Genomic DNA, 56,698 nt, shown 5'->3' with positions numbered 1-56,698 from the left:
CCCGGGCCCGCTGGGCGGCGCTGAGCAGCGCCGTCGCGCTGCTCTTCGTGCCCACGCTGCTGTTGCTGCTCCCTGCCGTGGTGTAGGCGCGGAGCGGCACGGCCTCCGCTCGCCTAGCGTCGAGGGATGGACGCAGCAGTGCTCACCGAGCCCGGCACTCCCACCTTCGCCTCGTTCGACGAGCCGGTCGCCGGCCCGGGGCAGGTGGTCGTGGACGTCCGGGTGGCCGGGGTCAACCCGGTCGACGTCGCCATCGCCGCCGGCGCCTTCGTGACCAAGCCACCGTTCCCCTCGGTCGCCGGGCGGGAAGGGGTGGGCACGGTCGAGGGTCGGCGGGTCTACTTCAACGGCTGTGTGGCGCCGTTCGGTTCGATGGCGCAGCGCGCGCTGGTGCCGGCCGACGCGCTGTTCGACGTGCCCGAGGGGCTCGACGACGGGCTCGCGGTCGCGCTCGGCATCGCCGGGCTGGCGGCGTGGCTGCCGTTGCAGTGGCGGGCCCGGCTGCAGCCGGGGGAAACGGTGCTGGTGCTGGGGGCCAGTGGGGTGCTGGGCACGATCGCCGTCCAGGCGGCGAAGGTGCTCGGCGCCGGCCGGGTGGTCGCCGTGGCCCGGGACGGCGAGTCGCTGCGGCGGTTGGCCGGCCTGGGCGCCGACGCCACCGTCGAGCTCGCCGGTGACGAGTCGGTCGCCGCGATGGCGGAGCGGATCCGGGTGGCGGCCGACGGCGGGGTCGACGTGACCATCGACCCGGTCTGGGGTGAGCCGGCGCTGGCGGCCATGGCGGCCGCCCGGCGGGGGATGCGGCACGTGCAGATCGGCCACTCGGCGGCACCGGCGGTGGAGGTGGCCGCGGGCGGCTTCCGGGAGGCGATGGTCGACCTGCTCGGTTACACCACCCGGCACGTGCCGCCGGACGTCGTCGCCCGCGGCTGGGCCGAGCTGACCGGGCACGCCGCGGACGGGCGGATCGCGGTGGAGGTGGAGCGGGCGCCGCTGGCCGACGTGGCCGCGGTCTGGGCGCGGCAGACCTCCTTCGCCCACCGCAAGCTGGTGCTGGAGCCCTGACCCGGCCGGCTCAGCCGGCCTGGTCGCGCAGCTCTTGGCGGGCGGCGTCCCGCTCGTCGCGGGCGTGCTCGGCGTCCGCGACGGCCTCGGCCAGGTCGTCCTGGAGCTGGACGATGACCTGCGCCGAGCCGAGCAGGTGGCCGTCGTCCAGCAGCACCCGCACCCGGGCGGCCAGCTGGAGCTGGTGCCGGGAGTAGCGGCGGTGCCCCCCGGGGGAGCGGTGCGGGTGCAGCACCCCGGAGGAGTCCAGGCTGCGCAGGAAGGCGGCCTGGACGCCGAGCAGGTCGGCCGCCTGGCTCATGGTGAGCACCGGGTGGTCGGGGTCGTCCAAGGGCTGCAGCGGGTCGGTGCTCATCGGTCCTCCGGCAGACGACGGGAGGGGCGGGACCGTGGGTCCCGCCCCTCCCGGGATGGCTGTCGATCAGCTGTCGACGGCCGGCTTCTCGCCCTCGATGGTGTGCGCCTCCACCGCGGCCGGGGTGTCCGCCCGGGTCACGGCGATCTTGCGGGCCTTGGCCTTCTCGGCGACCGGGATGCTCACGGTGAGCACGCCGTCGTGGTAGCTCGCCTCGAGACGGTCGGTGTCCAGGCTGCGGCCCAGCACCAGCTGCCGGGTGTAGCTGCCGAACGGGCGCTCGGCGACCTGCCACTGCGCGTTCTCGATCTGCGGCACCGACCGCTCGGCGCTGATGGTCAGCGTGGTGCCCTCGACGGACAGGTCGATCGAGCCTGGGTCGACGCCGGGCAGGTCGAAGTGGGCCACGAAGTTGTCGCCCACCCGGTAGGCGTCCATCGGCATGCCGGCGAGCGGACGGGCGGTGGTGGTGCCGGATCGGCCGGTCAGCTGGTCCAGCGCGCGGAAGGCGGCGGACGTCGCGGCGAAGGGGTCGTAGGAAGTCAGCATCATGGCTGCGTACCTCCGGATGTCGTACAGGTCCGATGTTCTGATGTCGCCGCCTCTGGTGAACCTCCAGCGGCAACTGGAGAATACCTCGGGCGTGCACCAGAGTAAACGTCCTCGGCGGACAATTGTTCCAGCCGCGGCTGCAGGTTCTCTCCGCGCCGGGCGGGTCGCTCAGTCGGCGGTGCGGTCGGGCGGGTCGAAGGTGACGTGCACCGTCTCGAACCCCTTGGTCCGCTGGGCCTTCGCCATGCCGGTGTAGCTCCGCCGATCGCCGGGGGTGAGGTCGACGTCGTCGGTGAACGGGGTGAGCAACGCCCGGGGCCAGAGTCGGTTGACCCGCACCACGTTGATCTCCACGCACAGCACGCCGACCACCGCGGCCAGGTACAGGAACGCGAGCAGGCCGAGCACGAGGGCGAAGACGCCGTTGGTGGCGCTCGCGGTCGTCATGACCCGGCTGACGTAGGTGACCCCGAAGGTCTGCAGCAGCTGCCACACGACCGCAGCGAGGAACGCTCCCGGGAGCACCTGGCGGATCGTCAGGGGGCGGGCGGTGGCCAGTCGGAAGGCGAACACGAAGACGGCGGCGTTGATCAGCACCGACCCGAGCACGGTCAGGACTCGGGACGCCCCGCCCATCGAGCCGGCGTGGCCGGCGGTGAAGGTGGCCAGGGCAGTCGTCCCGATCACGGCGAGCCCGGCGGTGGCGACCAGCAGCAGGCTCAGCCCGCGGGCGAGGAACGGGTTGGGCCGGCTGTTGCGCGGCACCGCCCAGGCGGTGTTCATCGCGTACTGGATCGCCTGGGCGACCCCGAGGGCGCCGTAGAGCGAGCCCAGGATGCCGACGATCACCCCGAGGACGCCGCCGCTGAGGCCCCGGGGCTCACCGAGCTGCTCGCCGACCACGGGGAGCTGGCTCACCGCCGAGTCGAGCAGTCGCTGCTGCAGTTCAGGGTTGTCCACCAGGACGTTGCTCAGGATCGTCGAGAACAGCAGCAGCAGCGGGAACAGTGAGACGAAGGCGTAGTAGGTGATCAGTGCGGAGAGGTACGGCCCGGAGTCGTCCACGTACTTGTAGACGACGGCGATGGGGAACCCGGCCGCGCGGCGCCGGCGCTGCAGCCGGTCGAGCTTCTCGACGACGGACACGGCGGCAGTGCATCACGGCACCCGGGCCGCCGCACCACGTGGGGCTGAGGACGGCGCTCCCGGTCGTCGCCGTCGGCCGTGGTGCCGCGCGGGGCTCAGCGAGCGGCGGCGTGGCCTCGCTGGGCGAGCCAGGCGGTGGCCAGGTCGCGTGCCCGCTGCACCGGGTCGCCGGCGTGCAGCTCGGGGGTGGTCCACTCCCGGGCCGAGCGGGCCAGTGCACCGTCGTAGCAGAGCAGCAGGGTGCTGGTGGCCTCGTCCGGGTCGGCCAGGCCGGCGGCGACGGCGAGCTCTCGCAGCCGGTCGGTCAGCAACCGGGAATCGGCCCGCAGCCACGGCTGGCCCGGGTGGTCCGGCGGCAGTTCGGTGGCCGCGGCGAGGAACCCGCAGCCACGGCGGCTGCCCTCCCGCTCCCGGTACCGGACCAGGGCGTCGAAGAGCGACAGCAGTCGGTCGACCGGATCGGTGCGCTCGGCGAGCACCTCGTCCCAGGTCTGCCGCCACACCTCGAACCGCTGCTCCAGGTAGGCCGCCACCAGCCCGTCCTTGCCGGCGAAGTGGGCGTACATCGTCGCCGGGGCCACCTGGGCGCGAGCCAGGACCGCATCGACCCCGGTCGCGGCGATGCCGGACTCGTAGAAGAGCTCCCCGGCGGCGGCGAGCAGCCGTTCGCGCGCGGGTCGGGTCGCGGAGCGCGGGGTCATGTGCCTACTGTAACGCTCGTTATGGCGAAACGATCGTTACAGTCAGCAGCGCCCACTCGCCCGACCGCGCTGGTCGTGCCCGGGCTGGCGGTCATCGCGGTCACCTACGGGCTGGCCCGGTTCGGCTTCGGCCTCTACCTGCCGCAGTTCCGGGCGGCGTTCGGGCTCTCGCCGGGCACCGCCGGCGCCATCGCCGCGGCGAGCTACGTCGCCTATTGCCTCACTGCCTTCGTCGCCCAGCGGCTGGCCGGGCAGGGGCGCGCGCGGTGGGCGCTGTGGCTGGCCGGGAGCACGGCCGCGCTCGGGTCGCTGCTGGTGGCCGCCGCCTGGTCGGTCCCGGTGCTGGCGGTCGGGGCGCTCGTCGCGGGCAGCGGCGCGGGGGCGGCCAGCCCGGCACTGGTCGCTGCCGTCGCGGCGACCGTGCGGCCGGACGCCGAACCGCGAGCGCAGGCCCTGGTCAACAGCGGCACCGGCGCCGGCGTCGTCGTCGGCGGGCTGCTCGTGCTCACCGTGCCCGACGCCTGGCGCCCGGCCTGGGCGGCGTTCGGGGTGGCGGCCCTGCTGCTCACCGCGTGGGCCGACCGGGCCAGCCGCTGGCCCACCGCCCCGGAGACCCGCCCCGACGCGCCGCTGCGTGACCTCGTCCGGCCACTGGTCGCCGCCGTCCTGGCCGGTGCGGGTTGTTCCGCCGTCTGGACGTTCGGGCGGGACCTGATGACCGGCGCCGGCGCACTGCCCGACGACACGACCGGTTGGCTCTGGTGCGTGCTGGGCGGTGCCGGCCTGATCGGTGGGCTCAGCGGCGACCTGGTGCTGCGGATCGGTCTGCGCGGTGCCTGGCTGTGTTCGACCGGGATCGCGGCGGCGGCCACCCTGCTGCTCGCCGCCCTGCCCGGTTCGCCGGCCGCCGTGGCGGTCGCACTGGCCGGCTTCGGCACCGCCTACGTCGCGCTGAGCGGGGTCCTCATCGTCTGGGGTGGGCACCGGCTCCCCGCTGCGGCACCGCGGGCCGCGGCGGTGCTGTTCATCGGCCTCACCCTGGGCCAGGCCGCCGGCGCCCTGCTGCTCGGCGCGGTCGCGGACGCGGCGAGCAGCCGGACGGCGTTCGTGGTGGCCGCGGCCCTGGTCCTCGCGGCGGTTCCGGCCGCGGAACCGGCGGCGCTCAGGCCGGCAGCTGCGTCGGGAGGTCCACGCCCGTGAGCTCGGCGGAGGCGGCCCACAGGCGGCCGGCCATCACGGGGTCCGAGGCCGCAGGACTGCGACCGGCGAGCGTCGGCGCGCCGCGCATGGTGGTGCCGTCCGGTCCGGCGAAACCCCCACCGGGCAGGTCGGCGACGGCGGCGAACAGCGTGGGCAGTGCGCCCTGCTGGGCACTGGTCGCCAGGGCCCGGTTGGCCACCGCCATCGCGGCGTCCTTCACCCGGTTGCCCGTGCGGCCCTGCAGGTTGGTGGCCGCCCAGCCCGGGTGGGCCGCCAGCGCACGCACCGTCGAGCCGGCCGCGGTGAGCCGACGCTGCAGCTCCAGGGTGAACAGCAGGTTGGCCAGCTTGGACTGCGCGTAGGCGCCGGTGGCCGAGTAGGTCCGGCGCTCCCAGTTGAGGTCGTCGAGCACGATCTCCCCGGACCGGTGCAGCATCGAGGAGACGGTGACCACCCGGTCGGTCACGTGCGGCAGCAGCAGCGTGGTCAGCGCAGCGTGACCGAGGTGGTTGGTGCCGAACTGCAGCTCGAAGCCGTCGGCGGTGCGCCCGGCCGGCACGTGCATGATCCCGGCGTTGTTGACCAGGACGTCGAGGTCGCCGGTCCACCCCTCGGCGAACTCGTGCACCGACGCCAGGTCGGCCAGGTCGAGCCGGCGCACCTCCACGTCGCCCGGCAGGTCGGCCGCCGCCTCGGTGCCGCGGGTGGTGTCCCGCACGGCCAGCACCACCCGGGCCCCGGCCAGGGCCAGCGCGCGTGCGGTCTCCAGCCCCAGGCCGCTGTTCGCCCCGGTCACGACGACGGTGCGACCGGTCTGCGCGGGGATGTCGGCGGTGCTCCAGGAGGCCATGTCCCGACTGTAGGCAGCGCCTCCCCGGGCGGCAGGGCACCGGCGCGGGCGGGCGGACGCCGGTCCCCGGCCGTGCGGACGCGACGACGCCGTCCGCGGCGTCCGGCCGGGGATCGGCCGACCGGCCACCTAGCCTGTCCGGGTGTCGGCCCACTCCCACGTCCACGGACCCGAGGGCGAGGTCCGCCCCCCCGACCCGGCCGCGGTCGCCCGTCGCCGCACCGCCGTCCGGCTGATGCTCCTGGTGCTGGTGCCGGTCGGCATCGCCACGCTGGTCGGTCTGGTGGCGCTGTGGCCCAGCTCCGAACAGACCGCGGCGCAGCGGGCGGCGGAGTCGTTCCTGCCGTCGGGGACCACGTTCCCGGAGGCGACCGTCGCCTCGCTGGAGACCTACGAGTGCGCCGCGGCGACCGGCAACGCCCCTGCGCAGGTGTGTGCCCAGGCGGTCCTGGTCGTCGCCGAGGGCGAGAGCTCCGGCGAGTACGTGCAGGTCGAGCTCTCCTCCGAGGTGGTGGCCGAGGGGATCGAGGTCGGGGACGAGCTCCTGCTCAACCGGGACCCCGGCATCGAGACCGGAGAGGTCACCTACCAGTTCCAGGACTTCCCGCGCAGCACCCCGATCATCACCCTGGCGCTGGCGTTCACGCTGGTGGTGGGGGCCGTGGCTCGGTTGCGCGGGCTGCTCGCCCTGCTCGGTCTGGGGTTCGCGTTCTTCATCCTGCTGCAGTTCATGCTGCCCGGCCTGCTGGCCGGCTCCTCGCCGATCTGGGTCAGCCTGATCGGCTCCTCGGCGATCATGTACGTCGTCCTGTACCTGGCCCACGGCTTCAACGCCCGGACGACGACGGCGCTGCTGGGCACCCTGTTCGGGCTCGCGCTGAGCGCGGTCCTGGGGACGATCGCCGTCGCCGCCGCGCACCTCACCGGCCTGGCCAACGAGGAGGCCGTGCAGCTGCTCACGTTCGACCCGACCCTGGACTTCTCCGGCCTGGTGCTGGCTGCCCTCGTCGTCGCCGGGCTGGGCATCCTCAACGACGTCACCATCACCCAGGCGTCCGCGGTCTGGCAGCTGCACGAGGTCTCGCCGGAGATGGGCTGGGTGCAGCTGTTCCAGCGCGGCATGGCGATCGGGCGCGACCACATCGCCTCGACGATCTACACGATCGTCTTCGCCTACGCCGGTGCCGCACTGCCGCTGCTGCTGCTCTTCGACATCTACGAGCGTCCGTTCTGGACGACGCTGACCGGCTCGGTGGTCGGTGAGGAGGTCGTCCGCACGCTGGTCGGCGGGATCGCCCTCGTGCTCGCCGTCCCGGTGACCACGCTGATCGGGGCCCTGGTGGCGGCGGCGGCGACGTCGGCGACACCCGCGGCGGCGGAGCTGCCGGCCGACCGCACCGGAGGTGCCACCCGCTGACCCCCGCAGGACCCGGGGGCGGGATGCTCGTGCGGTGACTGCCGACCTGCTGGCCGCCGCGGCCGCCGCACCCGGGTTCATGCCATCGGACGAGGGCCGGGCGCTCTACGCCGCGGCGCGGGCGGTGCAGGTGCCCGGGCCGCTGCTGGAGATCGGCAGCTGGCAGGGCAAGTCGGCGCTGTACCTGGCCGCCGCCGCCCGCGAGACCGGCCGGCAGGTCGTCACCGTCGACCACCACCGCGGCTCGGAGGAGCACCAGCCCGGCTGGGAGTACCACGACCCGTCGCTGGTCGACCCGCTCGTCGGCCGGATCGACACCCTGCCCGGCTTCCGGCGCACCATCGCCGCCGCCGGCGCCGAGGACGTCGTGGTCGCCGTCGTCACCCGGTCGGAGGTGCTGGCGCCGCTGTGGTCGACCCCGCTGGCGCTGCTGTTCCTCGACGGCAGCCACACCGAGGAGTCCGCGCGCCGGGACCAGGACGCCTGGGTGTCCAAGCTCGCCGTGGGCGGCACGCTCGCCGTGCACGACGTCTTCCCCGATCCCGCCGACGGCGGGCAGGCCCCGTTCGGGGTCTACCAGCGGGTGCTGGGGTCGGGGGAGTTCACCGAGCTGCCCGGTACCGGCTCGCTGCGGCTGCTGCGGCGCACGTCGTCCTGACGGAGAGGGTGGACGATGTCGGGATGACGGTGATCGACGACCTGACCCGCACCCGGGCCGAGACGCTGGCGCAGATCGACGCGCTGACCCGGGAGTTCGACGAGGTCGTGGCCGCGTCCCGGTCGTCCAACGCCGACGACGAGCACGACCCGGAGGGCGCGACCATCGCGTTCGAGCGCCAGCAGGTGGTGGCGCTGCTGGACCAGGCGCGCCGCCGGCTGGCCGACGTCGACGCGGCGCTGCTCCGCGCCGCGGCGGGGGAGCACGGCCGGTGCACCGACTGCGGGCAGCCGATCGCCCCGGAGCGGCTGGCCGCCCGCCCGCACGCGCGCACCTGCATCGCCTGCGCCCGCTGAACCAGCGCCCGGACGGCGATCAGGGCAGCGCACCGACCTCCTCGAGCTCGTCGAGCACCTCGGGCAGCTCGGCGAAGGCCTCCTGGACGTCGTCCGGCGTGGCGATCGACCAGGCGTTGGCGCGCAGGTACTCCTGCAGCGCTGCGTCGAACGCCTCGGCGCCCACCTGGGCCCGGGCGTCCACCAGGGTCGTCCCGCCGACGATGTAGACGGTGTCGTAGTAGGCGGAGCTGGGCCGCCGGAACTGCTCCCAGTACTGGATCGGCTCGCCCACCCCGTGTCGGCGGGACCCGGGCAGGTCGGCCATGCTGGCCGAGCCCTCGCCGTGCACGACCATCTGCGCGAAGGTCGCGAACGACTCGTCCAGCCAGGGGTGCACGCCCTGGTTGTTGCCCACCAGGCCGTAGAGCCACATGTGCGCCAGCTCGTGGGTCACCAGCGCCCGACGGAAGTCCGGGTCGACGTCGCCGAACTGGATCGCGCCGGGGAACTCGATGCCGCTGGTCTGGCTGGACAGCACCGAGACCCACAGGTCGTCGTAGGGGAAGGGGCCCAGCAGCTCGACGAGGGACGCCATCGACGTCTCGAGCTGGGCCAGCCACTCTGCTGCGGTCGCCTCCTCCACGCCCTCGTCCAGGCCCACGTGGACCCGGACGCCGCCGATCTCGGCCGACTGCACGTCCAGCTCCCCGACGGTGACCGCGACGTCCCGCACCGAGGGGGCGGTGAGCTCGTGCACCGTGGTGTCGCCGGGGCCGTCGGAGGTGCCGACCGGCTCGCCGGTGCCGAGCACCTCGTACCGGGAGTCCGCGACCACCTCCAGCGAGGCCAGCTCGAAGTCCTCGCTCACCGCCATCTCCCCGGCGACGGCCACGCCCGGGCTGCGGTCCCAGCCACGCCCGCGCTCCCAGGCCAGCAGCGGGAAGGCGGTGGCGAACCAGGCGGCGTCGACGGCGGTGGAGGTGCCGACCCGCTCGTTGACGTCCGGACCGAGCTCCACCTCGAACTCGAGGTCGACGGTGATCTCGTCGCCGGGTTCGGCGCACTCGGCCAGCGGCACCTCCAGCAGCGTGCCGGCGGGCGCGCTCTCGGGTGCCCCGGCCGGCACGTCGCGCGCCTCGGCCGGTTCGCCGTCGACCCGCACCTCGGACACCGTCAGCCCGCTGCCCGCCCGCGCGGTGGCCGGCTTGTTGGGCCAGGAGCGGAAGACCAGCACGCAGGTGTTGAGGTCGGGGGTGAAGACCACCCGCTCCTCGCCGGCGACCGTCTCCAGGTCCTCGGCGACGTCGAAGCGCAGGTCGACCACCGGCCGGTCGGCCCACGGCTCGGCCCAGCCCTCGGCCTCCGGGGCGGCGGTGGGCGAGGGCTCCGGATCGGGCGAGCCGCCCGTCGTGCAGCCGGCGAGGAGCACGGCCCCGACGAGCGCAGCGGCCGCGGCCCGTCGACGACCCGCGCGCATCACTGCCCTTCCGAGATGGACGACGGGGTACTCCCGCCGCCGTCCATCGTCCCGGTTGTGCGCAACGGGTGCCAACCTGCGGTCCTCGGCAGTCGGTGGGGTCGGGCACACCGACGGCCGGGGTGGGCGTGACGGGTGTGACGAATGAGCCAACTGTGAACCGAGCGTGACCTTACGGATGCACAAAGTGCGTGTAACGATCAGTTCCGTAATCACCGCAACCGTCCGCACTCGTGTGGCGGACGCTCGGAGGGGTCTCTTCTTGTCCAGACGTCACACCCGGAGTGGCCATGGCCGCCGCTTCCTGTCCGCCCTCTCCTCCCGCCAGGGTCGGCGCGCCCGCGCCGGCGTGGCCGCCGCCTTCCTGTGCGTGAGCGCCGTCTTCGGCGCCACCAACGTCGCGGACACCGCGCCCGCCGCTTCGCCGGCGAGCAGTGAGCAGCCGCAGGCAGAGACCGCGGTCGAGCTGAACGCGGTCCGGGCCGACAAGGCCCCTCGGCGCGCCGACCGGGCCCGTCAGCGCACCCAGGCGCCGGCTCCCACGACGGCCGCCCCGGCTCCGGCCCCCTCCCCGGCTCCGGCCCCCTCCCCGGCTCCGGCCCCGGCGCCCGCCCCCGTCGCCAGCACCCCGGCTCCCGCGCCAGCTCCCGCGCCGGCACCGACACCGGCTCCGGCACCGGCCCCGGCTCCGGTCGCCAGCACCCCGGTCCGCACGGCGCCCACGGCGACCCTGACCAACCGGACGACGTCCTTCAGCGCCGCGGGCTACACCGCGGACTACCGGGTCTTCGCCGAGGGCATCGACCCGGCGAAGCCGATCGGCCTGCTGGTGTACGCCGACGGCACCGGCGAGTACGGCATCGAGAACCCGACCCAGTCCTATGCCATCGGCGGGTCGAAGGGGCTGGCCGCGGTGGCCCGGGAGCGCAACATGGTGCTCGTGGCGCCGTTCAGCCCCAACCGCTCCTGCCAGTGCTGGGAGCGGGGGGACGCCGCCGGGTACGCGAAGTACCTGGCGGCGCTGATCGCCGACGCGAAGGCCCAGTACGGCGCCGGTGAGCTCTGGTTCGCCGGCTACTCCTCGGGTGCGCAGGCGGCGACTCGCTTCGTCTTCCCTGCCCACCCGGCGCTCTGGTCCGGCGGCGGCGGGGTCATCGCGATCGGTGGCGGTGGCGCACCGGCGGCTCGGGCCAGCATCCCCGCCGACGTCAAGGGCAAGGTCGCCCTGCGCTGGGACACCGGCGCCCAGGACACCGGCGCCGGCGGCGGGTTCAACGCGCTCTCCGGGCCCTACGGCGCGCAGGCCGGGCAGCAGTGGTACTCGGCTCAGGGCCTCAACACCCGGCTCGTCGCCCCGGCCGGGGTGGGCCACGATCGGGGCGGTCAGTTCGGCACGATCGTCGCCGGCTTCCTCGACGAGGGCTGACGTCGACCGCGGGACCATCCCGCACCGCAGGCCGCCGTGCGGAGCGCGAGCTCCGCACGGCGGCCTGCGGTGTTCAGCGGGTCGGGGTGACCTGACCGATCCGCATCACCCGGTCGACGAGGTCCTGGGTGAGGTCGGCCCGCAGGTCCGCGGGCACGGGCAGTCCGACGTCGGTGAACCAGTCCGGCGTCGCCTCGGGATGCGGCCCGACGACGCCGACCGCGCCGGCGCCGAAGGGCGCGACCACGGCCGCGGGCAGCCCGTTCTCGTAGGTGGCCAGCACCTCGGCCGGCCCGCGGGCCGGATCGAGGTCGAACCAGGCGCCGTCCTGGAAGAACACCTCCCGGCGGTGGCCGTCCCAGATCACCGTGGCCACCGCGTCGTCGGTGTGGGTCGGCCACGCCCCGGGGGAGGAGACGAACTGGTCGGCGTCCCCGGGCAGGAGCCCGAAGCCGGGGGTCTCCCCGGCGAGGTACCCGCCGAGGCAGAAGCCCAGGTAGCGGCCGCCGCCGGCGACGTACTCCTGGATCGCCGGCGCCTGCTTGCGGAGCTTGCGCCAGGCCTTCTTCAGCTCACCGCCGCCGGGCTGGGCGTAGAGCACGGCGGAGGCGAGCACCGCCGGCTCCAGAGCGAGCTGCTCCTTGGGCCCGACGAAGCGGACGTCGAGGTCCCACCGGCTCCGCGCCAGCGCACCCGCCACCGCCTCCGGGCAGCCGTCCGTGGAGGCCGGGCCCCGGTAGACCAGCGCCAGCCGCCGGTCACCGCCCCGCCCGAAGCCGCCCCGCCCGAACATGCTCAGCTGCCGGCCGTGGTGGCCGGCGCCCGGTGCGCTCCCGGTGAGCCCATCACCTTCCGGCGCACGGCGTCGGTCGCCCGCCAGACCAGCTCCTCCAGCGGCCCGCGCAGGTGGCTGCGGTTCCAGACCAGGGCGAAGGTCAGCAGCAGGACGACCTGCACGACCAGGTTCAGCACGCCGCGGGGGAACGGTGCGGCCACCAGCAGCAGGTGGACGCTGTAGAGGGTCAGCGTCATGCTGCCGCCGGCGGCCAGCGGGCGCAGCAGCGGCTGCAGGCCCCGGCCGAGCAGCAGGCACGCGCCCAGCACGGCCAGCGCCACCCCGATGGTGAAGGCGAGGTCCAGCGGGCTGCCGCTGTGCGGCGCCGTGGCGACCAGCCACCACGGGCTGTTGGTCGGCGTCGTCCCCGACGGGCCCCAGGTCAGGGTCTCCTGGTAGAGCTCGAAGTCCATGGTCTGCACCGCGTCCGCGCGGAGGAGGTCACCCCGGCCGCCGACGGTCAGCAGCAGCATCGACAGCAGGCTGGACGCCAGGGCGAGCGCCAGGCCGAGCAGCGTGATCTGGCCGACGACCCGCCGCGAGGCGAGCACCGCCCGGCCCACGGCCATGCCGGCCAGCAGGTAGGCGATCCAGACCAGGGCGGGGAACACCCCGGTGAGGGTCAGCTGGAGCAGCAGCCCCAGCGGGTCGGTGACCAGGTCGGTCAGCGTCGGGTTGGCCTCTGGGACCGGCGTCAGCTCCAGTCGCAGCGCATAGCTGACCAGCGGCATGACCAGCGCGGCGATCGTCGCCGCCACCACCAGCCCGCGGGTCGACAGCCGCAGGAACGGGATGGCCAGGGCGAAGAGCACGCCGTAGTACGCCAGGATCACCGCGGCGTCGCCGGTGCCGACGACGTACCCGAGCGCGAGGCCGATCGCCGCGATGATCACGGCCCTGGTCAGCAGGGACAGCGCACCGGCCCGCCAGGCGAGGCCGCGGGGCGGACGGCGCCGACCGGTGGAGAAGGCGATGCCGACGCCGGCGAGCAGGGCGAACAGCGCGGAGGCCTTGCCGTTGGAGAGCAGCCACGCCCACGACACGCCGCCGTCGTCGGTGGCCGCGGGGATCAGGTGCACCGACATCATGCCCACCAGGGCGACGCCGCGGGCGGCGTCGATCCCGATCAGTCGTGTGCGCGGGCGCCGGGGTGCCGCCTTCGCCGGAGTGTCCTCGGCTGGGGTGCCGGCGACGTCGCCGGCCGGTGCGCAGCTGTGCGGCAGTGCCGCCACGGTGGCACCGGGCTCCGGGGGCAGCGGAGCCACGATGTTCTGGTGCTCGCTGGTCTGGGACACGGTCACACCTCCCGGCTGTTCGACGCGGTGCTGAGCTGCCGGCTCTCGGTGGTCGGGTTGTCGACCGCCGGGCTGTCGAGCGCCGGGTCGTCCCGGAGCGGCAGCGTGCTGGCCGGTGCGCGGCCCACCTTCTGGGCGGGGATGCCGCTCCACGCGGTGCCGGCGGGCAGCACCTCGCCCTTCATGACCAAGGAGAGGTCGGCGATGGTGGCGTCCTCCTCCACGGTGGAGCCGTAGAGGACGACGGACTTGTCCCCGACGCTCGCCCGGTCCCGGACGATGACGTGGTCCATCTTCATGACCCGGTCCTCGAACAGGTGGGTCTGCAGGGAGGCGTTGGTGCCCACGGAGACGTCGTCGCCCAGGGTCACCAGGTCGAACTCGGTGAGGTAGGTGGTGTCGATCAGGGTCCGCCGGCCGATCTTCGCCCCGTAGAGCCGCAGCAGCGGGCCGAGCAGCGGTGTCCCGGTCAGCCAGGTCAGCAGCGCCGGGACGGCAGCCGCCTCGTAGATGCCGGTGACGAACTCGGTCCGGCGCACGAAGCCGCTCCACAGCGGCTCCACCCGCGGCTGGTACCGGCCGACGAGGACCCACTTGAGCACCGCGACCCCCACCACGACGGCGAGGCTGGAGAGCAGCGCGATCAGCGGCGCGACCAGCACGGTGACGAGCACGCCCTGGTTGGCCGCGAGGACCGAGGCGCCGTACAGCGTGCCGAACATCGCCAGGGCCAGGATCGAGCTCGGCAGCACGATCCGCAGGAACTCGATCGCGTACCGGGCGCGCACCCGACGGCGGCTGGGCGTGAAGGTCTCCGCCTCGGTGTACTCCTCGTACATCTCCCGGCGCGGCAGGTTGATCGGCGGGGAGCCGAGCCACGAGCTGTCCGCCGGCACGCCTCCGGTCGGCGGCACGCTCCGGACGCCGATCAGCGAGCCGTCGCCCAGGTGTGAACCCGACGGGATGTAGGCGGCGTTCCCGACGAAGGCGCGGGCACCGACCTCGGTGACCTGGAAGGCCACGTGCCCGTTGGCGTAGGTGGCGCTGCCGACGCTGGCCATGTCCGCCACGAAGCTGCCCTCGCCCAGGGTGAGCAGGTCGGGGTCGATGTTCGCGATGGTGGAGACCTCGGCGCCACGGCCGACCTTGGTCCCCATCGCCCGCAGCCAGATGGAGGTGTAGAGCGTCGCGTACATGCTGTTGTTGAGCATCAGGCTCATCTCCAGCAGCTTGTCGCCCAGCCACTTCTCCAGCCCGAGCTTGGAGCGCACGTGGTGCACGCCGGGCGGCGTCTCCGTCAGGGCCAGCCGGCGGCAGCCCAGGATGAGCGCGCACGAGGCTGCCACGAAGACCGGGCCGGAGAGCGCGGTGGCGAGGAGGGCAGCGCCCAGCCCGAAGGTCAGCAGCACCCACCACACCAGCGCGACCACGGGGAGCAGCACGAAGAAGGGCAGCAGCTCCAGGAGCGCGATGCCGGCGGCGAAACCGGTCCGCAGCTGACGCGTCCAGGTGGTGGGTGCAGCCGTGCAGCTGGTCATCAACCCGAGGACCGGGTCGGCCGGCTCGGTCGAGGCACGAGCCGGCGAACCGGCCCAGGTCGCACCGGCGGGGACGATCTCGCCGGCGGGCAGCAGCGACTGCTCCCGGAGGACGCCGCCGTCCTCGACCGCCGAGCCGGCCTCCAGCAGCGACTGCGAGCCGAGGGTCGCGTGGGCGCCCACGGAGACGACGCCGAGGGAGAGGACGCCGTCGGCGACCCGGTGGCCGTGCAACTGGGTGCCGTAGCCGAGGGTCGCGCCCGGGCCGATGTCCAGCATCGCCGGGAGGCTGATCTCCGACGTCCCGATGTGGCAGTCGTCGTCGATCCGTGCCCCGGCCAGGCGCAGGTAGGTGGCCGCCCACGGGGATCCGCTCAGGACCGTCAGCGGGGAGATCACCATCAGCTTCTGCACGGTCCAGACCCGGAGGTGGGTCCAGCTCCACAGCGGGTGGTCACCGGGCTGCAGTCCTCGCGACAACAGCCGTGAGCCGACCACCGGGAGCGCCCAGCGGACGACGAGGAAGAACGCGGGCAGGGCGAGGGCCAGCTGGACGACAAGTGCGGCCGAGGGCTCCCCGTCGTTCAGCGCGTAGACCAGCGCGGCCGGGAACAGGAACAGCAGGACGATGCCGTAGAAGGTGGCGAACTGGGCCGACCCGAAGGTCGCGACCCGGCGGCGGGAGGACTGCACCGGGCGGCGCAGGTGCGGCTCGGCGACCGCGTCGCCGGACCGGGCGTCGTCCTCCAGGTGCGCGGCGAGGGACCGGACCGTCGGGTGCCGGTAGAGCTCGAGGATGGACAACCCGGCACCCAGGTCGCTGGAGCGCATCGTGGAGATGATCCGTGCGGCGAGCAGCGAGTGACCACCGAGCGCGTCGAAGAAGTTTGCCTCGACCGACACCGAACCGCCCGGCAGGCCGAACGCCTCCTCCCAGATCCCGGCCACCCAGGCCTCGACGGGGGTGTCCGGCGGCACGTAGGCCCCGGTGTCGCGCATCAGGCGCGGGCCCTGCGGTTCGGGCAGCGCCTTCCGGTCGGCCTTGCCGCTCGGCAGCATCGGGATGGTGGAGACGACGTCGAGGAAGGCCGGGACCATGTAGGGCGGCAGCTGCTCGAGGAGCAGGTCGTGCAGCTCGGCGACCAGGTCTGCGGCGTCGTCCCCGGGGCGGGGGATCACGTAGGCGGCGAGCTCGCCGCCGCTCTCCGGCGCTGGCAGCAGCGTGACGACCGCGGCGGTGACCCGGTCGTGCTGCAGGAGCATCCCCTCGATCTCCTGGAGGTCGACGCGGTGGCCGCGGACCTTCACCTCGCTGTCGGCGCGGCCGAGGTACTCCAGCTCGCCGTCGGGGAGGAAGCGACCCAGGTCACCGGTGCGGTACAGCCGCTCACCGGGGTAGCCGTGCGGGTCGGGCAGGAAGCGGTCGGCCGTCAGGTCGGGCCGGTTGACGTAACCGAGCGCAACGCCGGGCCCGCCGACGCAGATCTCGCCGATCTCACCGTTGCCGACCGGCCGGCGCTCGTCGTCCAGCAGGGTGACGCGGTAGGTCGGCAGCGGCCGCCCGATCGTCACCGGCTTGCCGGGGTAGAGCTCGGCCATCGTGCAGGTGACGGTGGTCTCCGTCGGGCCGTAGGTGTTGAGGATGCGACGACCGGGACCCCAGCGGTCGACGAGCTCCCGCGGGCAGGCCTCGCCGCCGACGTTCACCGTGCGGATCAGCGGGAGGGTGCGGTCGAGCGTGGCGAGCACGGTGGGGACGCAGTAGATCATCGTGATCTCCTGCTCGGCCAGGAAGTCGGCCAGCCCGGAGCCCACCCGGCGCCCGTCCGTGGGACCGGCGACGAGGGTCGCGCCCACGGCCCAGGTCGGCCAGATCTCCTCGATGGAGAAGTCGAAGGCGATCGTCATGCCCTGGTAGACCCGGTCGGTCGGCTCGACGCCGTACAGCACCGGGACGATGCCGATGAAGTTGCAGATGCTCGACTGGGCGATCTCCACGCCCTTGGGACGGCCGCTGGAGCCCGAGGTGTAGATGACGTAGCAGACCGGGTCGCCACTGGTCTCCAGGTCGGGTCGCCAGCTCGGGGCGGCCGCGAGGTCGCCGCCCAGTTCGTCCAGGAACAGCGGCGGGCAGGGGAGCCCGCTGCAGGTGGCGGCGAACGAGGTGGTGGTGACCACCAGCGCGAGATCGGAGTCCTCGGCCTGGAACTGCACCCGGTCGGCCGGGGCAGCCGGGTCGATCGGGACGAAGGTCGCCTCCGTCTTCGTCACGGCGAGCAGGGCGACGTAGGTGTTGACCGAGCGGTCCAGCAGGATCCCCACCCGGACGCCGGACCGGATGCCGAGCCCGAGCAGGTGGTGCGCCAGCCGGTTGGCCCGCTGGTCGAGGTCGGCGTAGCTCAGCCGCTCGCCGTCGCACTCCAGCGCCGTGGACGAGGGGTGCTCGTCACACGTCCGCTCGAAGAACTGGGACAGCCGGGTGGTGTCCTGCTGCGGTCGAGGTGGAGCACCCGCGACGTTCTCGGAGAACGAGAAGCGTCGGGTGACGGAGTCGACTCCCGCGTCCCTGGGGGTGGTGAAGCCCGGGATGAAGTCCTGGCTCTCGCTCTCCGTCGACATGAACTCGCTCTCACAGTTGACAATCAGGAACCACGGCCGACGCTAAGGAGAAACACGGGGTCATGCCACCCGTTCTGGGTCAACTCACAGATCTTTGTTCAACTTTCACGGACTGTGTTCGAGTGAATGCTCTCCGTTGAGAAATGCGCAAACCAAAAATGACGAACAAATTCCCGTTGCGGTCAACCGACTCCGTTGAGTGAGGAGTTGGGCTGGCTGCCCGGTCGAGGGGTCGGAGGGCTGGGATGGTGCGCACGAGCCTGCGTCGAGCGCCGTTGGTCGTGGTGGCCAGCCCGGACGAGGTCCTCGCCGATGCCGACGTCGGCCTGCTCGGCGTTGCTGAACGGGCCCGCAGCGCCGCGCTCCAGGACCCCGCCGATCGGGCCGCCTACGTCGCCGCGCACCTGCTCGTGCGCCGGTGCGCTGCGGCGCTGACCGGGCGGCCCCTGGCGGGCCTGGCGGTGCACCAGTGGTGCGCCGACTGCAGGACGGCCGGGCACGGGCGCCCGTCCCTCGCGGACGTCCCCGGCGTGCACGTCAGCTGGTCCCACAGTCGGGGTGCGGTGGTGGCCGCCGCCGCCTGGCGCCCGGTGGGCGTGGATGTCGAGGGGTTCCCGGTGGCTGCCGCCGCAGCCGGCGGGTTCCCCGGGCTGGCGCCGGCCGAGCAGCAGCAGGTCCGGTCGGCGGTGGACCCGTCACTGCTCGCCCTCCGGCACTGGGCGCGCAAGGAGTGCCTGGTGAAGGCCGGGACGACGACGCTGGCCGGGATGGGGCGGGTCGACCTGTCCCGGCTGGCCGAGCGCCGTGACCGGGCCGGGCGGGCGGTGAGCCGGTACCGCGGGCTGTACCTCACCGACTGGTGCGACCCGGCGCGGGAGGCGCTGGTCGCGGTCGCCGGTGCGGGTGCGCCTGTCGTCCGCGCGCTGGCCGACGTGGCCGCCGCTGGAGCCGCAGTCGGGCGCTGAGTGAACAGGAACACAATTCTCCGACCATTCTGCTCACCAGCTGTGAGTGGTCCCTGACGCAATTGCGCGGCCAGTCCGCGTGTCGACAGAATGGTCCGCCTCCCGGTGCGGCGCACTTCATGAGCGAACATGATCGCTAGGAGGTGTGCGATCTGTTCGGCCACCCGGTGCCTGAGCCGCGCCGGAGCCGTCGCCCCACCGACGACGTCCGGCCGTCTATCCAGAGGAAGTGTGTGTGCGCACGCGAATCGCGTTGTTGGTCCTCCTGATCACCGGGCTGCTGCCCGCAGGGACGGCGATGGCAGCGCAGCCGGTCGCGCTCGATACACCGATCACCGACGAGGCCGGCGTGCTCGGGGCGGACGCCGCGGCAGCCGAGGAGGCCGTGGCCGAACTGCGCGCCCAGACCGGGATCGACCTGTCCGCCGTCTTCGTCCCCTCCTTCGACGGCGAGGAGGACGACGCCGACTGGGCCGAGCTGACCGCGATGGAGTCCGAGCTCGGCGACGAGGAGGTGCTGCTGGCCGTCGCGACCGACGAGGCCGAGTACGAGTGGTGGGTCGGGGACGAGTCGACGCTGCAGCCGGAGGCCGTCGAGACCCTGATGAGCGAGGACGTCGAGCCCGCGATCGTCGAGGGCGACTGGTCCGGCGCGGTGGTGGCGCTGGCCGACGGACTGCAGTCCACCGACGTCGTCGACCCGGCCATGCCGTCGTGGTCGGCGACGAGGACCGCCGTGGTCGTGGTGGTCCTCGCCGGCGTGCTGACCGCCTTCTACCTCGTCTCCCGGCGGGGCTCCCCGGAGGACCACGAGCCCGAGACCGAGCCGGCCCGGCAGAGCTGATCCGCCGGGGCGCCGCTCACCGCTCAGCTCACGTAGCGGCGCGCGGTGGAGCTGCGCTGGGCGTTCTCCAGAGCGGCGAACCGCGCCTCCGCGTGTGGCGGGAGCACCCGTCGCTCACGCAGCACCCAGGGCAGCCCGCGGACGGCGGCGAGCAGCCCCCGGGCGGTGACCCGGTCGCGGGGGACGGTGCGCAGCAGGTGCACGGTGCGTCGCAGCGCGGGCCGGAACGGGCGGCGGAGCCACGTCGTCCAGAGCGTGTTGCGAATGCCGTCCTGCCTGCGCTTGTGCGGGTCGCGGGCGGTGCTGGCCTGGTGGTGGATCGCGATCGTGGGCAGGTAGCAGAGCTCCCAGCCGGCCGCGGCCAGGTCACCGGCCATCAGCTCCTCCTCCCCGCCCAGCCACAGCCGCTCGGAGAAGCCGCCGACCTCGGTGAACGCCTCCCGCCGCAGCACGCTGGCACCGGCCAGGAAGCTGCCCAGCGCCGGCCCGGGCAGCCAGTCGGCGCCGACGACCGGGGAGTCGCGCAGCTCGGCGACGATCGGGTCCTCGATGCCGCCGGGCTCGACCAGGATCCGGGCGGTGACGACGGCCAGCCGGGAGTGGGCGTCGAGCGCGTCGGCGGCGGTGCGCAGCGAACCCGGGTCCCACCAGGTGTCGTCGTCGCAGAAGGCGACGTACGGGGTGTCCAACCGGGCCACACCGAGGTTGCGGCCGACCGCGCCCAGGTTCTCCGGGCTGGCGATCAGCTCGACCCACGGGTGCCGGGTGCGGATCGCCTCGGCGGTGCCGTCGGTCGAGCCGTTGTCCACGACGACCACCTGTGGCTGCTCGGGCAGCTCCCGCAGCCGGGACAGCGCCAGCAGCAGCTCCTCCCGGCGGTCGTGGGTGATGACGACGACGGCGACGCGTGGGTCGGGCGCACCGGCTCCGGTCGTGGCTCCGCTCGTCATGCCGCCAGCTCCCGGACCCCGGCCATCACGTGCCGGGGGAGCACCCGCCGGTTCCGCAGGGCGGCGGGGACCCGGGGGACCGCCCCGGCGAGCCCCCGCCAGCCCGGGCGCCCGGCGCGCACCACCCGGACCAGCTGGCCGGCGACGTCGCGCAGCGGGTAGCGCATGAGCGCGGTGAGGACCCGGCTGCGCCAGATGCCCGCCTGCCGGGCGCTGCTGGCCTCCCGGTGGGTGGAGGGGTGGTGGTGCACGGTGACCTGGTCGACGTAGGCCAGGCCCCAGCCGGCCGCCGCCAGGTCCAGCGCCAGCCGCTCCTCCTCGCCGGGGAAGCGCACGACCCGGTCGAAGCCGCCGACGGCGGTGAACGCATCGGTGCGCACCAGTGCGGCGCAGGCGACGAACCCGAGCAGCGACGGGCCCGGCAGGTCGGGCTCGGTGCCCAGCGGGCTGTCGGCCATCTCGGTGCAGACCGGGTCGAGCTCCTCGGCGGAGCCCACCAGGATCCGGGCGGCCAGCAGCCCCAGCCGCGGGTGCGCGCGCATGATCTCGACCCCGCGCGCCAGGTCGCCCGGCGCCCACCAGGAGTCGTCGTCGGTGAAGGCCACGAACGGCGTGCCCGCCCGGGCGACGCCGACGGTGCGGGCGACGGCGCCGGTGTTGCGGTCCAGGGGGACGACGGTGACCTCCGGGTGTGCAGCCCGGACCGCGGCCACCGTGTCGTCGGTGGAGGCGTTGTCGACCAGCACCACCGGGGCCTCGTGTCGGGGGAGGCTGGCCAGCAGGTCGTCGCGGCGGTTGCGGCTGGCCACCACGCAGGTCACCGCGGAGGCATCGCTGCCGAGGTCTGTGGGCACCTGGTGATCGTGCCCGACCGGGCGGGGCGTCAACCCAGCGCCTCCGTCACGGACCGGTCGAGCGCGGTCGGGTCGGCGAACAGCGCGGCGGCCGGGCCGGTGCCGGCGATGGCGTCCGCAGCCAGCACCACGGCCGCCGCCGTCCAGGTGGTGCGCTCGACCGGCCAGCGGGCGTCGTCGGCGTACACCAGGCCGGTCCAGTACGAGCCGTCGTCGGCGCGCAGGTGCTGCATGGCGGCCAGCTGCTCGATCGCGTCATCCGGCCGGCCGGCCGCGGCGAGCGCCAGCGCCAGCTCGCAGGTCTCCGCGCCGGTCACCCACGGCCGGTCGGCGACGCACCGCACCCCCAGCCCGGGGACGACGAAGGTGTCCCAGCCCGCGGCCAGCCGCGCCTCGGCCGCCGCACCGGTGAGCGCACCGGCCAGCACCGGGTAGTACCAGTCCATCGAGTACCGCGACCGGTCCGCGAACGCCTCGGGCCGGTCGCGCAGCGCCCGGCCGAGATCGGCGGCGGCCAGCTCCCAGTCCGGCTGGGCCGAGCCGACCAGGTCGGCCAGGGCGATCCCGGCACGCAGCGCCTGGAACAGGCTCGCGTTCCCGGTGAGCAGCGCCGTGTCGTCGGGCGCGCCGTCCGGGCGCAGCGCCCAGCCGATCGCCCCACCGGCCAGCTGCATCGTCGTCACGAGGTCCAGCGCCCGGCGCACGGTGGGCCACAGCCGGTCGACCAGTCCGACGTCGCCGGTGCTCAGCCAGCTGTGCCAGACGCCCACGGCGAGGTAGCCGGCGTGGTTGCTCTCCGCTCCCGGGGCCGAGGCGGTGCCGTCCCGGTACTCCACGGCCCAGGAGCCGTCGGTGCGCTGCCGCCCGGCCAGCCAGGCGTAGGCGGCGACCGCTCGGTCGTGCTCCCCGCCGACGTCCAGCGCCATCGCCGCCTCGACCGAGTCCCAGGCGTCCAGCTGGCCACCGCGGAACCAGGGCAGGGCACCGTCGGCGGACTGCTCGGCGGCGATCGCCGCGACGGTCTGGCGCAGCTGGTCGGCGGTGAGCACGCCGGGGACCTCGGGCAGCGCCAGTGCGGACTCAGGCACTCGCGAGCGCCCCGCCCGCGGCGGCCGTCCCACCGGCGGCCGTCTCGCCGGCGGTGGGCGCCGGCTTGTCGGCGTAGAGGACCAGGCTCTTGCCGAGCAGCGGGTCCAGCAGTCGCTCGGCGGTGCGGGTCAGCCAGGGGCGGTGCACCAGGTCCCAGACCAGCAGCCGGTGGTAGGCGCGGACGAGCGCGGTGTCCCGGTCGACGCCGACCGCGCACTTGAGCCACCAGAACGGGGCGTGCAGGGCGTGGGCGTGGTGGGTGTCGGTCGGTCGCAGCCCGGCCGCGGCGAGCCGTGCCCACAGCTGGTCACCCCGGTAGATGCGGATGTGGCCGCCCTCGTTGGCGTGATAGCTGTCCGACAGCGCCCAGCAGATCCGCTCGGGGCCGTACCGGGGCACGCTGACCGCCACTCGACCGCCGGGCTTGAGCACCCGGGCGATCTCGGCCAGGGCCGTGCGGTCGTCGACGATGTGCTCGAGCACCTCCGAGGCGATCACCCGGTCGACGCTCGCATCGGGCACCGGCAGGCCACGGAGGTCGCCGCGGGCCACCCCGGCCGACGCACCCGCCGGTGCCTCGCCGGCGGCGGCGATCGCACCCAGCCACTCGGCGGTGGTGGCCACTTCCTGCTGCCCCCAGTCGACCGCGAGCACCGAGGCCCCTCGCCGGTAGGCCTCGAACGCGTGCCGGCCCTCGCCGCACCCCAGGTCCAGGACCCGCATGCCCGGCCGCACGTCGAGCAGGTCGTAGTCGACCGTCAGCACCGGCCGCTCCCCACGTCGGTGGCCGCCCGTCGGTCCAGCACCTCGCCGTACCACTCGGCCGTGCGCTCGGCGGTGCGCCGCCAGGTGTAGGAGCCGAGCACCCGGGCCCGCCCCGCCCGGCCCAGCTGGTCCCGCAGCGACGGGTGGTCCAGCACCAGCCGCAGCGCCTCGGCCAGGCGGCCGACGTCGCCCGCGGGCACCTGCACCCCGGCGTGCGAGCCGACGACCTCCGGCAGGGCACCCGCGTCGGTCGTGACCAGCGGCGTGCCGCAGGCCATCGCCTCCACCGCAGGCAGCGAGAAGCCCTCGTACAGCGACGGGACGGCGACCACGGTGGCGGTCTGCAGCAGCCGGACCAGCTCCTCGGTCGGGATCGAGCCGGTGAAGTGGACGGCGTCGGCCAGGCTGAGCCGGTCCAGCGCCTCGGCCGCCGGACCACCGGGCCGGGCCGTGCCCACCACGGTGAGGCGCACGTCCTGTTCCGTGCGCAGCTTGGCCAGCGCCTCCAGCAGGTGGACCAGGCCCTTGAGCGGGACGTCCGCGCTGGTCGTCACCACGATCCGGGCCGCCTCCCGGGCGGTCGGCTCCGCCGGCGGCCGGAACACCTCCGGGTCGATGCCGACCGGGATGACCTCGACGCCGGCAGCCGGGACGCCCATGTGCCGGGTGATGTCCCGGCGGGAGCTGTCGGAGACGGTGGTCAGGCCGTCGAGCCGCTGTGCGACCCGGGCCTGCATGGCGGTGAAGCCGTACCAGCGGCGCAGCGTCAGCCGGCGGCGCACCCCGGTCGCCGCGGCGAGCTCGAGGTCGCGGTCGATGGCGACCGGGTGGTGCACCGTGGCGACGGTGGGCAGCCCCCGGCGGCGCAGCTGGAGCAGCCCGTAGCCCAGCGACTGGTTGTCGTGCACCAGGTCGAACTCCGTGGCGCGGCGTCCCAGGAGCCGCGCGGCACGCAGGCTGAAGGTCAGCGGCTCGGGGAAGCCCGCCGTGCACATGGCCAGCCACTCGGCCACGTCGATCGGGCTGGTGAACTCGCTGGGCCGGGGGGTCCGGAAGGGGTCGGGTTCCCGGTAGAGGTCCAGGCTGGGCACCCGGGTCAGCGGCACGCCGTCGGCCAGCTCGGGATAGGGCTGCCCGCTGAGCACCTCGACCCGGTGCCCGAGCTCGCGCAGCTCCCGGGACAGGGCCCGGACGTACACGCCCTGGCCGCCGCTGTGCGGCTTGCTGCGGTAGGACAGCAGTGCAACCCGCAACGACCGTCCCATGACCGGACTCTAACGAGGGCCCCTGGGCTGGCCGCTGCCCGGACCGGCCTGGCAGGGTGCGCTCATGCTGCGCCACGTCGTGCTGTTCACCTGGACCGAGGACACCTCTCCGCAGACCCGGGAGGCGACCCTGGCCGCCCTGCGTCGCCTGCCGCAGGAGGTCGGCGGCATGACGTCGTTCGCCGTGGGCCCGGACGCCGGTCTGGTCGAGGGCAACGCCCACGCCGCCCTGGTGGCCGACTTCCCCGACCTGGAGGCGTTCCGCGCGTACGCCGCCGACCCCCGGCACCTCGCGGTCATCGCCGAGCACGTGAAGCCGAACCTGGCCAGCCGGTCGGCGGTCCAGTACGAGGTCTGAGGCCTGCGGGGGAGCCGTCCGGGTGCGCTGCATGCCCGGAGGGTGCCGCGGAGGGCGCACGCCCTGCCGGTCGCCGTCCACAGCGACCACCGTCGCCACAACCTCGGTCCCGCGGCTCTCGACCGGGGCCGGGCGCTCCAGGGTCGAGCACATGGCCGACCCCCAGCAGCCCCTGACCGTCCGCCTCTCCGAGCCCGGGGAGGTGGTCGCGGCGCTGCCGCACCTGCTCGGCTTCCGGCCGCGTGAGTCGCTGGTCCTGGTGAGCCTGCGCGGGCCGCAGGGCAGGCGACTGGGGCTCACCGCCCGGGTCGACCTGCCGCCGCCCGAGCACCGCAGGCAGGTCGTCTCCGGTCTGGTGCGCTCGCTGCTCACCGACGGGCCGGAGGCGGCGTTGCTGGTGGTCGTCTCCGAGGCCGCGGACGAGCCCGCCGTGCCGATCGGCGCACCCGACACCCCACCCCGGGACGCCGCGCAGCTGGACCTGGCCCACCGGGACCTCGCGCACGAGGTGGTGCTCGCGCTGGACGCCGTGGGCGTGCCGCTCCGGGAGGCGCTCCTGGTCCGCCGGGACCGCTGGTGGTCCTACGACTGCACGGCCGCGTGCTGCGCACCGGAGGCGGGCACCCCGCTGCCGGCCGGGACGAGTGAGCTGGCCGCGGCGAGCGTGGTCGACGGGCAGGTGGTGGAGGACGAACGCGCCGCGCTGGCCCGGCGGATCGCACCGGTCGGCTTCCTGGCTGCCGAGGCGATGGCCCGGGCCTGCGACGAGGTGGGCGACGCGCTGGCCCGGCGCACGGCGGAGCTGGGCTGGGACGTCCTGGTCGAGGAGGGCTGGGCGGCGGTGCGGGCGGCGGTCGAGGCCGCCGGCCCCGAGGCAGGGGGTGGGCGGCTGTCCGACCGGGAGGTGGCCCGGCTGGCGTGGGGACTGCGTGACCACGACCTGCGGGACCGCGCCCTCACCCTCGCGCTGGGGGAGTCGGCGGCCGCCGCCGAGGTGGTGTGGACCGAGCTGACCCGTCGGTCACCGGCGCCGCTGGACGCGGCGCCGGCGACCCTGCTGGCGGTCAGCGCGTGGGTGCGCGGGAACGGGGCGCTGGCCAACGTCGCGTTGGAGCGCGCGCTGCACAGCGAGCCCAGCTACACCTTCGCCGGGCTGCTGCGCTCGGCCCTGGACGCCTGCCTGAGCCCGACGGAGATGCGCCGGCTGATCCGGCAGGCGACCGGCCCGCTCGACGCCCGGTAATGAACGCGGCGGACCGGGCGACGGCCTCAGACCAGCTCGGGGCGCCGCCACTCCTCGCCCAGCACGTGCTCGGCCAGGAAGGCCAGCACGGTCTCGTACCAGACCGCCGCGTTCCCCGGCGTGAGCACCCAGTGGTTCTCGTCCGGGAAGTACAGGAACTTCGACGGGACCCCGCGCTTCTGCAGGTCGTACCAGAGCCGCAGCCCCTCGCCGATCGGCACCCGGTAGTCCTTGTCGCCGTGGATGACCAGCATCGGGGTCCGGATCGCGTCGGCGTAGCGGTGCGGGGAGTTCTGTTCGTACCGCTTCGGCTCGGTCAGCGGGTCGCCGAACTCCTTTTCCCAGTAGTACGAGGCGTCGGTCGCCCCCATGAACGCGTCGAGGTGCCACAGGCTGGCGTGGGTGACGATCGCCCGGAAGCGGTCGGTCTGGGTGGCGATCCAGTTGGCCATGTAGCCGCCGAACGAGCCGCCCATCGCCGCCGTCCGGGTCTCGTCGACCTCCGGGAGCGCTTCCGCGGCGTCCACCGCCGCCATCAGGTCGGTGTAGGGGGCGTCGCCCCACTCGCCCCAGCCGCGGCGGACGAAGTCCTGGCCGAACCCCTGCGACAGCGCCGGGTTGGGCAGCAGCACGGCGTACCCCCGGGCGGCCAGCACCCACGGCGTCCAGCGCCAGGACCAGGAGTTCCAGCTCATCAGCGGTCCGCCGTGCACCCACAGCACCAGCGGCGCCGGGCTCGCCGCGTCGGCGCCCTCGGGGAGCACCAACCAGGACTGGACCCGGGTGCCGTCGGAGGCGGTGGCGTCCAGTTCGCGCAGCGTCCCGGGGAAGCTGCTGATCGTGCCGGGGTTGGGCAACGCAGCTGGGTCCTGCCCGGGCGCCTGCGGGTCCAGCCGCACCGGCACCGGCGGGGTGTCGTACCCGGAGCGCAGCGCGTACAGCGCGCTGCCGTCCGGGGCGACCTGCAGGTCGCTGTAGGCGCCCTGGTCGGTCAGCCGCACCGGGGCGTTCCCCTCCGGCGCGCTGCCGTCCAGCGCCACCCGGAAGACCGCGTGCCGGCCGTCGTCGTCGGCCAGGAAGTACACGGCCGTGCCGTCGGCGGAGAACTGCGGCGCGCTCGGCCAGCGGTCGAAATCGGGGGTGAGCTCGCGCGTCTCGGCGGTGGCGACGTCGACCAGCAGCAGCGTGTGGTCCGGCGGTTCGGCGTAGGTCGAGGCGGACTCCCGCGCGCAGACGACCCGCTCGGAGTCGGGGGAGAACCGGGCGGCGGAGACGTCGGCCTGCGGATCGTCGACGAGGACCCGGGTCTCCCCGGACGCCACCTCGATGAGCAGCAGCCGCGATCGCCGTCCGGCCGGGCCGTCGGGCACCTCCTCGCTGCGCGCCACGAACCGGCCGTCGGGGGAGACGGCCAGGTCGGAGCCCGACCCCAGTGGCGGGACGGCGTCCGGGGTCAGGTCCCGCCACTGCGGCGTGGTCGCCGACGTGCCGGGGACGTCCTCCGCCGGCAGTGCGCCGATCCAGAACAGGTGCGGCACCGCAGGCCCCAGGTCGTGGTCCCAGTAGCGCACCGGGTAGCTCTCGTGCAGCAGTGCGCTGACCCCGGCGTCCTTGCGCCGGGTGCGGAGCTCCTCGTCGGCCTCGGCATCCGCGGCGCCGGGCATCGTGCTGGCGACGACGACCACGTCGCCGGTGTCCGCGGCAACGGCGACGCCGGAGACGCCGGAGCTGCGCTGCAGGACCAGCCGGGCCTCGCCGCCGTCGGCCGGCAGCGCCCACAGTGCCGGCTTCGGGTCGCCGCCGCTCTCGGTCGTGGCCGGGTCGGGTCGGGTGGAGGTGAACAGCAGGTCGCCGGCGGGGGTGAAGACCGGGGCGGACTCGCCGGTCGCGCCGCGGGTCAGCCGGCGGGCGTCCCGCTGTCCGGCCGGGTCGACCTCCCAGAGCGCGGACTGCCACTTCTTGCCCTCGGCGTCCAGCGTGGCCACCGAGGTGACCAGCCGGCGGCCGTCGGGGGAGAGGGCCAGGCCGCTGAGCCGGGGGAGGGCGATGAAGTCCGCGATCCGGTGGAACGGGCTGGGCGGGGTGTCGTCGCTCTGCTCGACGAGAGCTGCGGTGTCGCTCACCGGGGGCCTTCTCTCTGCGCGTCCGGAAGGGGCGCACCGAAGCCTAGTGAGCTGCCTGCGCCAGGTCATGAGCCCGGCGAAGGACCCCGTGCCGAGCCCGGGACGACGAGAGCCGCGACCCCGGGTAGGGGCCGCGGCTCAGGTGCGCGCGGTGGGGCAGTGGGGTCAGACGCCGGCGGTGGCCTCGGTGACCTCGGCTGCCTCGGCCGGGGACAGCTCCTCCTCCACCGCGCTGACGAACACGTGCTGGGCGACCCCGGGCTGCAGGGCGACCCCGTCGACCAGCACCGTGCCGTTGGCCAGCGTGGCGGTGACCGTCGAGCCCGGCCGCACGCCCAGGTCGGCCAGCGAGCGCAGCAGGGGGGCGTCCTCCTGCAGCTGCTCGCTGATCCGCCGGACGACGACCTGCCGGCCCTCGGGGGTCGCGCTCGTCGAGAGCAGGGTCAGCGCGTCCAGGACCGCCGAGGTGTCCCCACCCAGGGCGTCCAGGCCGGGGATCGGGTTGCCGAACGGCGAGACCGTGGGGTTGCCGAGCAGGCTGAGGAGCTTGCGCTCCACCGCCTCGCTCATCACGTGCTCCCAGCGGCAGGCCTCCTCGTGGACGTCGGCGTAGTCCAGACCGATGACGTCCACGAGCAGACACTCGGCCAGCCGGTGCTTGCGCATCACGGCCGTGGCGAGCTCACGGCCTTCGTCGGAGAGCTGGAGGTGCCGGTCGCCCTGGACCGAGAGGAGCCCGTCCCGCTCCATCCGGGCCACCGTCTGGCTCACGGTCGGTCCGCTCTGGTGCAGGCGCTCGGCGATCCGGGCCCGCAGCGGGACGATCCCCTCTTCCTCCAGCTCGAAGATGGTCCGGAGGTACATCTCCGTGGTGTCGATGAGGTCGTTCACGTCCACTCCTCCGTCAGGTTCGACCGATCTTACGAGGCGGGAGCCACTCGACGGGTGATCTCCACCGGGACGGGTCCGGCGGGCGCGCTGCCCGGGCCCCAGCGGTAGCGTCGGGCCGATGACGGAGCTGGCCCGCTCGACGAGGAGCACCGCAGCGCAGCGCCCCGGCCGGGGGCACCCGGAGGCGCGTCCGTGAGCGACGCCGTGACCGTGGTCTGGGACGACGCCCTGCTCGGCTACACCATGGGCGGCGACCACCCCATGCACCCGGTGCGACTGGACCTGACCATGCGGCTGGCCGACTCCCTCGGCGTCCTCGCCTCTCCGCGGATCGAGGTGGTGCAGCCGGAGCCGGCCGGCCCGGAGCTGCTCACGCTCGTGCACGACCCGGCCTACCTGGAGGCCGTCCGCCGCGCCCCGGAGGACCCGTACGGCGCCGGTCACGGCCTGGGCACCCCGGACAACCCGGTGTTCCCCGGCATGTACGAGGCGGCGGCCCTGATCACCGGCGGCAGCGTGCTCGCCGCCGAGCTGGTCTCCAGCGGCCGGGCCCAGCACGCGGTGAACATCGCCGGGGGGCTCCACCACGCCATGCGCGGCCAGGCCTCGGGCTTCTGCGTCTTCAACGACGCCGCGGTGGCGATCGCCTGGCTGCTGGGCCAGGGCTGGGAGCGGATCGCCTACGTCGACCTGGACGTGCACCACGGCGACGGCGTCCAGGCCGCCTTCTACGACGACCCACGGGTGCTCACCGTCAGCATCCACCAGACCCCACTCACGATCTTCCCGGGCACCGGCTTCCCCGAGGAGACCGGCGATCCGAAGAAGGCGCTGGGCAGTGCGGTGAACCTGGCGCTGCCCAACGGCACCGACGACTCCGGCTGGCTGCGGGCGTTCACCGCCGTGGTGCCCAGCGTGGTGCGGGCCTTCCAGCCGCAGATCCTGATCACCCAGTGCGGCTGCGACGCCCACCACGAGGACCCGCTGGCCGACCTCGGGCTCACCGTCGACGGGCAGCGGGCCTCCTACCGCGCCGTGCACGACCTGGCGCACGAGGTGTGCGACGGCCGGTGGATCGCCCTGGGCGGCGGGGGCTACGGCCTGGTGCGCTGCGTGCCGCGGGCCTGGACCCACCTCCTCGCCGAGGCCGGCGGCGACCGGCTGGCGCCGGACACCGAGATCCCGCAGAGCTGGCAGGACGACGTCCGGCGACGGGGCCTGCGCACGCCGCCCCCGGGCTCGATGACCGAGGGCGGCTACGTCGGGTTCCACCGCTGGGACCCGTTCACCGAGAACCGGGTCGATCGCGCCGTCCTGCGGACCCGCACCGCCTCCTTCCCCTACTTCGGACTGGACCCGGACGACCCCCGTGACTGAGGAACTGACCGTGCCGCCGCCACCCCCGCCGCCTCCGCACTGGGAGGCGGACGTGGTGGCCGCCGACGGCGGCACCGTGCACCTGCGCCCGATCACCCCCGAGGACGCCGACGGGATCGTCGGGCTGATGGACCGCAGCTCCGACCAGACCCGCTACTACCGGTTCTTCGGGCCGATGCGGCGGCTGTCGGACAAGGACCTGCACCGCTTCACCCACGTCGACCACGACGCCCGGGTGGCGTTCGTGGTGCTGCTGGGCGACCGGCTGATCGGCGTCGGCCGGTACGACCGCTACCCGGGCACCGACGACGCCGAGGTGGCCTTCCTGATCGAGGACGCCCACCAGCGGCGCGGGCTTGGGTCGGTGCTGCTGGAGCACCTGGCCGCGGCCGCCCGGGAGCGGGGGATCAAGCGGTTCGTCGCCGAGGTGCTCAGCCAGAACAGCCAGATGGTGCGGGTCTTCCTCGACGCCGGGTACTCCGCCAAGCGGTCCTACGAGGACGGCGTGGTGCACCTGACCTTCCCGATCGCGCCCACCGAGCAGTCCCTGGCCGTGGTGCACGAGCGCGAGCAGCGCAGCGAGTCCCGCTCCATCGGCCGGCTGCTCAACCCCGGCTCGGTGGCCGTCGTGGGCGCCAGCAACGACCCGGCCAAGGTCGGCCACGCGGTGCTGCACAACCTGCTCGAGTACGGGTTCGACGGGCCGATCTACCCGGTCAACCCGGCGGTGCGGCACGTCCGCGGCGTGCCGGCGCACGCCTCCATCGAGGCCATCCCCGACGACGTCGACCTGGCCGTCCTGGCCGTGCCCGCCGACGAGGTGGCCGCGGTGGTCGAGGCCTGCCGGCGCAAGAACGTGCGCGGGCTGGTGGTCATCTCCGGTGGCTTCGGCGAGACCGGGCCCGAGGGGCGGGCCGCCGAACGGGCCCTGGTGGCCTCGGCCCGGGCGTCCGGGATGCGGGTGGTCGGCCCCAACTGCCTGGGCATCGTGAACACCGACCCGGCCGTGCGGCTCAACGCCAGCCTGGCCCCCGACGTGCCCGGCCGGGGGCGGGTGGGCTTCTTCGCCCAGTCCGGTGCGCTCGGCGTCGCGCTGCTGGAGCGGGCCCGGGCCCGGGGGATCGGGCTGTCCAGCTTCGTCTCCGCGGGCAACCGGGCCGACGTCAGCGGCAACGACATGCTCCAGTACTGGGCCAGCGACCCCGGCACCGAGGTCGTGCTGCTGCACCTGGAGAGCTTCGGCAACCCCCGCAAGTTCGCCCGGCTCGCGCGCGGGGTCGGCCGGACCAAGCCGGTGGTGGCGGTCAAGAGCGGCCGGCACGTGGGCATGACCGCCGGGCTGGCCGGCACCAGCGTCGCCGTCCCCGAGCAGTCGGTGGCCGCGTTGTTCGCCTCCGCCGGCGTCATCCGGGTCGAGACGCTCGCCCAGCTCTTCGACGTCGGCACCCTGCTGGCGCACCAGCCGCTGCCGGCCGGTGACCGGGTCGCCATCGTCGGCAACTCCACCGCCATGGGGGTGCTCGTCGCCGACGCCGTCCTGGAGCAGGGGCTGGAGCTGGCCCACGAGCGGCCGGTCGACATCGGCACCCAGGCCGAGCCGGAGGACTTCCGCGCCGCGCTGCAGGCCGCGCTGGACGACGAGGGCGTGGACTCGGTGGTCGCGGTCTTCCTGCCGCCGCTGCTGCAGGGGGAGCAGCCCTTCGGCCGGGTGCTCCGCGAGGTCTCCCGCACGGCGGAGAAGCCGCTGGTGGCGAACTTCCTGTCCACCGAGGGGATCCCTGCCGAGCTGGTCGTCCGGGACGAGCACGGCATGCCGGGCCGCGGTTCGGTGCCGTCGTTCTCCACCCCGGAACGCGCCGTCATGGCGCTGGCGAAGATCAGCGAGTACGCCCGCTGGCGGCGGCGCCCCCTCGGCGTCGTCCCGGAGCTCGGCGGCATCGACGAGGCCGCTGCCCGGGAGGTGGTGGGGTCCACGCTCGCCTCGGCGCCGGAGGGTCGCGCCCTCTCCGACGAGGAGACGATGGCGCTGCTGGGTGCCTACGGGGTGCCGATGCTCGGCACCCGCCGGGTCGAGGACGCCGAGGCGGCCGTCGCCGCCGCCGAGGAGATCGGCTACCCCGTCGTGCTGAAGTCGACGGCGCCGTGGCTGCGGGACCGCCGGGACCTCGGCGGCATGCGGTTCGACCTGGCCGACGCCGAGGACGTGCGCAGCGCGTTCGCCGCCATCCCGGCCGGCGACCCGGTCATCGTCCAGGAGCAGGCGGCGCCGGGCGTGGCCACCGTGGTGGACATCGTCGACGACCCGTCCTTCGGCGCGCTGGTGAGCTTCGGGGTGGGTGGCGTCGCCACCGACCTGCTCGGCGATCGGGCCTACCGCACCCTGCCGCTGACCGACCTGGACGCCGCCGAGCTGGTCCGCGAACCCCGGGCCTGGCCGCTGCTGAACGGCTACCGGGGGAGCACCCCGGTCGACACCGCCGCGCTGGAGGAGCTGCTGCTGCGGGTCGCCCGGCTCGGCGACGACCTGCCCGAGGTGCTGTCGTTGACCCTCGAGCCGGTGATCGTCGGCCCCGCGGATGCCTGGCACGGCGGCCGGTCGCTGGTGGTCGCCGGTGCCACGGTCCGGATCGGCCAGCCGACGGCACGCATCGACGCCGGCCCCCGCCGCATGTTCCGGCCGGCGACACCGTGATCTCCGGGATCACCCCGCGGCCAAGAGCCGTGCCCGGCCGCCCTTGACGTCCTCCGCACGGACGACCGCCCAGACACGGAGAGCCGGGCCACCGCGGGGTGGCCCGGCTCTCCGTCGTGGCTCATCGGCGAGCGATGAGCGTCAGCCCAGGTAGTCCCGGAGGGCGTCGGCGCGCTGGGGAGCACGCAGCTTGGTCATCGTCTCGCGCTCGATCTGACGCACCCGCTCGCGGGAGAGACCGAAGCGCTTGCCGATCTGCTCGAGGGTCCGGGGCTGCTCGCCGTCCAGACCAAAGCGCATGATCACGACGTCCCGCTCGCGGTCCTCCAGGGTCTGCAGGACGTTGCGCACGTCGCCCTTCATCATCTGGAAGGCGACCGCGTCCTCGGCGACCGCGGCGTCGGCGTCCTCGATGAAGTCACCGAGCCGGGACTCCTCGTCGGCGCCGACGGTCTGGTCGAGGGACACCAGGTCGCGGGAGTACTCCAGCAGCTCGGTGATCCGCTCGGGCGTCAGGTCGAGCTCGAGGCCGAGCTCCTCGGCGGTGGGCTCCCGCTCCAGCTCCTGGTGGATCCGGCGGCGGGTGCGCACGACCTTGTTGACCTGCTCGGCCAGGTGGACGGGCAGGCGGATCGTCCGGCCGGAGTCCGCCATGGCCCGGGTGATGGCCTGACGGATCCACCACGTGGCGTAGGTCGAGAACTTGAAGCCCTTGGTGTAGTCGAACTTCTCGACGGCCCGGATCAGCCCGACGTTGCCCTCCTGGATCAGGTCCAGGAACGTCATGCCGTGGCCGGTGTAGCGCTTGGCCACCGAGACGACCAGGCGCAGGTTCGCCTCGAGCAGGTGGGCCTTGGCCGCCTTGCCGTCCGCGGCCAGCAGCTTGTAGTCCCGCTTGAGCGCAGGCGTCAGCTGCCGCTCGGTCAGCAGGCGGTCGGCGTAGAGACCGGCCTCGATCCGCTTGGCCAGCTCGACCTCCTGCTCGGCGGTCAGCAGCGGGGTCTTGCCGATGGTGTTGAGGTAGACGCGCACCAGGTCCGTCGACACCAGGCCGCTGGTGTCCGGGGCACGGCGCGGGGAGCGCACCTCGAGGGTGTCGGTGGGGGAGGACTGCAGCACGGTCACGATGAGTCTTCGTCCTTGCTTCGGGGTCCGGATGCGCCGCGTCGTCGATGTGCGGTGCACCCCGGTCGAGGTCGGAGCGTCGGCCCGGGGTCACCGGGTGGCTCTCCAGCCGTTCTGTCCGTGTGGTACATCGTGTGCAACGGACCCGGGTGGGTCGGTGTTCCGAGGCGGACCAACTCACAGGCAACGTCCAGGTGTGGCGCTCCGCGAGCGGGTGACGACGGAGTCGTACCCGCCGAGGCCGGGGGCTAGACGTCCAACTGCAAGGTCATCGGGCCCTCGTTCACCGAGGCGACCGCCATCCGCGCCCCGAACCGCCCGGTGGCGACCTCCGTGCCCCGCCGGCGCAGGTCGGCCACCACCTCCGCCACCAGCGGCTCGGCCAGCTCGCCCGGGGCGGCGTCCGCCCAGGACGGACGGCGGCCCTTGCGGGTGTCGGCGTAGAGGGTGAACTGGCTGACCACGAGCACCGGCAGGCCCAGGTCGCCGACCGAGCGGGCGCCGTCGTCGGTGGGGAACACCCGGAGCTCGTACAGCTTCCTGGCCAGCGCACGCGCCCGATCGCCGTCGTCGTCCCGGCCGACCCCGACCAGGGCCAGCAGGCCTGCGCCGATGGCGCCGACGACCTCGCCGTCCACCGTCACCGACGCCTGGCTGACCCGGGTCACCACCGCACGCACCGCACGATCCTGACCGATGGTCCGCCCCGGCCGGGGCGGGGGTGTGCCGGGCGTCGGCTGGGCTGCTGCGGGCGCGTGCCCCACACTCTTTGCGGCCCGGACCGCCGGCGCCCGTGCACGGCGCGGCCGGACCAGCCACCATGACGACCCAGACGGCACACGTGTGCCGACCGACCGGAAGGACCTCCCGTGGCGGGTGGACTCGTAGCTCTCCTCGACGACGTGGCCGTGCTGGCGCGCGCCGCGGCCGCCTCGATCGACGACATCGGGGCGGCAGCCGGGCGCGCCAGCATGAAGGCCGCCGGGGTCGTCGTCGACGACACCGCGGTCACGCCGCAGTACGTGCACGGGCTGAACGCCGACCGCGAGCTGCCGATCATCCGGAAGATCGCCTTCGGGTCGCTGCGCAACAAGCTGCTGATCATCCTGCCCGCGGTCCTGCTGCTCAGCGAGTTCCTGCCCTTCCTCCTGACCCCGATCCTGATGGTCGGTGGCGCCTACCTCTGCTACGAGGGGGCGGAGAAGATCTGGCACCGGCTGAGGCCGCACGAGGAGAGCCACGCCACGGTGGAGGACGCGCTGCCGGACGAGAAGACCATCGTGTCCGGGGCCGTCCGCACCGACTTCATCCTGTCCGCCGAGATCATGGTGATCTCACTGAACGAGGTGGTCGACCAGGGCTTCTGGTCCCGGGCGGTCATCCTGGCTGTGGTCGCGCTGGGGATCACCGTGCTGGTGTACGGCGTCGTCGGCCTCATCGTGAAGATGGACGACGTGGGGCTGCACCTGGCTCAGCGTTCCAGCAGTGGCGTGGCCCGGTTCGGCCGCGCGCTGGTCAAGGGGATGCCGAAGCTGCTCAGCGCGCTCACCGTGGTCGGGACCGCCGCGATGCTGTGGGTCGGCGGGCACATCCTGCTGGTCGGCACCGACGAGCTGGGCCTGACGTTCCTCTACGAGGCCGTGCACCACCTGGAGGAGGCGGCTGCGGAGGCGACCGGGGCCCTCGGGTCGGTCGTGGGGTGGCTGGTCAACACCCTCGGCAGCGCCCTCCTCGGGCTCGCGGTCGGCGCCCTGGTGGTGGCCGTCCTGGCCCTCACGCTGCACCGCCGCAAGGAGCCCGCCAGCGAGGGCGGGGGCCACTAGCGCGGGACGGTGACATCCGGCGACCTGTCGGCGATGACGGTCTCGTGACGATGCGTCCGGTGTCGATCCGCTGCCCTTGACCTCGGGAACGTCCGTGCAAGCCTGGGACGACGTCGAGCATGAGGGGGACGACGACGTGGACGCCATGGGGGCGACGACGACCGACGGACGGCGATGGGGAGCCCGGCTGGCAGGGGTGGTCGCCGCGGCGGCCCTGCTCTGCACCGGTCAGGTGATCAGCGGGAACGCCGCGCAGGCGGCCGAGTGCCCGGCTCCGATCCGCACCGTCCTGGACACCACACCGGCCACCGCCGACCGGACCGTCGCGCTGACGTTCGACGACGGTCCGCTGCCGCAGAACACCCCGGACGTGCTGGACGTGCTGCGGTCCAGCGGCGTCAAGGCCACGTTCTTCGTGCGCGGGGACCAGGCAGCGGCGCACCCGGACCTGGTGCAGCGGATCGTCGCCGAGGGGCACGCCATCGGGAACCACACCTGGTCGCACCCCTACCTCGACCGGCTCACCCCGGCGGCCCGGGTGGCCGAGATCGAGCGGACCACCCAGACGATCGTGGACGCCACCGGGACAGAACCGTGCTTCTTCCGCGGACCGTTCGGCGTCCACCGCGACCCGGCGATCGCCGGCCTGGCCTGGGAACGGGGGATGACCGTCGTCGACTGGTCGCTGGACCCCCGCGACTGGTCGACCCCGGCGAGCTGGAGCCCGGCGTTCCAGCAGCAGATCATCGACCGCGCCACGTCGCCACGAACCGCGCACCCGATCGTGATCCTGCACGATGGCGGCGGCTACCGGCAGAACACCGTGGCCGCGCTCGACGACGTCATCTCCTACTACGCCTCCCGCGGCTACACCTTCACCGACCCGGCGGGCCGCGCGTTCCCCTCCGGGTCGGGTCAGGGCGGCACCTACGTGGTGCAGCCCGGCGACACGCTGGGCTCGATCGCAGCGGGGTACAGCGCGACCTGGCGGGAGATCTACCAGGCCAACCGCGCCACCATCGGGCCGAACCCGAACGTCATCCAGGTCGGCCAGCGGCTCACCATCCCCGGCTCCGGCTCCGGCTCCGGCGGCACGCCGGCGCCGCCCGCCAGCGGGACGACGACCTACGTCGTGCAGCCGGGGGACACCCTGGGCTCGATCGCGTCGGGCTACAGCGCGACCTGGCGGGAGATCTACGAGGCCAACCGCGCCACCATCGGCCCGGACCCGAACCTCATCCAGGTCGGTCAGCAGCTGACCATCCCCGCCGGCTGAGCCAGCGCCCGGACCTGGCGGCGGCCCGCCGCCGCCGGGCAGGGCGATCCGCACGCGTCCTCGTGCGGAAGACTGCCGGGATGCCAGAGCCCCGTGCCGTCCCGGCGGCATCCGTCCCGGCGTCACCACCGGGCGGGGCCCGTCCTCACGTGGGAGCGACCCCCGCCCCATGCTGACCGCTGCCCAGGCGACCGGGAGCGACCTCCCGCTCGCCGCCCTCGCGGCCGCCGGCGCGCTGGTGCTGGTGCAGGTCCTGGTGCCCCAGGTGCGTCGGCGGGTGTCGCCCGGGTCGGCCCGGTTCCAGTCGATCGCCGGCGGGCTGGCGATCGCCTACGTGTTCGCCCGGCTGCTCCCCGACCTGGCGCAGCCCGCCACGGGGACTGCGGCTGGTGCGTCGCAAGGGCTGCTCGGGCTGCTGGCCGACCGCGCGTTCCTCGTCGCGCTGGCCGGCCTGCTGCTGTACTACGCGGTGCTCGACTGGGCTCAGGACCAAGACGCCCGGGAGCAGCGGCAGCGGGGCGGTGTGCCGACCCCATGGCCGTTCTGGGCGAGCGGCGCGCTGTACCTGGTGTTCAACCTCTTCGTCGGCTACCTGCTGGTGCACCAGGTGCGCCCCGGGCCGGCCGAGCTGGCCCTCTACACGGTCGCCCTGTCCGCCCGGTACCTCACCGGGGAGATCGCGCTGCGCGATCAGGACCCGCGCGCCTACGACCGGCTGGGCCGGTGGATCCTGGCCGCGACCGTCCTGGTGGGGTGGGGGATCGGTGCCACGGTCGACCTGGGCGATGCGGCGGTGCGCGTCTTCTCCGCGCTGCTGGCCGGTTCGATCGTCCTGACCAGCCTCAAGCAGCAGCTGCCCGGGTCCGGGCGGGCCCACTTCCCCCTGCTCGGGGGCGCCTGCATCGCCTTCACGGCCTTGCTGCTGGCCCTTTAGCCCGATCCCGGGTCGCACTGCAGGACCCGATCAGGGCTGGTCGGACCCCGACGTGGGGAGATCGGGGCAGTCGCGCAGGGCGGAACCGTCGAACTCGGGCACGGGCCTGGCCAGCGCCTCCTCCTGCGTCTCGGCCTCGCCGTTCTCCTCGATGTCCTCGATCAGCCACTCCATCTCGGCGATCTCCTTCTCCTGCGCGACGATGATGTCGACGGCGAGCTGGCACACCCGGATGTCGTCGATGTCGGCGCGCTCGGAGCGGGTGATGGCCATGGAGTGGTGCGGGATCATCGCCTGCATCCAGTCCACGTCGTCCACGGTGACCTGGCTGCGGTCGAGGGCGATGCCGCCGCCCAGCAGCAGCAGGCTCACCGCCACGATCGCGATGTTGCCCTTCATGTCCTTGTACATGTTGAGCATCCAGGCCAGCATGACCAGCCCCATGGTGCCGCCCATGGTGACCGCCATGAACACGCGGCTCTCGCTGAACTGGACGTGGCTCCACTCCCACGTGGAGGCGAACATGGTCCAGTACATGACGACCATGGCCGTGGTGATCATGGCGGCGAAGCGCAGGTACATCTTCGTCTGGTGCGACATCCCGCCGCCGTTCTCGTTCTGCTGCTCGGTGCCCTCGACGTCCTTCTGCGTCGCCATGTCCGGGTCTCCGTCCTGTCGTCGTAGGGAGGGGATCTGTACGCATGCCCGCGTGCCCGTACGGACGTCCGGGCAAACGAGCCGCCGGCAACCCTCCCGGGAGAGGGTGACGGGCCTCCGTACGGCCGTCGGCAGGCCTGATCGGCACGTGCGGCGTGGCGTCGTACCGTCAGGTGGGGGAGGTGGTCGGAGTGCCACGGGTCTGGACGGCGCTGCTGCTGTTGGCAGCCGTCTTCGGCGTGCACGGGGTGCAGTGCACGGCGGTGGACCCGGCTCTGGAGCACGCGTCCGTCGCGCACGCGCTGACCGCCTCGGTCGACGTCCCGGCGCCTGCGGGCCAGGTCGCCGTCGTCGCTGCGCTGCCCGGCCACCACTCCGCGGCCCCGCAGGGGGCTGGTGAGGCCGGTGCCACCGGCTCGCTCGACTCGTGGCACGACGGGCACGCCCTGGCTGTCTGCCTCGCCGTCCTGCTGGCGGGGCTGACGGTCGCGGGGGCACTGGTCCGGCTCCGCGGCACGGTGGTCCGGCTCGTCCGCGGGTCGCTCAGCTCTCCGCGCTGGACCACCGGGTGGTCGCGGCAGCCGCGACCACCGGATCTCTCCGTGCTCTGTCTCCTGCGGATCTAGGCCGAACTGCTGCGCCCACCCCGACAGCCCACGTTGCTCCGGGGTCTTGCACGCATGCCCGAGATCCCCAGACAGGAGACCCGCATGACCCGCACCAACGCTCGACTCACCCGCCTCGCCGGTGGGCTGGCGGCCGCCGCCGTCGTCCTCGCCGGCTGCTCGGACACGGTCGGCCCGTCGGCCGCCGGCGACACGTCGACCGTCGAGGACCCCGTCGCCGGGGTCGCTGCGCACAACGACGCCGATGTCGCGTTCGCCCAGGGGATGATCCCGCACCACGAGGGCGCGCTGATGATGGCCGAGGCCGCCGTCGACCGCGCCTCGGACTCCCGGGTCGTCGCCCTGGCGGAGCGCATCGAGGCAGCGCAGGGCCCGGAGATCGACCTCATGACCGGCTGGCTCGAGGGCTGGGGCGAAGCCCTCCCGGAGTCCGGCCACATGGGCGGCATGGGCGGCATGGACCACGGGTCCGAGGCCATGGGCAGCGGCATGGGGATGGAGCAGATGCCCGCCGCCGGTCCGGACTTCGACCGCAGGTGGCTCAAGGCCATGGTCGAGCACCACGAGGGCGCCGTCGAGATGGCGCAGACGGAGGTCCAGCACGGTCGCGCCCCCGAGGTCATCGACCTCGCTCGCACCGTCAGCGACACGCAGAGGCAGGAGATCGAGGAGATGGAGCAGCTGCTCACCGAGCTGGACGGCTGACCTGAGTCACCTCGTGGACCACGAAGAAGGAGCACAGCTGTGACACCACCTGCCCAGCCGCACGCCGTCCTCGGCCCCCGCCGACGGGGCGCGTCCGCCGTCCTGCTGCCCGTCGCGGTGCTGCTGGCCGCCTGTACGTCGGGGACGCCGGAGTCGGGCGCGGCTCCGCCGAGTCCGGCGACGTCGGCCCCGGGGATCAGCCACGTGCACGGAGTGGGGATCGACCCGGCCGACGACACCCTGTTCGTCGCGACGCACGAGGGCCTGTTCGAGGTGGCCGACGGGGGAGCGGCTGCGCTCGTCAGCCCGGTCATGGACCTGATGGGGTTCACGGTGTCCGGGCCCGGGCACTTCCTCGCCTCCGGCCATCCCGGCCTGCGCGTCGACCTGCCCCAGCCCATGGGGCTGATCGAGTCGACCGACGGCGGGCGGACCTGGAGCCCGGTGTCCCGGCAGGGCCGGTCGGACTTCCACGCCCTCACCACCAGCGCCGCCGGCGTCCTGGGCTACGACGGCACGCTCGTGCGCAGCAGCGACGGCACGACCTGGGAGGAGGTGGCCATCCCGGCCGAGCCCCACACGCTCACGGCGTCCCCGACCGGGGAACGGGTGCTCGCCACGACGGCCCAGGGGCTGCTCCGTTCCACCGACGGTGGCCGGACATGGGCCCTGGTGGACGACGCCCCGCTCCTCCAGGTGGTCGACTGGGCCGAGACGGCCGCCGAGGTCGCCGGGGTGGACCCCTCCGGGGTCGTCTGGACCAGCACCGACGGCGGCGACACCTGGAACCAGGGAGCTGCGCTGGGCTCCGCCCCGCAGGCGGTGACGCTCGGGGTCACCGGGGACGGCGTCCCGCGGGTCGTCGTGGCCACCGCCGAGGCCCTCGTCGAGTCCGTCGACGGCGGGCAGACGTTCGACGTGGTCCTGGAGTGGTGAGGGGCCGGGGCACCTGCCCGTGAACGCCCGGACGCCCCGGCCCGCACGACGCGGGCCGGGGCGTCCGGGTGGGCGGCACCGCAGGTCGGAGCCGGCTCCCCTCACCTCGACCCCGGCGGTGACGAGGTCCCGCACCGACAGCCCTGGGGCGTCATCGGCCGAGCAGACCCCGACGATGCCGCGCGGTCCGGTCCGGTCAGCCGGTGAGCGGGAGTCGGACGACCAGCCGGGCGCCCGGGGCGGCGTCCTCGACGACGACGTCGCCGCCGTGCTGCCGGACGACGTCGCGGACGATCGCCAGCCCGAGTCCGGTCCCGCCGACGTCGCGACTGCGGGCGTCGTCGAGGCGGGTGAACCGGTCGAACACCCGTTCGCGCTGGTCGACGGGGATGCCCGGACCGTCGTCGCGGACGGTGAGCAGCGCCTGGTGGGTCGCGATCAGGGAGACGGACACGGTGGTGCGGGCATGCCTCAGCGCGTTGTCGAGCAGGTTCTGCACGACGCGCGCGAGCGCGTCCCGGTCTCCGGTGACCCGGGCAGCGGAGACCGCGGACGTGTCCACGTGCCGCGTGGTGTGCCGACGGATGCGCTCCGCCGTCTCCAGCACGAGGTCGTCGAGGTCGACCTCGTCGCGGGCGAGCGGGACGCGGGCGTCGATCCGGGCGAGCCGGAGGAGGTCGTCGACCAGCCGGGACAGGCGCTGCGCGTCCTCGGTCAGCGCGGGGAGCTGCTCCCGCCACGACGGGTCGTCGTGCAGTGCGGCGACCTCCAGCTGGGTGCGCAGGGAGGCCAGCGGACTCCGGATCTCGTGGGCGGCGTCGGCGACGAACTCCCGCTGCCGTCGGGTCGCGTCCTCCGCCCGACCGAGCAGCGCGTTGAAGGTGGTGGCCAGCCGGGCGAGCTCGTCGCCGCCGGCGGGGACGGCGAGCCGTCGATCGAGTGCGTCGCCGGGGATGTCGGCGGCCTCCCGACGCAGCGCCTCCACCGGGCGCAGCGCCCGCCCGGCCAGCAGCCACGTCAGGACGGCGAGGACGGCGACCACCGCCGGTACGCCCACGGTGAGTGCCGAGGTCAGCTCCTCGACGCTGTCCTCGGCATCGTCCAGCGGCAACCCGACCTGGACGAGGACCCGCTGCCCGTCCGGTGCGCGGACCGGGAGGCTGAGCACGCGGTACGGCTCGTCCTGCTCGCCGGACAGGGCCAGTCCGTCCTGGGTGACCGCCTCCGGGCCGGTGCCCGCCGGAGCCGTCAGCAGGGGGCGCCCACCCGGGCGTCCGACGGAGGAGGCCAGCACGGCTCGGTCCCCGTCGAGCACCTGGACGACCTCGTCGTCGACGACGACGTCCGCGGTGAGCACCGACGCAGCCGACCGGCCGGAGCCGATCGCTGTGGCGACGCGCTCGGCCCGGTCGCGGGCGGCGGCGTCGACGCCGGCCACCAGCGCCGACTCCACTCGGATGACCAGCAGCGCCGCGGACAGCGAGAGGGCAGCGGCGACGACCGCCACCGCCGCTGCGGTCAGCCGTGCACGCAGCGAGCGTCGCCGTGCCCACCCGGCCAGGCCGGCCGGCCGGCCGACGCTCATCCGCCGGCGGTGTCGATGCGGTAGCCGACGCCGCGGACGGTCTCGATGGCCTTGCGTCCGAACGGGACGTCGATCTTGCGCCGCAGGTAGCCGATGTAGACCTCGACGATGTTCGGGTCGCCGGCGAAGGCCTCGTCCCACACTTCGGTCAGCAACTCCGACTTGGACACCGCGTCGCCTGCCCGCCTCATGAGGTGCGCCAGCAACGCGAACTCCCGGGCGGTCAGCGCCACCTCGGTGTCCCCGCGCCACGCCTTGTGCGCGGCAGGGTCGAGGACCAGGTCCGCCACGGCCAGCTGCGCCGGTCGCTCCGAGGCACCACGACGAGCCAGCGCACGCAACCGGGCCACCAGCACGACGAAGGAGAAGGGCTTGGTCAGGTAGTCGTCGGCGCCCAGGTCGAGCGCATCGGCGATGTCGTACTCGCCGTCCTTCGCGGTGAGCATCAGCACCGGTGTCCACACCTGGCGTGCCCGCAGCTCACGCAGCACGTCGTACCCGGAACGACCCGGCAGCATGATGTCCAGCACGATCGCCGCGTGGCCGCCGCTCAGCGCGCGCTCCAGACCCGTCACCCCGTCGCCGGCGACGTCGACGCCGAACCCCTCGGCGCGCAGCCCCCGGGCCACGGCGGCCGCCAGGTTCGCCTCGTCCTCCACCACCAGTACCCGCACGTCCACCCTCTCGCCGGCTGGTCCCTGTTCTGCCACGTCGGTGCTGAGAACCAGCTGAGAGGGCTGGTCTGCTCTCAGGGTCGCCTCAGCTGGTCCGGTCGACACTCGGGCCATGCCCCGGTGGAGGGGCTGCCACAGACCCCAGGAGGAGACATGAAGAACAGCACCCGGTGGATCATCGGTGGCGGCGCAGGCCTGGCGCTGCTGGTCGGCGGCGGCGGCGTCGCCCTGGCCGTCGACGCCGGCGAGGGGGACGACCGCCCGGACGTCGCCCTCACCGGCAACGCCCTCGAGCAGGCCAGTGAGGCCGCGCTCGCCCACGTCGGCGGAGGTGCGGTCACCGACAGCGAGGTCGGCGACGAGGAGGGCCACTACGAGGTCGAGGTCACCCTCGGGGACGGCGGAGAGGTCGACGTCCACCTCGACGAGGACTTCACCGTGCTCGGCGACGAGCGTGACGGCGACGAGTCCGACGGCGACGAGCCCGATGAGCAGGTCACCGGCCGCGATCGTGACGAGGCCGCTGCTGCTGCCCTGGAGGCGGCCGGCGGCGGCACGGTCACCGAGGTCGAGATCGCCGACGACGGCGACACCGGCTACGAGGCCGAGGTGCAGCTCGACGACGGCACGGTCGTCGAGGTGGCCCTCGACCGGGACCTCACCGTCACCGCCGTCCAGAACGACGACGACTGACGTCCGTGGCTCGCGGGGCCGAGCCGACCGAGATCGGCCCCCGCACCTGCGCGGACGCCCCGGCCCGCACGAGGCGGACCGGGGCGTCCGGGTGGGGACGGCTACCGCAGGTCGTAGCGGTCGAGCTCCATGACCTTCACCCAGGCAGCGGCGAAGTCCTGGGCGAACGCCTCCTGCATGTCGTCGCCCGAGTAGACCTCGACGATGCCGCGCAGGATGGAGTTGGAGTTGAGCACCAGGTCGACCGCGGTCGCCGTGCGGACGACGTTCCCGTCGGCGTCCAGGCCCTCGTAGACGTCCTCGTCGGCCACCGAGGTGCGCCACTGGACGCCCAGGTCCAGCAGGTTGCGGAAGAAGTCCTGGGACAGGACGCCCGGTCGGTCGGTGAACACGCCGTGCTGCACGCCGCCGGTGTTGGCCCCGAGCACCCGCAGGCCACCGAGGAGCACTACCATCTCCCGCGCCGTCAGCTCGAGCATGTAGGCGCGGTCGATCAGCAGCGTCTCCGGCTCCAGCTTGCTGCCCGGCTGGAGGTAGTTGCGGAAGCCGTCGGCGCGCGGCTCGAGCCAGCGGAAGTTCTCGACGTCGGTCTGCTCCTGGCTGGCGTCGGTGCGGCCGGGGGAGAACGGCACGGTGAGCTGCACGCCGGCGTCGGCCGCGGCCTTCTCCACCGCCGCGGTGCCACCGAGGACGATCAGGTCGGCCAGCGAGACCTTCTTGCCGGTCTGCGACTCGAAGTCGCTCTTCACCTGCTCCAGCACCGGCAGCACGTCGGTGACGCCCTGGTTGGCCGCCCAGTTGACCTGCGGCTCCAGGCGGAGCCGCGCACCGTTGGCCCCACCGCGCTTGTCGGTGCCGCGGTAGGACGCCGCCGCCGACCAGGAGGTGTGCACCAGCTGCGACACGGTCAGCCCCGAGTCGAGCAGGCGGGCCTTGAGGTCGGCGATCTCGGTCTCGCCCACGAGCTCGTGGTCGACGGCCGGGACCGGGTCCTGCCAGATGAGCTCCTCGGCCGGCACGTCCGGGCCGACGTAGCGGCTCTTCGGGCCCATGTCGCGGTGCAGCAGCTTGAACCACGCCCGGGCGTAGGCGTCGGCGAAGTACTCCGGGTCGTTGTAGAACCGCTCGGAGATCTCCCGGAAGCCGGGGTCGGCCATGAGGGCGAGGTCGGTGGTCGCCATCATCGGGGCGTTCTTCTTGCCCTCGATGTGCGCGTCGGGGACGAGCTCCTGCGCCTCGGGGTTCTTCGGCTTCCACTGCTTCGCGCCGGCCGGGCTCTCGGTGAGCTCCCAGTCGTAGCTGAACAGCATCTCGAAGTAGGTGTTGTCCCACGTCGTCGGCGTCGGCGTCCACGCGCCCTCGAGGCCGCTGGTGATCGTGTCGGCGCCCTTGCCGGTGCCGTACTGGCTGACCCAGCCGATGCCGTTGCCGTGCACCGGGCAGCCCTCGGGCTCGGGGCCGACCAGCTCGGGGTTGCCCGCGCCGTGCGTCTTGCCGAAGGTGTGGCCGCCGGCGATCAGCGCGACGGTCTCCTCGTCGTTCATGCCCATCCGGCTGAAGGTGACGCGGATGTCGTGGGCCGAGGCCAGCGGGTCGGGCTTGCCCTGCGGGCCCTCCGGGTTGACGTAGATCAGGCCCATGGTGACGGCGGCGAGGTGGCCGTCGTCCAGGTCCAGCGGGGCGTCGTCGGCGTAGCGCTCGTCGCCGAGCCAGGTGTCCTCCGGGCCCCAGAAGACCTCGCCGGGCTGCCAGTTGTCGGCGCGGCCGAAGGCGAAGCCGAAGGTCTTCAGCCCCATGTCGTCGTGCGCGACGTTGCCGGCGAGCACGAGCAGGTCGGCCCAGGAGAGCGTGCGGCCGTACTTCTGCTTGACCGGCAGCAGCAGCCGGCGGGCCTTGTCCAGGTTGGCGTTGTCCGGCCAGCTGTTCAGCGGCGCGAAGCGCTGCCCGCCCTCGCCACCGCCACCGCGGCCGTCGGCGATGCGGTAGGTGCCCGCGGCGTGCCAGGACATCCGGATGAACAGCGGGCCGTAGTGGCCCCAGTCCGCCGGCCACCAGTCCTGCGAGGTGCGCATGACCTCGACGACGTCGCGCTTGACCGCCTCGACGTCGAGCGTGGCCACGGCGGCCTTGTAGTCGAAGTCCGCGCCGAGCGGGTCGGAGTCCTTGGAGGTCTTGTTCAGCACCTGGACGTCGACCTGGTTGGGCCACCAGTCGCGGGTGGTGCGGGGGCGACCGTTGGTGGCCGGCTCCGGCGCCTTAATCGCCGGGTTCTCGCTCTCGCTGGTGCTCTCCGACTGCGCCTTGGCGACCTCGGTCTTGTCGTGGTCGGCCGTGCTGACCTGGGACTTGTCGTACTCGGTCATGGAGTGCCTCTCTCTGCGGGACGTTCGGTGGTGGACGGAATGGCCGGTGCGGTGGCGCAGGAGAGGCACCGGCCCCAGTAGATGACCTCGGCCTCGTCGACGACGAAGCCGGTCGGGGCGTCACCGGACGGCGTCAGGCACGGCGCCGCGCCGGTGGCGCAGTCGACGTCGCTGATGGCGCCGCAGGACCGGCAGACCAGGTGGTGGTGGTTGTCGTCGACGCGCGCCTCGTAGCGGGCGACCGATCCCTGCGGCTGGATGCGCCGGACGAGGCCGCGGTCGGTGAGCACCCGCAGGACGTCGTAGACCGCCTGGTGGGAGACCGCGTCCAGGCGGGTGCGCGCGGCGTCGATGAGGGCATCGGTGTCCAGGTGCGGGTGGGCGTGCACGGCGTCCAGGACCGCCAGACGCGGGCGGGTGACCCGGAGACCGACGGCGCGCAGTTCTCGTTCGAGCGAGGCGGCGTCGGGCACGAGGTGATCCTGGCCTGCCTTCCTTGAACTAGTCAAGAAACGCCGTACCGGGGTGTCGCGGTCAGGGGGTCACGTCTGGAGCAGGCCGGCCTCGTGGGCGAGGATCCCGGCCTGCGTCCGGTTGGTCAGCTCCAGCTTGGCCAGCCCGATCAACCCGAAGCCGCGGCGTCGGCGCGGGCGGGGGACCGATGGTTCCCGCGGCCGGGTCCTCAGGGCAGGAGGCCGTCCTCCAGGGTGGTGCGCAGCCAGCGTTCGTACCGGTCCGGTGGCCAGCCGCAGTCGACCCGGAACATGTGGTGCAGCTCGGGGCTGGTGAGCGTCCACAGGACGGCGGCTGCCTCCTCGACCGGCATCGCGTCCCGCAAGGGGCTGTTCGACGCGATCCAGCCTGCGACGGTCGTCATGGCCTGTCGCCGCTGGCGCTGGTGCAGGTCCGCCCGCAGCGCGGCGACGTCGTCGTCGACGGCAGCAGCGCTGCGCAGCATGGCGTCGACCGGGGCGATCCGTTCGAGCTGGCCCAGGATGCCGTGGGCGAACAGCGCGATCTGCCGACGTGGATCGGTCTCGGCCCGCATCGTCTGTGGATCAGGCCGCTCCAGCAGGGGGACGTCGGTGTCGTCACCACCGATCACGGTGTCCATCGCCGCCTGCAGCAGCCCGCGCTTGCTGCCGAACAGGTGGAAGACCGTGTCGACGGACACCTCGGCCGCGGTGGCCACCGCGGCCAGGGTCGTGCCGGCGTAGCCCCGGGCGAGGAGGAGCTCGACGGCCGCCCCGATCACCCGGCGACGTGTCCCCCTCGCCCGCTCGGCCCGCAGCGGAGAGCTGTAGGAGCGCCGGTTGACAGGCTGCGGCATGGCGAGCACGCTACCTGTATTCGTCCTAGTGCACCTAGGACCGAAATGATGAGAGGTGCCGCATGAGCACCGGATACGCCCTCGCCTACCGCCTCGGCATCACCCCCTGGGAACGCGCGGGACGGGGCGCCGCAGCTCAGTTCACCGCGCTGGTGCACCGCGAGGAGGCGGAGCGGACCCCGCCGTACGGGCCGGCGCTGGACCTCGGCTGCGGGACCGGGGCCCACTCCCTCCAGCTCGCCCAGCGGGGATGGCGGGTGACCGGCATCGATGCGGTGGGCGCCGCGGTGCGGCAGGCTCGGGCCAGGGCTGCGGAGGACGGGCTGGACGTCAGGTTCCTCGAGGGCGACGTCACCGACCTCCGCCTGGACGAGGTGGGCGAGGTCGCCTTCTTCCTCGACGTCGGGTGCTTCCACGGCTTGACGGACGGCCAGCGGACGGCGATGGGGGAGGGGGTCACCGCAGTCGCCACCCGCGACGCGACGCTGCTGCTGCTGGCCTTCCGGCCCGGACGGCGCCCGCTCCTGCCACGCGGTGCCGGCCGGGGCGACGTCGAGACGGCCTTTCCCGGCTGGACCCTCACGGACGAGGAGCCCGCCGACGTGACCGGGATGCCCGGCCCGCTCAAGCGCACCGCGCCGCACTGGTACCGCCTGCGGCGGACCTGACGAGGCGCGCCGGCCGCGCTGCTCGCGCCCCGAGTCGTCGACGGCAGCGAGGAGCGCCGTGCAGCTGAGGCCGCGGGTGGTCGCGACGGGACCGTCCTACGGCACCATCTCCGGTGTGCCGACGCTTCGCATCGCCCAGGACGACGCCGCCGACGAGCTGCTCAGCCGCGACCCGCTCGCCCTGCTGATCGGGATGCTGCTGGACCAGCAGTTCCCGATGGAGCGGGCCTTCGCCGGGCCGCGGCTGCTGGCCGACCGGATGGGCGTGCAGACCCTGTCGGCGGTGCAGCTCGCCGAGTGCGATCCCGAGGTGCTGCAGCGGCACTTTGCCGGCCCGCCGGCGGTGCACCGCTATCCCGGGTCGATGGCCGGCCGCACCCAGGAGCTCGCCCGGGCGCTGGTCGAGCGGTACGACGGCCGGGCCGACGCCCTGTGGGCCGACGTCCCGGACGGCGCCACCCTGCTCCGCCGGCTGCGGGAGCTGCCCGGGTTCGGCGCCCAGAAGGCAGCGATCTTCCTGGCACTGCTGGGCAAGCAGTGCGGCGTCACCCCGCCGGGCTGGCGGGAGGCCGCCGGCGACTACGGCCAGGAGGGGTCGCGCCGGTCGGTCGCCGACATCACCGACCCGGCGTCGCTGGCCGAGGTGCGCAGCGTCAAACAGGCCGCCAAGCAAGCCGCGAAGGAGGCCCGCGGCGCGAAGGCCAGCAGCGACTGAGGCGCCGCACGGACGGCTCGCCGGACCGCTGCATCGCGCACGATCGAGTGGCACCATGGGTCGCAGGAGCCGGGGGCTCCGGGGGCCGGTCGAAACACCCAGACGCGCGATCCAGCCGACCACCGCCGCCCTTCCCCCGGCCGGTCCAGGGAAGGGCGTCCGTGGCCTCCAGCCAGTCCAGCAGCCGCAACGAGCCGGTCCTCATCACCGAGGCCGAGCCCAGCCAGGTCGACCAGCACGCCGCTCGCAAGAAGCGCTACGCGATCACGATGGCCATCCGTGGCATCAGCCTCGTCCTCGCCGCGATGACGTACACCTACTCCATCTGGCTGATGGCGGTCTTCGCCGTCCTCGGCACGGTGCTGCCGTGGGTGGCCGTGGTCATGGCCAACGACCGGCCGCCGCGCAAGAAGATCGACATGAACCGCTACCGGCCGCCGGCACCCGATCGGATCCTGGAGTCCGGCAGCAGCAAGGCCCGCGTCATCGACATGTGAGTCAGCGGGCGCCGGGTCGTCCCACCACGGTGGCGGCCCAGGCCAGGCCGGCCTCCAGGGCGGCTGCCGGGTCGGGAGCTCCGCTCGCGGCGGTCCACGCCGCGAGCACCCCGGCGGTGAGGGCGTCACCGGCGCCCGTGGTGTCCACGACCGTCACCGCGTGCGCCGGCCGGTGCACCAGCAGCTCGCCGGCCGCCCACAGCGCACCGTCGGCCCCCAGGCTGACGACCACCACCGGGTACCGGGCCGCCAGCTCCCGCGCGGCCGCCTCTGGATCCGCGCACCCGGTCAGCAGGCGGGCCTCCGCGGCGTTGGGCAGCAACAGCGTCACCGTCGCGGTGTCGCTGAGCCACCGATCGACCCCGTAGCCGGTCAGCGGACCGGTCGAGGCCGGGTCGACCGAGGTCGTGCAGCCGGCGAGCTGCGCCGCCGCCAGCGCCGCCAGCCCGGCGGCGCGCGGAGCGGCGTCCAGCAGCGTGTACCCCGACAGGTGCAGGTGCCCGCCCGGTGCAGGGGCGGGCACGTCGGCGGGCCGCAGCGCCAGGTTGGCGCCGCGATCGGCCAGCATGCTCCGCTCTCCGCCCGGCTCGACCAGGCTGATGATCGTCCCGGTCGACGCCGCGTCCACCGCACGTACCGCGAGGTCCACGCCCGCGGCCGCCAGCTCCCGGCACAGCGACTCCCCGGCGACGTCGGTGCCCACGCAGCCGGCGAACAGCACCGGCGTGCCGAGCGCTGCCAGGTGTGCGGCCACGTTGGCCCCGGCACCGCCGCCCCGCGTGACGATCGACGCCGGCCGGTCCGATCCGGGCGCCGGTGCACCGGCCAGCAGGACGACGACGTCGGTGCAGACGTCGCCCACGACGACGACCGGGGGAGCCGTCACGGCGGGGTCAGCGGGGGAGCGCGGCGAGCTCGGCCGCGATCTGCCCGGCCAGTTCGGCGTTGCGCAGCACCAGCCGCACGTTGACCGCCAGGCTCGCACCGCCGCTGGCCGCGTGGAGGTGCCCCAGGACGAAGGGGGTGACGTCCTTGCCGCGCGCCCCGGCGGCGTCCGCCGCGGCCAGCGCCTCGGCGATCACCCGGTCGTGCAGCTCGGTGTCCAGCTGCTCGTCGACCGGGAGCGGGTTGGCCACCACCACCGCGCCGGGCACGAGCCCGCGGCGGGCGGCGAACACCCGGGCCGCCTCGGCGGCGGAGGCCACCGACCAGTCGACCGGGGAGCCGGAGTCGGCGACGTAGAAGCCGGGGAACCGGTTCGTGCGCCACCCGACGACGGTCACCGACAGGGACTCCAGCCGCTCCAGCGTCGCCGGGACGTCGAGGATCGACTTGACCCCGGCGCAGACCACGACCAGCGAGGTGCGGGCCAGTGCCACCAGGTCCGCGGACTCGTCGAAGGTGTCCGTGGCGTGCCGGTGCACCCCGCCGAGCCCGCCGGTGGCGAAGACGCCGATCCCGGCCCGGGCGGCGAGCAGGGCGGTGCTGGAGACCGTGGTGGCGCCGCTGTGCCCCAGCGCCAGCGCGACCGGCAGGTCGCGGACGCCGAGCTTGGCGAGCTCCGGGTCGGCGCACACCCGGTCCACCTCGGCCGCGGTCAGCCCGACGTGGGGCACGCCGTCCAGCACGGCGATGGTGGCCGGGACGGCGCCACCGGCGCGAACGGCGTCCTCGACCTGGTCGGCCGCCGCCCGGTTCTCCGGGCGGGGCAGGCCGTGCGCGAGCAGCGTGCTCTCCAGCGCGACCACCGGCCGGCCGGCGGCGAGCGCGTCGGCCACCTCGGGGGAGAGGACGGACGGACTGGTGGGGGAGGCGGTCGGCACCCTGCCATCATGGTGGGCAGCCCGTCACGGGCCGGATCCCGGCCCGAATCCGAGAACTGAGGGAGCAGCTCATGAGCAGCGCCGACATCCTCGAGCGCCCGGACGTCCGCGAGTCCGACACCGGCAACGCCAACGAGGTCTTCCACTACGTCAAGAAGAACAGGATCGCCGAGAGCGCGGTCATGGGGACGATGGTCGAGGCGCTGTGCGGCGAGGTCTTCCCGGTGACCAAGACCCCCAAGCCCGGCAGCCCGGTCTGCCCGGCCTGCAAGGAGGTCTACAACCAGCTCAAGAAGTAGCAAGAGGGCCCGTGCGGCGCGGAGCGATCCGCTACCGCAAGCCGAGCTTCTGCGCCTCGAGCTCGATCTTCGCCGCCCGCCGGCGCTGCCGACGCTGGTCGTGCCGGGGGCGCGGAGCCGGCCACCACGCCTCGATGGTGGCGTTCAGCTCGGCGCCCAGGAGCAGGGACATCCCGAGCAGGAAGCAGAACAGCAGCGCGGCGATCGGCGCAGCCAGCGCACCGTAGGGCAGGGCCACGGTGAGGATGTCGGCCACGTAGCTGCGCAGCAGCACCGCCGCGCCCATGAAGAAGGCGACCGCGAAGCACCCGCCGAGCAGGTGCCGGGTCCACGGCAGCCGCCGCGGCAGGATCACGTGGTAGAAGCTGGTCAGACCCAGGACCAGGGCGATGACCACCAACGGCCAGTAGACGGCGTTGACCAGCAGCGTGGCGGTGTCCTGCCAGTCGGCGGGCATGAGCTGTACCAGGGTGCCCCGCCCCAGCACCAGCAGCGGCAGGGTCAGCACGGCGAGCACCAGACCGATGACGAAGAGCCACAGCGCCATCAGCCGGGTCCGGATCGGGCCCCGCACGTCCCGCTGGTCGTAGGCGATGACGACGGTGTTGAGGAACGTCGCCGTGGCCGAGGAGCCGGCCCACAGCGAGATCACGAAGCCCAGGCTGACCACCTCCAGCCGGCCTGACCCGAGGATGTCGTTGAGCGTCGGCTCGACCAGCTCGGCCACCACCCGAGGGGTCAGCGCCTCGGTGGAGGCACTGAGCAGTTCGGCCTCGATCTGCGCCACCGGGGCGGTGCCGATCCACGAGCTGAGGTAGCCGAGGGAGCCCAGCAGCCCGATGAGCAGCGGGGGGACCGAGAGGATCTGCCAGAAGGCCGCCTCCGCCGACAGCCCCAGGATCCGGTCGTTCCAGGCCTTGGCCAGCGTGCGGCCGAGCACCTGCAGCGGCACCCGCAGGGGCGTCGGCAGCCGGCTGACCGGCCCGCGGCGGGGTGGTTCTGCAGCGGGCCGGGACTCTTCCTCGGTGGGCTGGTCGGTGGCCGGTGCCGGGTCGACGGCATCGCCCGCCAGGTCACCGGCGCGCTCCGGTGAGCTGCGACGGACGACGGAGGCCACGGGTCCAGTGTGCACGGCCGAGATGACCCGGATCCCTCGGCGTCCGCCCCGCCGTCAGCCGGCCGGGGCGGGCGGCGGGGTGCTCGGCGGGGTGGTCGGCACGGCTGCCGCGTCAGCGGCCGGGTCGGCGGGCGGTTCGGGCGGGGCCACGCAGGTGATGATCGCCTCGGCCGCGTAGCGGGTCTCGAAGTCCTCGCGACGGAGCTCGGCCTTGCTGGCGAGGTCCCGGAAGACCCGGGTGACGGTGATGTCGAAGCCGCGCGCCCCCGACTGCGGGATGCAGTTGCCGTCGTCGACCTTCTCCTGGACGGCGGGTTCCCGGATGTTGCGGCGCGCGCTGCTGATCGACTCGATGTCGTAGTACTTCGTGCCCCACAAGGTGACCGTCAGCGAGCTGGGGGTCCACTCGGTCTGGACGTAGATGCCGGTGTCGGTGTCGTTGCGCCACTTGAGGTCGATCTGGCCCTCGTAGACCGTGGCCTCGCGCCCGGCCGGGTAGCGGCTGATGTAGAAGCTGTGCGGCTTGTGGTAGACGTCCTCCAACCCGGCGAAGAACACCGAGTTGAACATGGTGGTCGCGAACTGGCTGATCCCACCGCCCACCGCCTGCGACAGCTCTCCGCCGCTGATCACCGCCGCCGGGACGTAGCCCTGCGCCGTGCCACGGGGGCCGGTGTAGCCGTTGAGGCTGAAGGTCTCGCCCGGTCGGACGAGGGCACCGTCGACCTCCGCTGCCACGACCCGGATGTTCGTGCCACTGGCCTGGTTGGTGAACTCGGTGGTGAAGGAGCTCACCTTCTCGGTGATCCCCAGCGCCTGCGCCTGCTCGGTGGTGAGGGACGCCGGCACCGGGCCGAGGACGCCGGTGACGGTGCGCGGAGCCGGCTCGGAGAGCACCGGGAGCAACTGGCCGGCCAGCTCGACGGGGTTGATGCCCTGGCCGTCGACCGACGGGACGATGCCGATCGTGTCCCCGGAGACCTCGAACCGGGCGTCCTGGGCGGGGGAGCCGAAGACGCCGAAGTCCTCGCCCACCTCCGCCTGCAGCGCCGCCGGGTCGATGCCGACGGCGAGGGTGCCGTCCTCCTGCGGGGTGAACGTGAGCGACGCGGCGATCGCGGTGACCGGGATCTCCACGGACTCCGGGCCCTCGGGGCCGACCACGGTGACCGGCGCCGAGAGCGCCGGGGTCACCGTCTCCGCCAGCACCCGCGCGGCCTCCTCGGCCTGGACCTGGACCTCGGTCATCTCGACCGGCAGTTCGATGGGCTCGTCAACGGCACCACCTGCGGCCAGCGTCTCGGTGATCGCCTCGGCGGCGCCGGCCCGGTCGAGGGTGCGGCCCTCGAGCGGTTCCACGACCGACGGTTCGGTGCCCTCGAGGGTGATCGTGGCGTCGACCGGCGCGCGGTCGACGGTGGCGGCCAGCTGGTCGACCTGTGCCGCCAGCGCCGTCTCGTCCCCGGTGAGGACGGCGTCGACCTCGCGGTCGCCGAACAGAGAGGTGAGCCGCGTCCACGGGTTGAGCGGCTGGTCGTCGACGGCGTCGACGGTGGCCGGCACGTCCAGGGCGATCCCGGCCGTCGCCGGGTGCAGCACGCCGGTCACGTCGTCGGCCACCACCGGGTGGTCGGCGGCGACCTTGGGGGCCAGGTCGCCCTCCAGCCGCTGTGCGGCGGCAGCGGGGGAGAGACCGCCCACGTCCACACCACCGACGACCGTCCCGCGGGGCACGTCGCCCCCCGCGAGGGCCAGGTCGGCGCCGTAGAGCACGGCCAGCGCGAGGAGCGCGGCCACCGGGACCAGCACCCGACGTCGTCGCCACGTGGGGCCGCCGTCGCCGTCCCCGCCGGAGGAGGGGTCCGCCGGTGGCGGTCCGCCCGGCCCACCCTGGTCGGCGACGGCCGAGGACCCGGCCGGCGGCGTCGGGTGCGCCCCGTCGTCCTGGCCGGTCTCGGGCGCCGGGGGCGGGGAGTCGACCCGGGTGACGACGGCGGTGTCCTCGACCGCGGACCCGGCCACCGGGGTGTCCGAGATCGTCGGGGCGTCGGCCGGTGAGGTGGTCCCGGCCGACGGTGCGGATGCCGAGGTGACCGGGGGCTGCCCCGGTGCAGCGAGCGGCGGGGCGGCGTCGCCCTCGACGGGCGGACCGATCACCTGGGTGTCCCCGGGCGGTGGGGTGCTCGGGGGCTGTGCGTCGTCCGCCGGCTCCGCGGTGTCCGCGGGCTGTGCGGCGGCTGCGGGCTGTGCGGCGTCTGTGGGCTGTGGGTCGTCCGCCGGCTCCGCGGTGTCCGCCGGCTGCGGGGCGTCCGTGTCCTCGGCGGGTGCCGGCGGCTCGGACTCGGCCGATGCGTCGGCACCGACGGGCCCCGCGGTGGGCGGGGCCGGTGGTGCGGGGGGCGCCGGGCGGCTGCTGCCGACGGTGCCGTCGGGTTGCAGGCGCACGGTGTCCGAGACCCCGCGGGGTTCCTGCGGCATCGGTCGATCTCCGGCTTGATCGGGACCGGCATCCGGTCCTGAGGACGACGAAGCCGCCGACTCCCCGTCCCCGCGCTGCGGGTGCGGACTGTCGGCGGCTTCGTCGGGTGAGGGCTTCATCGCTGGCGCGACGATAGTTGCCCCACTCAGTTGGAGAGGCGCGCCTCGCCGTCGGTCTCGATGATGTCGGCTGCGATGTCGCGGAGCTTGTCCTCGTACTCACGTGCGTGGTGTCCACAGAAGACGAGGTCGCTCCCACTGGGGAGGACCACGCGCACCTTGGCCAGAGCACCGCAACGGTCGCAGTGGAAGGGAACGACGAGTTCTTCGGTGGGCGGGGTCGTCGTCAGCGTCTGGGTCATCTGGCTCATCACTCGCTCTCTACCGCACGGACCCGCGGCTGCGGATCGGCCTCCTGCACAGCGCCAGGATGGCCCCTCGTGTTCCCGTTCCGGCGCCTGTTGTGCACGGACTCGCCGAATGAGATGCGGCCGTGACACTCGAGGTGCGGATGGAGCGGGTCAGCAGGGGACGTCACTGGTTCGGAACTGGGTCCGGATGGAACACGTGCTTGGTGGTGCTGTCACCGGCTGTCGGTGTGTGGGTCCGCTGCTGTTCTGACGTCGCCCACGCTACGCCGTCTACCCGTTGCGTGCCGCCGTACACCGTCCCGTCACCCGTTGGGAGCGGTGCGGACACTCCCTGCGCCGGACACGGCAGCGGCCGGTGACCCCTCGGGTCACCGGCCGCGACAGCACCGTCCGGGAGCCTGCGGCTCAGTCCAGGTAGTCGCGCAGCACCTGGGAGCGGCTGGGGTGGCGCAGCTTGGACATCGTCTTGGACTCGATCTGCCGGATCCGCTCGCGGGTGACCCCGTAGACCTGGCCGATCTCGTCCAGCGTGCGGGGCTGGCCGTCGGTGAGCCCGAACCGCAGCCGCACCACACCGGCCTCGCGCTCCGACAGCGTCTGCAGCACGCTGGTCAGCTGGTCCTGCATCAGGGTGAAGCTGACCGCGTCGACGGCCACGACCGCCTCGGAGTCCTCGATGAAGTCACCGAGCTGGCTGTCGCCCTCGTCACCGATCGTCTGGTCCAGGCTGATCGGCTCCCGGGCGTACTGCTGGATCTCCACCACCTTCTCCGGGGTGATGTCCATCTCCTTGGCCAGCTCCTCCGGGGTGGGCTCACGGCCCAGCTCCTGGAGCATCTCCCGCTGCATGCGGCCGAGCTTGTTGATGACCTCGACCATGTGCACCGGGATGCGGATCGTGCGGGCCTGGTCGGCCATCGCCCGGGTGATCGCCTGCCGGATCCACCACGTGGCGTAGGTGGAGAACTTGAAGCCCTTGGTGTAGTCGAACTTCTCCACCGCGCGGATCAGCCCGAGGTTGCCCTCCTGGATCAGGTCCAGGAACGCCATGCCGCGACCGGTGTAGCGCTTGGCGAGGGAGACCACCAGGCGGAGGTTGGCCTCCAGCAGGTGGT

54 protein-coding genes (1 of these 54 cut by a window edge) are annotated in these 56,698 nt (G+C 73.8%); 24 read left to right on the top strand and 30 right to left on the bottom strand.

Annotation, left to right across the window (positions count from 1 at the left end):
• On the top strand, positions 1-86 hold the 3' portion of the coding sequence (locus O2W20_RS20020) for a M56 family metallopeptidase (protein ID WP_269173379.1). It extends 850 nt beyond the left edge of the window; 86 of the gene's 936 nt are visible here — the last part of the coding sequence; its start codon lies beyond the left edge, outside the window; the stop codon is at positions 84-86.
• Positions 87-126: 40 nt separating this feature from the next.
• On the top strand, positions 127-1,065 hold the full coding sequence (locus O2W20_RS20015; protein WP_269173378.1) for a quinone oxidoreductase family protein: 939 nt from the start codon (positions 127-129) through the stop codon (positions 1,063-1,065).
• A gap of 10 nt (positions 1,066-1,075) precedes the next feature.
• Here the strand turns inward: O2W20_RS20015 and O2W20_RS20010 are convergent, their stop codons facing one another.
• The 4 genes from O2W20_RS20010 to O2W20_RS19995 form a co-directional block, all read right to left on the bottom strand.
• A complete protein-coding gene (locus O2W20_RS20010) occupies positions 1,076-1,420 on the bottom strand; it encodes a helix-turn-helix domain-containing protein (protein ID WP_269173377.1) in 345 nt (114 codons plus the stop codon).
• A gap of 66 nt (positions 1,421-1,486) precedes the next feature.
• Positions 1,487-1,972: an Hsp20/alpha crystallin family protein gene (locus tag O2W20_RS20005; protein ID WP_269173376.1), complete on the bottom strand. Its 486-nt coding sequence runs from the start codon at positions 1,970-1,972 to the stop codon at positions 1,487-1,489.
• Positions 1,973-2,140: 168 nt separating this feature from the next.
• Positions 2,141-3,118, bottom strand: coding sequence for a YihY/virulence factor BrkB family protein (locus O2W20_RS20000; RefSeq protein WP_269173375.1), 978 nt, complete (start codon positions 3,116-3,118; stop codon positions 2,141-2,143).
• A 95-nt stretch (positions 3,119-3,213) separates the two neighbouring features.
• Complete coding sequence (locus O2W20_RS19995; RefSeq protein ID WP_269173374.1) at positions 3,214-3,819, bottom strand: TetR/AcrR family transcriptional regulator; 606 nt, start codon at positions 3,817-3,819, stop codon at positions 3,214-3,216.
• Between the two features lie 75 nt (positions 3,820-3,894).
• Between O2W20_RS19995 and O2W20_RS19990 the strand changes: the two genes are divergently transcribed.
• Positions 3,895-5,019, top strand: coding sequence for an MFS transporter (locus tag O2W20_RS19990; protein WP_269173373.1), 1,125 nt, complete (start codon positions 3,895-3,897; stop codon positions 5,017-5,019).
• Here the strand turns inward: O2W20_RS19990 and O2W20_RS19985 are convergent.
• A complete protein-coding gene (locus O2W20_RS19985) occupies positions 4,982-5,869 on the bottom strand; it encodes an oxidoreductase (RefSeq protein WP_269173372.1) in 888 nt (295 codons plus the stop codon). The two genes, O2W20_RS19990 and O2W20_RS19985, sit on opposite strands and share 38 nt — an antisense overlap.
• A gap of 142 nt (positions 5,870-6,011) precedes the next feature.
• Here O2W20_RS19985 and O2W20_RS19980 point away from each other — a divergent pair, with 142 nt between their 5' ends.
• Genes O2W20_RS19980 through O2W20_RS19970 form a run of 3 tightly spaced genes read left to right on the top strand, consistent with a single transcriptional unit; the run spans position 6,012 to position 8,300 of the window.
• Complete coding sequence (locus O2W20_RS19980; RefSeq protein WP_269173371.1) at positions 6,012-7,286, top strand: YibE/F family protein; 1,275 nt, start codon at positions 6,012-6,014, stop codon at positions 7,284-7,286.
• A gap of 34 nt (positions 7,287-7,320) precedes the next feature.
• Complete coding sequence (locus tag O2W20_RS19975) at positions 7,321-7,944, top strand: class I SAM-dependent methyltransferase (protein ID WP_269173370.1); 624 nt, start codon at positions 7,321-7,323, stop codon at positions 7,942-7,944.
• Positions 7,945-7,967: 23 nt separating this feature from the next.
• The gene (locus tag O2W20_RS19970) at positions 7,968-8,300 is read left to right on the top strand and encodes a TraR/DksA family transcriptional regulator (RefSeq protein ID WP_269173369.1); all 333 of its coding nucleotides are present in this window, start codon (positions 7,968-7,970) and stop codon (positions 8,298-8,300) included.
• A 19-nt stretch (positions 8,301-8,319) separates the two neighbouring features.
• Here the strand turns inward: O2W20_RS19970 and O2W20_RS19965 are convergent, their stop codons facing one another.
• Entirely contained in the window at positions 8,320-9,759 is a 1,440-nt protein-coding gene (locus O2W20_RS19965; RefSeq protein ID WP_269173368.1) for a M1 family aminopeptidase, read from the bottom strand.
• Between the two features lie 262 nt (positions 9,760-10,021).
• On the opposite strand from O2W20_RS19965, the gene O2W20_RS19960 reads away from it, so the two are divergent.
• Complete coding sequence (locus tag O2W20_RS19960) at positions 10,022-11,185, top strand: hypothetical protein (protein ID WP_269185524.1); 1,164 nt, start codon at positions 10,022-10,024, stop codon at positions 11,183-11,185.
• Positions 11,186-11,258: 73 nt separating this feature from the next.
• Here the strand turns inward: O2W20_RS19960 and O2W20_RS19955 are convergent, their stop codons facing one another.
• From O2W20_RS19955 to O2W20_RS19945, 3 genes are read right to left on the bottom strand one after another with little or no spacing between them, the layout of a single operon-like run.
• Positions 11,259-11,978 carry a BPL-N domain-containing protein gene (locus tag O2W20_RS19955; RefSeq protein ID WP_269173978.1) on the bottom strand — a complete coding sequence of 240 codons (720 nt, stop codon included), beginning with the start codon at positions 11,976-11,978 and terminating at the stop codon, positions 11,259-11,261.
• Positions 11,979-11,980: 2 nt separating this feature from the next.
• Positions 11,981-13,315 (bottom strand): heparan-alpha-glucosaminide N-acetyltransferase domain-containing protein, encoded by a 1,335-nt coding sequence (locus tag O2W20_RS19950; protein ID WP_269173979.1) that lies wholly within the window; start codon positions 13,313-13,315, stop codon positions 11,981-11,983.
• Between the two features lie 2 nt (positions 13,316-13,317).
• Positions 13,318-17,472, bottom strand: a complete 4,155-nt coding sequence (locus tag O2W20_RS19945; protein WP_269173980.1) for a Pls/PosA family non-ribosomal peptide synthetase — start codon at positions 17,470-17,472, stop codon at positions 13,318-13,320.
• 245 nt (positions 17,473-17,717) lie between these two features.
• Between O2W20_RS19945 and O2W20_RS19940 the strand changes: the two genes are divergently transcribed.
• Positions 17,718-18,437 (top strand): 4'-phosphopantetheinyl transferase family protein, encoded by a 720-nt coding sequence (locus O2W20_RS19940; protein ID WP_269173981.1) that lies wholly within the window; start codon positions 17,718-17,720, stop codon positions 18,435-18,437.
• 235 nt (positions 18,438-18,672) lie between these two features.
• Positions 18,673-19,281: a TPM domain-containing protein gene (locus tag O2W20_RS19935; RefSeq protein WP_269173982.1), complete on the top strand. Its 609-nt coding sequence runs from the start codon at positions 18,673-18,675 to the stop codon at positions 19,279-19,281.
• Positions 19,282-19,304: 23 nt separating this feature from the next.
• Here the strand turns inward: O2W20_RS19935 and O2W20_RS19930 are convergent, their stop codons facing one another.
• Genes O2W20_RS19930 through O2W20_RS19910 form a run of 5 tightly spaced genes read right to left on the bottom strand, consistent with a single transcriptional unit; the run spans position 19,305 to position 24,204 of the window.
• Entirely contained in the window at positions 19,305-20,231 is a 927-nt protein-coding gene (locus O2W20_RS19930; RefSeq protein WP_269173983.1) for a glycosyltransferase family 2 protein, read from the bottom strand.
• Entirely contained in the window at positions 20,228-21,085 is an 858-nt protein-coding gene (locus O2W20_RS19925) for a glycosyltransferase family 2 protein (RefSeq protein ID WP_269173984.1), read from the bottom strand. Before O2W20_RS19925 ends, O2W20_RS19930 begins: the two co-directional genes overlap by 4 nt.
• A gap of 29 nt (positions 21,086-21,114) precedes the next feature.
• Positions 21,115-22,173 carry a prenyltransferase gene (locus O2W20_RS19920; protein ID WP_269173985.1) on the bottom strand — a complete coding sequence of 353 codons (1,059 nt, stop codon included), beginning with the start codon at positions 22,171-22,173 and terminating at the stop codon, positions 21,115-21,117.
• A complete protein-coding gene (locus O2W20_RS19915) occupies positions 22,166-22,939 on the bottom strand; it encodes a class I SAM-dependent methyltransferase (RefSeq protein WP_269173986.1) in 774 nt (257 codons plus the stop codon). Before O2W20_RS19915 ends, O2W20_RS19920 begins: the two co-directional genes overlap by 8 nt.
• The gene (locus O2W20_RS19910) at positions 22,933-24,204 is read right to left on the bottom strand and encodes a glycosyltransferase family 4 protein (RefSeq protein WP_269173987.1); all 1,272 of its coding nucleotides are present in this window, start codon (positions 24,202-24,204) and stop codon (positions 22,933-22,935) included. The genes O2W20_RS19915 and O2W20_RS19910 overlap by 7 nt, the downstream gene beginning before the upstream one ends.
• 64 nt (positions 24,205-24,268) lie before the next feature.
• Between O2W20_RS19910 and O2W20_RS19905 the strand changes: the two genes are divergently transcribed.
• Together O2W20_RS19905 and O2W20_RS19900 are read left to right on the top strand one after the other, a co-directional pair.
• Complete coding sequence (locus O2W20_RS19905) at positions 24,269-24,562, top strand: Dabb family protein (RefSeq protein ID WP_269173988.1); 294 nt, start codon at positions 24,269-24,271, stop codon at positions 24,560-24,562.
• A 151-nt stretch (positions 24,563-24,713) separates the two neighbouring features.
• Entirely contained in the window at positions 24,714-25,805 is a 1,092-nt protein-coding gene (locus O2W20_RS19900) for a DUF4192 domain-containing protein (protein WP_269173989.1), read from the top strand.
• A gap of 26 nt (positions 25,806-25,831) precedes the next feature.
• Here the strand turns inward: O2W20_RS19900 and O2W20_RS19895 are convergent, their stop codons facing one another.
• Positions 25,832-27,928: a S9 family peptidase gene (locus O2W20_RS19895; protein WP_269173990.1), complete on the bottom strand. Its 2,097-nt coding sequence runs from the start codon at positions 27,926-27,928 to the stop codon at positions 25,832-25,834.
• 165 nt (positions 27,929-28,093) lie between these two features.
• Positions 28,094-28,819 (bottom strand): metal-dependent transcriptional regulator, encoded by a 726-nt coding sequence (locus O2W20_RS19890; protein WP_269173991.1) that lies wholly within the window; start codon positions 28,817-28,819, stop codon positions 28,094-28,096.
• Between the two features lie 192 nt (positions 28,820-29,011).
• On the opposite strand from O2W20_RS19890, the gene O2W20_RS19885 reads away from it, so the two are divergent.
• A complete protein-coding gene (locus O2W20_RS19885) occupies positions 29,012-30,196 on the top strand; it encodes an acetoin utilization protein AcuC (RefSeq protein ID WP_269173992.1) in 1,185 nt (394 codons plus the stop codon).
• On the top strand, positions 30,189-32,888 hold the full coding sequence (locus O2W20_RS19880; protein ID WP_269173993.1) for a bifunctional acetate--CoA ligase family protein/GNAT family N-acetyltransferase: 2,700 nt from the start codon (positions 30,189-30,191) through the stop codon (positions 32,886-32,888). Before O2W20_RS19885 ends, O2W20_RS19880 begins: the two co-directional genes overlap by 8 nt.
• Positions 32,889-33,029: 141 nt before the next feature.
• Here the strand turns inward: O2W20_RS19880 and sigB are convergent, their stop codons facing one another.
• Positions 33,030-34,013, bottom strand: a complete 984-nt coding sequence (gene sigB, locus O2W20_RS19875) for an RNA polymerase sigma factor SigB (protein ID WP_269173994.1) — start codon at positions 34,011-34,013, stop codon at positions 33,030-33,032.
• A gap of 248 nt (positions 34,014-34,261) precedes the next feature.
• Positions 34,262-34,693, bottom strand: a complete 432-nt coding sequence (dtd, locus tag O2W20_RS19870; protein ID WP_269173995.1) for a D-aminoacyl-tRNA deacylase — start codon at positions 34,691-34,693, stop codon at positions 34,262-34,264.
• A gap of 189 nt (positions 34,694-34,882) precedes the next feature.
• Here dtd and O2W20_RS19865 point away from each other — a divergent pair, with 189 nt between their 5' ends.
• The 3 genes from O2W20_RS19865 (at position 34,883) to O2W20_RS19855 (ending at position 38,046) form a co-directional block, all read left to right on the top strand.
• Positions 34,883-35,836 carry a DUF808 domain-containing protein gene (locus tag O2W20_RS19865; RefSeq protein WP_269173996.1) on the top strand — a complete coding sequence of 318 codons (954 nt, stop codon included), beginning with the start codon at positions 34,883-34,885 and terminating at the stop codon, positions 35,834-35,836.
• A gap of 94 nt (positions 35,837-35,930) precedes the next feature.
• Complete coding sequence (locus O2W20_RS19860) at positions 35,931-37,112, top strand: polysaccharide deacetylase family protein (protein ID WP_269173997.1); 1,182 nt, start codon at positions 35,931-35,933, stop codon at positions 37,110-37,112.
• Positions 37,113-37,281: 169 nt separating this feature from the next.
• Complete coding sequence (locus tag O2W20_RS19855) at positions 37,282-38,046, top strand: hypothetical protein (RefSeq protein WP_269173998.1); 765 nt, start codon at positions 37,282-37,284, stop codon at positions 38,044-38,046.
• A 30-nt stretch (positions 38,047-38,076) separates the two neighbouring features.
• Here O2W20_RS19855 and O2W20_RS19850 read toward each other — a convergent pair whose 3' ends face one another.
• On the bottom strand, positions 38,077-38,703 hold the full coding sequence (locus tag O2W20_RS19850; RefSeq protein ID WP_269173999.1) for a DUF305 domain-containing protein: 627 nt from the start codon (positions 38,701-38,703) through the stop codon (positions 38,077-38,079).
• 182 nt (positions 38,704-38,885) lie between these two features.
• Here O2W20_RS19850 and O2W20_RS19845 point away from each other — a divergent pair, with 182 nt between their 5' ends.
• From O2W20_RS19845 to O2W20_RS19835, 3 genes are all read left to right on the top strand, one after another.
• Entirely contained in the window at positions 38,886-39,329 is a 444-nt protein-coding gene (locus tag O2W20_RS19845) for a DUF6153 family protein (RefSeq protein WP_269174000.1), read from the top strand.
• 84 nt (positions 39,330-39,413) lie between these two features.
• The gene (locus O2W20_RS19840; protein ID WP_269174001.1) at positions 39,414-40,034 is read left to right on the top strand and encodes a DUF305 domain-containing protein; all 621 of its coding nucleotides are present in this window, start codon (positions 39,414-39,416) and stop codon (positions 40,032-40,034) included.
• Between the two features lie 39 nt (positions 40,035-40,073).
• Positions 40,074-40,970 (top strand): F510_1955 family glycosylhydrolase, encoded by an 897-nt coding sequence (locus O2W20_RS19835; protein WP_269174002.1) that lies wholly within the window; start codon positions 40,074-40,076, stop codon positions 40,968-40,970.
• Between the two features lie 196 nt (positions 40,971-41,166).
• On the opposite strand, the gene O2W20_RS19830 is transcribed toward O2W20_RS19835, so the two are convergent.
• Both O2W20_RS19830 and O2W20_RS19825 read right to left on the bottom strand, forming a co-directional pair.
• On the bottom strand, positions 41,167-42,555 hold the full coding sequence (locus tag O2W20_RS19830) for a sensor histidine kinase (RefSeq protein WP_269174003.1): 1,389 nt from the start codon (positions 42,553-42,555) through the stop codon (positions 41,167-41,169).
• Positions 42,552-43,229 carry a response regulator transcription factor gene (locus O2W20_RS19825; RefSeq protein ID WP_269174004.1) on the bottom strand — a complete coding sequence of 226 codons (678 nt, stop codon included), beginning with the start codon at positions 43,227-43,229 and terminating at the stop codon, positions 42,552-42,554. Before O2W20_RS19825 ends, O2W20_RS19830 begins: the two co-directional genes overlap by 4 nt.
• 153 nt (positions 43,230-43,382) lie before the next feature.
• On the opposite strand from O2W20_RS19825, the gene O2W20_RS19820 reads away from it, so the two are divergent.
• On the top strand, positions 43,383-43,922 hold the full coding sequence (locus O2W20_RS19820; protein ID WP_269174005.1) for a PepSY domain-containing protein: 540 nt from the start codon (positions 43,383-43,385) through the stop codon (positions 43,920-43,922).
• A 101-nt stretch (positions 43,923-44,023) separates the two neighbouring features.
• Here the strand turns inward: O2W20_RS19820 and katG are convergent, their stop codons facing one another.
• The 3 genes from katG to O2W20_RS19805 form a co-directional block, all read right to left on the bottom strand.
• Positions 44,024-46,285 (bottom strand): catalase/peroxidase HPI, encoded by a 2,262-nt coding sequence (gene katG, locus O2W20_RS19815; protein WP_269174006.1) that lies wholly within the window; start codon positions 46,283-46,285, stop codon positions 44,024-44,026.
• Positions 46,282-46,758 (bottom strand): Fur family transcriptional regulator, encoded by a 477-nt coding sequence (locus O2W20_RS19810; RefSeq protein WP_269174007.1) that lies wholly within the window; start codon positions 46,756-46,758, stop codon positions 46,282-46,284. The genes katG and O2W20_RS19810 overlap by 4 nt, the downstream gene beginning before the upstream one ends.
• Before the next feature lie 209 nt (positions 46,759-46,967).
• Positions 46,968-47,615, bottom strand: coding sequence for a TetR/AcrR family transcriptional regulator (locus tag O2W20_RS19805; protein WP_269174008.1), 648 nt, complete (start codon positions 47,613-47,615; stop codon positions 46,968-46,970).
• Between the two features lie 62 nt (positions 47,616-47,677).
• Here O2W20_RS19805 and O2W20_RS19800 point away from each other — a divergent pair, with 62 nt between their 5' ends.
• The 3 genes from O2W20_RS19800 (at position 47,678) to O2W20_RS19790 (ending at position 49,495) form a co-directional block, all read left to right on the top strand.
• Positions 47,678-48,283, top strand: coding sequence for a class I SAM-dependent methyltransferase (locus tag O2W20_RS19800; RefSeq protein WP_269174009.1), 606 nt, complete (start codon positions 47,678-47,680; stop codon positions 48,281-48,283).
• 58 nt (positions 48,284-48,341) lie between these two features.
• Complete coding sequence (locus O2W20_RS19795; protein WP_269185523.1) at positions 48,342-48,998, top strand: HhH-GPD-type base excision DNA repair protein; 657 nt, start codon at positions 48,342-48,344, stop codon at positions 48,996-48,998.
• 161 nt (positions 48,999-49,159) lie between these two features.
• Positions 49,160-49,495 carry a DUF3099 domain-containing protein gene (locus O2W20_RS19790; protein ID WP_269160713.1) on the top strand — a complete coding sequence of 112 codons (336 nt, stop codon included), beginning with the start codon at positions 49,160-49,162 and terminating at the stop codon, positions 49,493-49,495.
• 1 nt (position 49,496) lies between these two features.
• Here O2W20_RS19790 and O2W20_RS19785 read toward each other — a convergent pair whose 3' ends face one another.
• Both O2W20_RS19785 and O2W20_RS19780 read right to left on the bottom strand, forming a co-directional pair.
• Entirely contained in the window at positions 49,497-50,381 is an 885-nt protein-coding gene (locus O2W20_RS19785) for a carbohydrate kinase family protein (protein ID WP_269174011.1), read from the bottom strand.
• 7 nt (positions 50,382-50,388) lie between these two features.
• Complete coding sequence (locus O2W20_RS19780) at positions 50,389-51,318, bottom strand: pseudouridine-5'-phosphate glycosidase (protein ID WP_269174012.1); 930 nt, start codon at positions 51,316-51,318, stop codon at positions 50,389-50,391.
• A 71-nt stretch (positions 51,319-51,389) separates the two neighbouring features.
• Here O2W20_RS19780 and O2W20_RS19775 point away from each other — a divergent pair, with 71 nt between their 5' ends.
• The gene (locus O2W20_RS19775; protein ID WP_269160710.1) at positions 51,390-51,617 is read left to right on the top strand and encodes a DUF3039 domain-containing protein; all 228 of its coding nucleotides are present in this window, start codon (positions 51,390-51,392) and stop codon (positions 51,615-51,617) included.
• Between the two features lie 31 nt (positions 51,618-51,648).
• Here O2W20_RS19775 and O2W20_RS19770 read toward each other — a convergent pair whose 3' ends face one another.
• From O2W20_RS19770 to rpoD, 4 genes are all read right to left on the bottom strand, one after another.
• Complete coding sequence (locus tag O2W20_RS19770; protein WP_269174013.1) at positions 51,649-52,734, bottom strand: YihY/virulence factor BrkB family protein; 1,086 nt, start codon at positions 52,732-52,734, stop codon at positions 51,649-51,651.
• A 54-nt stretch (positions 52,735-52,788) separates the two neighbouring features.
• Positions 52,789-54,891: a VanW family protein gene (locus O2W20_RS19765; protein ID WP_269174014.1), complete on the bottom strand. Its 2,103-nt coding sequence runs from the start codon at positions 54,889-54,891 to the stop codon at positions 52,789-52,791.
• 467 nt (positions 54,892-55,358) lie between these two features.
• Positions 55,359-55,583 (bottom strand): DUF7455 domain-containing protein, encoded by a 225-nt coding sequence (locus O2W20_RS19760; protein WP_231558401.1) that lies wholly within the window; start codon positions 55,581-55,583, stop codon positions 55,359-55,361.
• 405 nt (positions 55,584-55,988) lie between these two features.
• Positions 55,989-56,698 (bottom strand): RNA polymerase sigma factor RpoD (gene rpoD / locus O2W20_RS19755; protein ID WP_269174015.1); only part of this gene is annotated, 710 nt, incomplete at its 5' end.

Source organism: Modestobacter sp. VKM Ac-2982 (assembly GCF_026967935.1).
GTDB lineage: Bacteria > Actinomycetota > Actinomycetes > Mycobacteriales > Geodermatophilaceae > Modestobacter.
Note: the sequence above shows the minus strand (reverse complement) of the source record. Positions and strands in the feature narration are given on the sequence as shown.

Bases quoted from the DNA above. Each gene is read 5' to 3' on its own strand.
- O2W20_RS19850 (WP_269173999.1), bottom strand. From the start codon at position 38,703: ATGGCGACGCAGAAGGACGTCGAGGGCACCGAGCAGCAGAACGAGAAC.
- O2W20_RS19830 (WP_269174003.1), bottom strand. From the start codon at position 42,555: ATGAGCGTCGGCCGGCCGGCCGGCCTGGCCGGGTGGGCACGGCGACGC.
- O2W20_RS19985 (WP_269173372.1), bottom strand. From the start codon at position 5,869: ATGGCCTCCTGGAGCACCGCCGACATCCCCGCGCAGACCGGTCGCACC.
- O2W20_RS20010 (WP_269173377.1), bottom strand. From the start codon at position 1,420: ATGAGCACCGACCCGCTGCAGCCCTTGGACGACCCCGACCACCCGGTG.
- O2W20_RS19995 (WP_269173374.1), bottom strand. From the start codon at position 3,819: ATGACCCCGCGCTCCGCGACCCGACCCGCGCGCGAACGGCTGCTCGCC.
- O2W20_RS19840 (WP_269174001.1), top strand. From the start codon at position 39,414: ATGACCCGCACCAACGCTCGACTCACCCGCCTCGCCGGTGGGCTGGCG.
- katG (WP_269174006.1), bottom strand. From the start codon at position 46,285: ATGACCGAGTACGACAAGTCCCAGGTCAGCACGGCCGACCACGACAAG.
- O2W20_RS19820 (WP_269174005.1), top strand. From the start codon at position 43,383: ATGAAGAACAGCACCCGGTGGATCATCGGTGGCGGCGCAGGCCTGGCG.
- O2W20_RS19965 (WP_269173368.1), bottom strand. From the start codon at position 9,759: ATGCGCGCGGGTCGTCGACGGGCCGCGGCCGCTGCGCTCGTCGGGGCC.
- O2W20_RS20015 (WP_269173378.1), top strand. From the start codon at position 127: ATGGACGCAGCAGTGCTCACCGAGCCCGGCACTCCCACCTTCGCCTCG.
- O2W20_RS20005 (WP_269173376.1), bottom strand. From the start codon at position 1,972: ATGATGCTGACTTCCTACGACCCCTTCGCCGCGACGTCCGCCGCCTTC.
- O2W20_RS19805 (WP_269174008.1), bottom strand. From the start codon at position 47,615: ATGCCGCAGCCTGTCAACCGGCGCTCCTACAGCTCTCCGCTGCGGGCC.
- O2W20_RS19955 (WP_269173978.1), bottom strand. From the start codon at position 11,978: ATGTTCGGGCGGGGCGGCTTCGGGCGGGGCGGTGACCGGCGGCTGGCG.
- O2W20_RS19760 (WP_231558401.1), bottom strand. From the start codon at position 55,583: ATGAGCCAGATGACCCAGACGCTGACGACGACCCCGCCCACCGAAGAA.
- O2W20_RS19940 (WP_269173981.1), top strand. From the start codon at position 17,718: ATGGTGCGCACGAGCCTGCGTCGAGCGCCGTTGGTCGTGGTGGCCAGC.
- O2W20_RS19900 (WP_269173989.1), top strand. From the start codon at position 24,714: ATGGCCGACCCCCAGCAGCCCCTGACCGTCCGCCTCTCCGAGCCCGGG.
- O2W20_RS19905 (WP_269173988.1), top strand. From the start codon at position 24,269: ATGCTGCGCCACGTCGTGCTGTTCACCTGGACCGAGGACACCTCTCCG.
- O2W20_RS19910 (WP_269173987.1), bottom strand. From the start codon at position 24,204: ATGGGACGGTCGTTGCGGGTTGCACTGCTGTCCTACCGCAGCAAGCCG.
- O2W20_RS19930 (WP_269173983.1), bottom strand. From the start codon at position 20,231: ATGACGAGCGGAGCCACGACCGGAGCCGGTGCGCCCGACCCACGCGTC.
- O2W20_RS19775 (WP_269160710.1), top strand. From the start codon at position 51,390: ATGAGCAGCGCCGACATCCTCGAGCGCCCGGACGTCCGCGAGTCCGAC.
- O2W20_RS19970 (WP_269173369.1), top strand. From the start codon at position 7,968: ATGACGGTGATCGACGACCTGACCCGCACCCGGGCCGAGACGCTGGCG.
- O2W20_RS19945 (WP_269173980.1), bottom strand. From the start codon at position 17,472: ATGTCGACGGAGAGCGAGAGCCAGGACTTCATCCCGGGCTTCACCACC.
- O2W20_RS19855 (WP_269173998.1), top strand. From the start codon at position 37,282: ATGCTGACCGCTGCCCAGGCGACCGGGAGCGACCTCCCGCTCGCCGCC.
- O2W20_RS19800 (WP_269174009.1), top strand. From the start codon at position 47,678: ATGAGCACCGGATACGCCCTCGCCTACCGCCTCGGCATCACCCCCTGG.